The 56,568-nt window shown below is 61.5% G+C and carries 54 protein-coding genes and 1 riboswitch (2 of these 55 running past the window's edge); of the genes, 23 read left to right on the top strand and 31 right to left on the bottom strand.

Features of this window, described 5'->3' with window-relative positions:
- The 4 genes from mdtD to yccS all read left to right on the top strand — a co-directional run.
- Positions 1-1,118: the 3' portion of a multidrug transporter subunit MdtD gene (gene mdtD / locus FBX99_RS19350; protein ID WP_144926355.1), read on the top strand. 310 nt of this gene lie to the left of the window's left edge; 1,118 of the gene's 1,428 nt are visible here — the last part of the coding sequence; its start codon lies beyond the left edge, outside the window; its stop codon occupies positions 1,116-1,118.
- Between the two features lie 214 nt (positions 1,119-1,332).
- On the top strand, positions 1,333-2,670 hold the full coding sequence (dbpA, locus tag FBX99_RS19345; protein WP_256662505.1) for an ATP-dependent RNA helicase DbpA: 1,338 nt from the start codon (positions 1,333-1,335) through the stop codon (positions 2,668-2,670).
- 151 nt (positions 2,671-2,821) lie between these two features.
- Entirely contained in the window at positions 2,822-4,000 is a 1,179-nt protein-coding gene (locus FBX99_RS19340; RefSeq protein ID WP_144926349.1) for an NAD(P)/FAD-dependent oxidoreductase, read from the top strand.
- A 219-nt stretch (positions 4,001-4,219) separates the two neighbouring features.
- Positions 4,220-6,403 (top strand): YccS family putative transporter, encoded by a 2,184-nt coding sequence (gene yccS, locus FBX99_RS19330; protein ID WP_144926344.1) that lies wholly within the window; start codon positions 4,220-4,222, stop codon positions 6,401-6,403.
- 48 nt (positions 6,404-6,451) lie between these two features.
- Here the strand turns inward: yccS and FBX99_RS19325 are convergent, their stop codons facing one another.
- Positions 6,452-7,189 (bottom strand): ABC transporter substrate-binding protein, encoded by a 738-nt coding sequence (locus FBX99_RS19325; RefSeq protein ID WP_047702386.1) that lies wholly within the window; start codon positions 7,187-7,189, stop codon positions 6,452-6,454.
- 254 nt (positions 7,190-7,443) lie between these two features.
- Here FBX99_RS19325 and FBX99_RS19320 point away from each other — a divergent pair, with 254 nt between their 5' ends.
- Complete coding sequence (locus FBX99_RS19320; protein WP_047702387.1) at positions 7,444-7,896, top strand: GNAT family N-acetyltransferase; 453 nt, start codon at positions 7,444-7,446, stop codon at positions 7,894-7,896.
- 96 nt (positions 7,897-7,992) lie between these two features.
- Here the strand turns inward: FBX99_RS19320 and FBX99_RS19315 are convergent, their stop codons facing one another.
- The 3 genes from FBX99_RS19315 to FBX99_RS19305 are packed head-to-tail and all read right to left on the bottom strand — an operon-like array spanning position 7,993 to position 10,963.
- Entirely contained in the window at positions 7,993-8,289 is a 297-nt protein-coding gene (locus tag FBX99_RS19315; protein ID WP_144926341.1) for a helix-turn-helix domain-containing protein, read from the bottom strand.
- 4 nt (positions 8,290-8,293) lie between these two features.
- The gene (locus FBX99_RS19310; protein ID WP_144926338.1) at positions 8,294-8,797 is read right to left on the bottom strand and encodes a YgjP-like metallopeptidase domain-containing protein; all 504 of its coding nucleotides are present in this window, start codon (positions 8,795-8,797) and stop codon (positions 8,294-8,296) included.
- Between the two features lie 42 nt (positions 8,798-8,839).
- The gene (locus FBX99_RS19305; protein ID WP_144926336.1) at positions 8,840-10,963 is read right to left on the bottom strand and encodes a bifunctional diguanylate cyclase/phosphodiesterase; all 2,124 of its coding nucleotides are present in this window, start codon (positions 10,961-10,963) and stop codon (positions 8,840-8,842) included.
- A gap of 309 nt (positions 10,964-11,272) precedes the next feature.
- On the opposite strand from FBX99_RS19305, the gene FBX99_RS19300 reads away from it, so the two are divergent.
- From FBX99_RS19300 to FBX99_RS19290, 3 genes are all read left to right on the top strand, one after another.
- Positions 11,273-11,944, top strand: coding sequence for a polysaccharide lyase family 7 protein (locus tag FBX99_RS19300; RefSeq protein WP_144926333.1), 672 nt, complete (start codon positions 11,273-11,275; stop codon positions 11,942-11,944).
- Positions 11,945-12,241: 297 nt separating this feature from the next.
- Positions 12,242-12,910 (top strand): polysaccharide lyase family 7 protein, encoded by a 669-nt coding sequence (locus FBX99_RS19295; protein ID WP_144926330.1) that lies wholly within the window; start codon positions 12,242-12,244, stop codon positions 12,908-12,910.
- Positions 12,911-13,401: 491 nt separating this feature from the next.
- Positions 13,402-13,668, top strand: a complete 267-nt coding sequence (locus tag FBX99_RS19290) for an I78 family peptidase inhibitor (protein ID WP_144926327.1) — start codon at positions 13,402-13,404, stop codon at positions 13,666-13,668.
- 134 nt (positions 13,669-13,802) lie between these two features.
- Here the strand turns inward: FBX99_RS19290 and fba are convergent, their stop codons facing one another.
- From fba to tkt, 6 genes are all read right to left on the bottom strand, one after another.
- Positions 13,803-14,867, bottom strand: a complete 1,065-nt coding sequence (fba, locus tag FBX99_RS19285; protein WP_024778835.1) for a class II fructose-bisphosphate aldolase — start codon at positions 14,865-14,867, stop codon at positions 13,803-13,805.
- Positions 14,868-15,110: 243 nt separating this feature from the next.
- Positions 15,111-15,443 carry an MliC family protein gene (locus FBX99_RS19280; protein WP_144926324.1) on the bottom strand — a complete coding sequence of 111 codons (333 nt, stop codon included), beginning with the start codon at positions 15,441-15,443 and terminating at the stop codon, positions 15,111-15,113.
- Positions 15,444-15,500: 57 nt separating this feature from the next.
- Positions 15,501-15,722: a hypothetical protein gene (locus FBX99_RS19275; RefSeq protein ID WP_144926321.1), complete on the bottom strand. Its 222-nt coding sequence runs from the start codon at positions 15,720-15,722 to the stop codon at positions 15,501-15,503.
- Between the two features lie 31 nt (positions 15,723-15,753).
- Positions 15,754-16,917 (bottom strand): phosphoglycerate kinase, encoded by a 1,164-nt coding sequence (locus tag FBX99_RS19270; protein WP_145132564.1) that lies wholly within the window; start codon positions 16,915-16,917, stop codon positions 15,754-15,756.
- A gap of 24 nt (positions 16,918-16,941) precedes the next feature.
- Complete coding sequence (epd, locus tag FBX99_RS19265; RefSeq protein ID WP_144926315.1) at positions 16,942-17,997, bottom strand: erythrose-4-phosphate dehydrogenase; 1,056 nt, start codon at positions 17,995-17,997, stop codon at positions 16,942-16,944.
- A gap of 150 nt (positions 17,998-18,147) precedes the next feature.
- Positions 18,148-20,145, bottom strand: a complete 1,998-nt coding sequence (gene tkt / locus FBX99_RS19260) for a transketolase (RefSeq protein WP_144926312.1) — start codon at positions 20,143-20,145, stop codon at positions 18,148-18,150.
- A gap of 255 nt (positions 20,146-20,400) precedes the next feature.
- Between tkt and FBX99_RS19255 the strand changes: the two genes are divergently transcribed.
- The gene (locus FBX99_RS19255; protein ID WP_144926309.1) at positions 20,401-21,396 is read left to right on the top strand and encodes a metalloregulator ArsR/SmtB family transcription factor; all 996 of its coding nucleotides are present in this window, start codon (positions 20,401-20,403) and stop codon (positions 21,394-21,396) included.
- A gap of 19 nt (positions 21,397-21,415) precedes the next feature.
- Positions 21,416-22,606, top strand: a complete 1,191-nt coding sequence (metK, locus tag FBX99_RS19250; RefSeq protein WP_144926307.1) for a methionine adenosyltransferase — start codon at positions 21,416-21,418, stop codon at positions 22,604-22,606.
- A gap of 115 nt (positions 22,607-22,721) precedes the next feature.
- On the opposite strand, the gene FBX99_RS19245 is transcribed toward metK, so the two are convergent.
- On the bottom strand, positions 22,722-23,342 hold the full coding sequence (locus tag FBX99_RS19245; protein WP_144926304.1) for a LysE family translocator: 621 nt from the start codon (positions 23,340-23,342) through the stop codon (positions 22,722-22,724).
- Between the two features lie 208 nt (positions 23,343-23,550).
- Here FBX99_RS19245 and ligB point away from each other — a divergent pair, with 208 nt between their 5' ends.
- Together ligB and FBX99_RS19235 are read left to right on the top strand one after the other, a co-directional pair.
- Entirely contained in the window at positions 23,551-25,224 is a 1,674-nt protein-coding gene (gene ligB / locus FBX99_RS19240; RefSeq protein ID WP_144926301.1) for an NAD-dependent DNA ligase LigB, read from the top strand.
- Between the two features lie 88 nt (positions 25,225-25,312).
- Complete coding sequence (locus FBX99_RS19235) at positions 25,313-25,708, top strand: DUF1090 domain-containing protein (RefSeq protein ID WP_144926298.1); 396 nt, start codon at positions 25,313-25,315, stop codon at positions 25,706-25,708.
- 91 nt (positions 25,709-25,799) lie between these two features.
- Here FBX99_RS19235 and FBX99_RS19230 read toward each other — a convergent pair whose 3' ends face one another.
- On the bottom strand, positions 25,800-26,249 hold the full coding sequence (locus FBX99_RS19230; protein WP_145132562.1) for a cytochrome c: 450 nt from the start codon (positions 26,247-26,249) through the stop codon (positions 25,800-25,802).
- A gap of 125 nt (positions 26,250-26,374) precedes the next feature.
- On the opposite strand from FBX99_RS19230, the gene FBX99_RS19225 reads away from it, so the two are divergent.
- Positions 26,375-27,562, top strand: a complete 1,188-nt coding sequence (locus FBX99_RS19225) for a murein transglycosylase A (protein ID WP_144926292.1) — start codon at positions 26,375-26,377, stop codon at positions 27,560-27,562.
- 135 nt (positions 27,563-27,697) lie between these two features.
- On the opposite strand, the gene FBX99_RS19220 is transcribed toward FBX99_RS19225, so the two are convergent.
- Together FBX99_RS19220 and FBX99_RS19215 are read right to left on the bottom strand one after the other, a co-directional pair.
- A complete protein-coding gene (locus FBX99_RS19220) occupies positions 27,698-28,081 on the bottom strand; it encodes an MAPEG family protein (RefSeq protein ID WP_047702407.1) in 384 nt (127 codons plus the stop codon).
- A gap of 52 nt (positions 28,082-28,133) precedes the next feature.
- Complete coding sequence (locus FBX99_RS19215) at positions 28,134-28,967, bottom strand: EamA family transporter (RefSeq protein WP_144926289.1); 834 nt, start codon at positions 28,965-28,967, stop codon at positions 28,134-28,136.
- Positions 28,968-29,170: 203 nt separating this feature from the next.
- On the opposite strand from FBX99_RS19215, the gene FBX99_RS19210 reads away from it, so the two are divergent.
- The gene (locus FBX99_RS19210) at positions 29,171-30,340 is read left to right on the top strand and encodes an MFS transporter (protein WP_144926286.1); all 1,170 of its coding nucleotides are present in this window, start codon (positions 29,171-29,173) and stop codon (positions 30,338-30,340) included.
- Here FBX99_RS19210 and FBX99_RS19205 read toward each other — a convergent pair.
- Both FBX99_RS19205 and FBX99_RS19200 read right to left on the bottom strand, forming a co-directional pair.
- Positions 30,291-31,172, bottom strand: coding sequence for a formate/nitrite transporter family protein (locus FBX99_RS19205; RefSeq protein ID WP_144926283.1), 882 nt, complete (start codon positions 31,170-31,172; stop codon positions 30,291-30,293). The genes FBX99_RS19210 and FBX99_RS19205 overlap by 50 nt on opposite strands.
- A 192-nt stretch (positions 31,173-31,364) precedes the next feature.
- A complete protein-coding gene (locus FBX99_RS19200; protein ID WP_024778852.1) occupies positions 31,365-31,769 on the bottom strand; it encodes an acyl-CoA thioesterase in 405 nt (134 codons plus the stop codon).
- Positions 31,770-31,959: 190 nt separating this feature from the next.
- Positions 31,960-32,065, top strand: a riboswitch (S-adenosyl-L-homocysteine riboswitch).
- A gap of 23 nt (positions 32,066-32,088) precedes the next feature.
- Here FBX99_RS19200 and ahcY point away from each other — a divergent pair.
- The 5 genes from ahcY (at position 32,089) to FBX99_RS19175 (ending at position 38,658) form a co-directional block, all read left to right on the top strand.
- Positions 32,089-33,498, top strand: coding sequence for an adenosylhomocysteinase (gene ahcY / locus FBX99_RS19195; protein ID WP_024778853.1), 1,410 nt, complete (start codon positions 32,089-32,091; stop codon positions 33,496-33,498).
- A 176-nt stretch (positions 33,499-33,674) separates the two neighbouring features.
- Positions 33,675-34,520, top strand: coding sequence for a methylenetetrahydrofolate reductase [NAD(P)H] (gene metF / locus FBX99_RS19190; RefSeq protein ID WP_144926280.1), 846 nt, complete (start codon positions 33,675-33,677; stop codon positions 34,518-34,520).
- A gap of 72 nt (positions 34,521-34,592) precedes the next feature.
- Positions 34,593-35,678: a hypothetical protein gene (locus tag FBX99_RS19185; RefSeq protein ID WP_145132560.1), complete on the top strand. Its 1,086-nt coding sequence runs from the start codon at positions 34,593-34,595 to the stop codon at positions 35,676-35,678.
- Between the two features lie 115 nt (positions 35,679-35,793).
- Positions 35,794-36,552 (top strand): ABC transporter substrate-binding protein, encoded by a 759-nt coding sequence (locus FBX99_RS19180; RefSeq protein WP_144926275.1) that lies wholly within the window; start codon positions 35,794-35,796, stop codon positions 36,550-36,552.
- Positions 36,553-36,810: 258 nt separating this feature from the next.
- On the top strand, positions 36,811-38,658 hold the full coding sequence (locus FBX99_RS19175) for a DEAD/DEAH box helicase (RefSeq protein WP_145132558.1): 1,848 nt from the start codon (positions 36,811-36,813) through the stop codon (positions 38,656-38,658).
- A gap of 251 nt (positions 38,659-38,909) precedes the next feature.
- Here the strand turns inward: FBX99_RS19175 and FBX99_RS19170 are convergent, their stop codons facing one another.
- The 3 genes from FBX99_RS19170 to FBX99_RS19160 all read right to left on the bottom strand — a co-directional run bounded on the left by FBX99_RS19170 (position 38,910) and on the right by FBX99_RS19160 (position 42,395).
- Positions 38,910-39,506, bottom strand: a complete 597-nt coding sequence (locus FBX99_RS19170; RefSeq protein ID WP_144926270.1) for a YceI family protein — start codon at positions 39,504-39,506, stop codon at positions 38,910-38,912.
- A 32-nt stretch (positions 39,507-39,538) separates the two neighbouring features.
- Positions 39,539-40,090, bottom strand: coding sequence for a cytochrome b (locus FBX99_RS19165; RefSeq protein ID WP_144926267.1), 552 nt, complete (start codon positions 40,088-40,090; stop codon positions 39,539-39,541).
- 529 nt (positions 40,091-40,619) lie between these two features.
- Positions 40,620-42,395 (bottom strand): flavin monoamine oxidase family protein, encoded by a 1,776-nt coding sequence (locus FBX99_RS19160; protein WP_144926264.1) that lies wholly within the window; start codon positions 42,393-42,395, stop codon positions 40,620-40,622.
- A 222-nt stretch (positions 42,396-42,617) separates the two neighbouring features.
- Here FBX99_RS19160 and FBX99_RS19155 point away from each other — a divergent pair, with 222 nt between their 5' ends.
- Both FBX99_RS19155 and FBX99_RS19150 read left to right on the top strand, forming a co-directional pair.
- Positions 42,618-44,024: an adenosylmethionine--8-amino-7-oxononanoate transaminase gene (locus tag FBX99_RS19155; RefSeq protein WP_145132556.1), complete on the top strand. Its 1,407-nt coding sequence runs from the start codon at positions 42,618-42,620 to the stop codon at positions 44,022-44,024.
- A 132-nt stretch (positions 44,025-44,156) separates the two neighbouring features.
- On the top strand, positions 44,157-44,876 hold the full coding sequence (locus FBX99_RS19150; RefSeq protein ID WP_144926258.1) for a 16S rRNA (uracil(1498)-N(3))-methyltransferase: 720 nt from the start codon (positions 44,157-44,159) through the stop codon (positions 44,874-44,876).
- A 122-nt stretch (positions 44,877-44,998) separates the two neighbouring features.
- Here the strand turns inward: FBX99_RS19150 and FBX99_RS19145 are convergent, their stop codons facing one another.
- Complete coding sequence (locus tag FBX99_RS19145) at positions 44,999-45,901, bottom strand: transporter substrate-binding domain-containing protein (protein WP_144926255.1); 903 nt, start codon at positions 45,899-45,901, stop codon at positions 44,999-45,001.
- Positions 45,902-45,925: 24 nt separating this feature from the next.
- A complete protein-coding gene (locus tag FBX99_RS19140) occupies positions 45,926-47,167 on the bottom strand; it encodes a D-amino acid dehydrogenase (RefSeq protein ID WP_144926252.1) in 1,242 nt (413 codons plus the stop codon).
- Positions 47,168-47,272: 105 nt separating this feature from the next.
- Between FBX99_RS19140 and FBX99_RS19135 the strand changes: the two genes are divergently transcribed.
- On the top strand, positions 47,273-48,190 hold the full coding sequence (locus FBX99_RS19135; RefSeq protein ID WP_145132554.1) for a LysR family transcriptional regulator: 918 nt from the start codon (positions 47,273-47,275) through the stop codon (positions 48,188-48,190).
- On the opposite strand, the gene FBX99_RS19130 is transcribed toward FBX99_RS19135, so the two are convergent.
- Positions 48,187-48,804, bottom strand: coding sequence for a hemolysin III family protein (locus tag FBX99_RS19130; RefSeq protein ID WP_041021146.1), 618 nt, complete (start codon positions 48,802-48,804; stop codon positions 48,187-48,189). The two genes, FBX99_RS19135 and FBX99_RS19130, sit on opposite strands and share 4 nt — an antisense overlap.
- 185 nt (positions 48,805-48,989) lie before the next feature.
- Between FBX99_RS19130 and FBX99_RS19125 the strand changes: the two genes are divergently transcribed.
- Positions 48,990-49,904: a LysR substrate-binding domain-containing protein gene (locus FBX99_RS19125; protein WP_144926246.1), complete on the top strand. Its 915-nt coding sequence runs from the start codon at positions 48,990-48,992 to the stop codon at positions 49,902-49,904.
- A gap of 120 nt (positions 49,905-50,024) precedes the next feature.
- Here FBX99_RS19125 and madM read toward each other — a convergent pair whose 3' ends face one another.
- The 9 genes from madM to mdcA form a co-directional block, all read right to left on the bottom strand.
- Positions 50,025-50,789, bottom strand: a complete 765-nt coding sequence (gene madM / locus FBX99_RS19115; protein WP_144926243.1) for a malonate transporter subunit MadM — start codon at positions 50,787-50,789, stop codon at positions 50,025-50,027.
- 5 nt (positions 50,790-50,794) lie between these two features.
- A complete protein-coding gene (madL, locus tag FBX99_RS19110; RefSeq protein WP_092258223.1) occupies positions 50,795-51,187 on the bottom strand; it encodes a malonate transporter subunit MadL in 393 nt (130 codons plus the stop codon).
- Between the two features lie 66 nt (positions 51,188-51,253).
- Entirely contained in the window at positions 51,254-52,174 is a 921-nt protein-coding gene (mdcH, locus tag FBX99_RS19105; protein ID WP_145132550.1) for a malonate decarboxylase subunit epsilon, read from the bottom strand.
- Complete coding sequence (locus FBX99_RS19100) at positions 52,171-52,794, bottom strand: malonate decarboxylase holo-ACP synthase (protein WP_178112002.1); 624 nt, start codon at positions 52,792-52,794, stop codon at positions 52,171-52,173. Before FBX99_RS19100 ends, mdcH begins: the two co-directional genes overlap by 4 nt.
- Positions 52,788-53,591, bottom strand: coding sequence for a biotin-independent malonate decarboxylase subunit gamma (mdcE, locus tag FBX99_RS19095; RefSeq protein ID WP_144926234.1), 804 nt, complete (start codon positions 53,589-53,591; stop codon positions 52,788-52,790). Before mdcE ends, FBX99_RS19100 begins: the two co-directional genes overlap by 7 nt.
- Complete coding sequence (locus FBX99_RS19090; RefSeq protein WP_145132548.1) at positions 53,588-54,439, bottom strand: biotin-independent malonate decarboxylase subunit beta; 852 nt, start codon at positions 54,437-54,439, stop codon at positions 53,588-53,590. Before FBX99_RS19090 ends, mdcE begins: the two co-directional genes overlap by 4 nt.
- Positions 54,432-54,731: a malonate decarboxylase subunit delta gene (locus tag FBX99_RS19085; RefSeq protein ID WP_003206454.1), complete on the bottom strand. Its 300-nt coding sequence runs from the start codon at positions 54,729-54,731 to the stop codon at positions 54,432-54,434. The genes FBX99_RS19090 and FBX99_RS19085 overlap by 8 nt, the downstream gene beginning before the upstream one ends.
- The gene (locus FBX99_RS19080; RefSeq protein WP_144926228.1) at positions 54,731-55,606 is read right to left on the bottom strand and encodes a triphosphoribosyl-dephospho-CoA synthase; all 876 of its coding nucleotides are present in this window, start codon (positions 55,604-55,606) and stop codon (positions 54,731-54,733) included. The genes FBX99_RS19085 and FBX99_RS19080 overlap by 1 nt, the downstream gene beginning before the upstream one ends.
- Positions 55,607-56,568, bottom strand: the 3' portion of a protein-coding gene (mdcA, locus tag FBX99_RS19075; protein ID WP_144926225.1) for a malonate decarboxylase subunit alpha. 709 nt of this gene lie beyond the right edge of the window; the window shows 962 of its 1,671 coding nt (coding positions 710-1,671); its start codon lies off the right edge, out of view — the gene reads right to left on this strand; the stop codon is at positions 55,607-55,609.

Raw genomic sequence — 56,568 nt, 5'->3', positions numbered from 1 at the left:
TGCTGGTCGGCGCCCGGGTGGTTCAGGGTCTGGGCGGCGCACTGATGCTGCCAGTGGGCAGACTGGTGGTACTGCGGGCCTACCCACGCTCGGAACTGGTGCGGATCATGGGTTTCATCACCATTCCCGGCCTGCTCGGTCCGCTGATCGGCCCGACCATGGGCGGCTGGATGGTGCAATACCTGACCTGGCACTGGATCTTCATCATCAACCTGCCGGTGGGGATGATCGGCTGCTACGCGGTGTGGAAATTCATCCCCGACCTGCGCGGCAGCGAGCGCACCCGCTTTGACGGCGTGGGCTTCCTGCTGTTCGGCGCGGCGATGGTGTTGATCACCATCGCCATGGAAGGCCTCGGCGAACTGCACTTGCCGCACCTGCGGGTGATGTTGCTGCTGTTCGGCGGCATGGCCTGCCTGGCGGCTTATTGGTTGCGGGCCGGACACATCGAGAATCCGCTGTTCGCGCCGTCGCTGTTCAAGACCCGGACTTTCGCCGTGGGCATTCTTGGCAACCTGTTCGCCCGCCTGGGCAGCGGCGCCCTGCCCTTCCTGGTGCCGCTGCTGCTGCAAGTGGCCCTGGGTTATTCGCCATCCCAGGCCGGGATGAGCATGCTGCCCCTGGCGGCGGCGGCCATGGTCGCCAAATCCGTGGCCCGGCCCTTGATCGAGCGCCTGGGCTATCGCATCGTTCTGACCGGGAACACCCTGGCTTTGGGGGTGATGCTGGCGAGCATGGGATTGGTCAGCGAGCAGACCCCGTACTGGCTGCTCTTGGCGCAGCTGGCGGTACTGGGGGCGATCAACTCGCTGCAATTCACAGCGATGAACACGGTGACCCTGATCGACCTGGACGACGCCAGCGCCAGCAGCGGCAACAGCCTGTTGTCCGTGGTAGCGCAACTGTCCCTGAGTCTCGGCGTGGCCTGCGCCGGCGCCTTGCTCGGCGGTTTTACCGCCCAAGTGGGCAACGACGGGGTGGAGACGGTGCTGGGCGCGTTCCAGCTGACCTTCGTGACGGTGGGCGTCATGGCGATGCTGGCGGCGACGATTTTTTCCCAGTTGTCCAAGCAGGATGGGCGGCGGCAGAAGCGTCACGACGAACATATCGAGCACTAAATGGGTCTTTAGGGTTGTTGTGGCGAGGGGATTTATCCCCTCGCCACAGGGTGGGTCACCTAACGGTCTGAAAAGCTCCAGGCACAGCACTGCTCGTCCAGAACTTTCGAAGAAAGTGGCACGAGGCTGCTACACTGCGCGACATTTTGTTTTGCAGGCCTGCCCCGTGACCACCATTGCCACCGCTTTCAACACGTTGCCGCTGTCCGCCGCCATGCTGGCTAACCTCGAATCACTCGGTTATGCCCAAATGACGCCGATCCAGGCGCAAAGCTTGCCGGTGATCCTCAAGGGCCTGGACCTGATCGCCCAGGCCAAGACCGGCAGTGGCAAGACCGCGGCGTTCGGTATCGGCCTGCTGAACCCGATCAATCCGCGCTACTTCGGCTGCCAGGCGCTGGTCATGTGCCCGACCCGCGAGTTGGCCGACCAGGTCGCCAAGGAAATCCGTCGCCTGGCCCGCGCAGAGGACAACATCAAGGTCCTGACCCTGTGTGGCGGCGTCTCCTTCGGCCCGCAGATCGCCTCCCTCGAACACGGCGCCCATATCATCGTCGGTACCCCGGGACGCATCCAGCAGCACCTGCGCAAGGGCTCACTGGTACTCGACGGCCTCAACACGCTGATCCTCGACGAAGCAGACCGCATGCTCGACATGGGTTTCTACGACGCCATCGAAGACATCATCCAACAGACCCCGGAGCGTCGCCAGACGCTGCTGTTCTCCGCTACCTACCCGGTGGGCATCAAGCAACTGTCGTCCAAGTTCATGCGTGACCCACAACAGGTGAAGGCTGAGGCACTGCATTCCGACGCGCAGATCGAACAGCGGTTCTACGAGATTTCGCCCGAGGCGCGCATGGACGCGGTGGTCAAGGTACTGGCGCATTTCCGCCCGGCCTCCTGCGTGGCGTTCTGCTTCACCAAGCAGCAGGTCCAGGAAACCGTCGATCACCTGACGTCCAAAGGCATTTCCGCCGTCGGCCTGCATGGCGACCTGGAACAACGCGACCGCGACCAGGTGCTGGCGATGTTCGCCAACCGCAGCACGTCGGTGCTGGTGGCTACCGATGTGGCGGCCCGCGGCCTCGATATCGATGCCCTGGACATGGTGATCAACGTCGAATTGGCCCGGGACTCGGAAATCCATATCCACCGCGTCGGCCGTACCGGCCGCGCCGGCGAAACCGGTGTTGCCATCAGCCTGGTAGCGCCGTCCGAAGCCCACCGCGCCCAAGCCATCGAACAACTGCAGAAGGCGCCGCTGAGCTGGGACCAGTTGGACAACCTCAAGCCCCAGGGCGGTGGCCCGCTGCTGCCGGCCATGAGCACCCTGTGCATCGCCGCCGGTCGTAAGGACAAGGTTCGCCCCGGCGACATTCTGGGCGCCCTGACCGGCGATGCGGGCATACCCGGCACACAGGTCGGCAAGATCGCGATTTTCGATTTCCAGGCATACGTGGCCGTGGAGCGCGGGATCGCCAAACAGGCCCTCAAGCGTCTGAACGAAGGCAAGATCAAGGGACGCTCGTTGCGGGTGCGGATTTTGTAACCGACCTTGGATTCAGTGAGATTCCCTGTGGGAGCGAGCCTGCTCGCGATGACGCCGGAGCATTCAACATTGATGTTGTCTGACAGTCCGCCATCGCGAGCAGGCTCGCTCCCACACTGGGTTTTGTGGTGACACATAAGAGGACACCGTTTTGCGCTCTACCGAAGTCGTGATCATTGGCGCTGGCGCCGCAGGGTTGATGTGCGCGCTGACCGCCGCGGGGCGCGGACGGCAAGTGATGTTGCTGGACCATGCCAACAAAGCCGGCAAGAAAATCCTCATGTCCGGCGGTGGACGCTGCAATTTCACCAATATGTATACCGAACCGGGCAACTTCCTCTCGCAGAACCCACACTTCTGCAAATCGGCCCTGGCCCGCTACACCCAGTGGGATTTCATCGCCCTGGTAGCCAAGCACGGCGTGCCCTATCACGAAAAGAAACTCGGCCAGCTGTTCTGCGATAACAAGTCCAGCGACATTCTCGGCCTGCTCCTGGACGAGTGCGAACAGGTCGGGGTCAACCTGCACCTGGATACCTCGATTGAGCACATCGAGAAAACCGACGGCGGCTATTTGCTGCAAACCACCCTCGGCACCATCGCCTGCCAGTCCCTGGTGATCGCCACCGGTGGACTGTCGATCCCGACCCTGGGTGCGACCGGTTTCGGCTATCAGGTTGCCAGGCAGTTCGGCCACCAGCTGTTACCAACCCGCGCCGGCCTGGTGCCGTTCACCATTACCGATCAGCTCAAGGCCTTGTGTACCGAACTCTCGGGCACGTCGGTCGATTGCCTGGTGAGCTGCAACGAGCAGAGCTTCCGGGAGAACATTCTGTTCACCCACCGTGGCCTCAGCGGCCCGGCGATCCTGCAGATTTCGTCGTTCTGGGAGCCGGGGGATACGGTGCAGATCAACCTGCTGCCGGACCACGACGTGCCCCAATGGCTGCAACAACAGCAGGCCGAACGCCCCAACAGTGAGCTGAAAACCCTCTTGGGCGAGTTGTTCACCAAGAAGATGGCCAACCTGCTGGCCGACAGCTGGTTCGTCTCCAAACCCATGAAGCAATACACCCACGGGGAACTGGCGGACATTGCCGAGAAACTGGCGAGCTGGAACGTCATCCCGGCCGGCACCGAAGGCTATCGCACCGCCGAGGTCACCCTGGGTGGCGTCGACACCCGGGAAGTCTCGTCCAAGACCATGGAATCGCTGAAAAGCCCCGGGCTGTACTTCATCGGCGAAGTGCTGGACGTGACCGGTCACCTGGGCGGGTTCAACTTCCAGTGGGCCTGGGCTTCGGGCTATGCAGCCGCGCAATACGTCTGACACAACACAGATCAAAATGTGGGAGCGGGCTTGCTCGCGAATACGGTGAATCAGTCAATTCGGTGCTGGCTGACACACCGTATTCGCGAGCAAGCCCGCTCCCACAGTGGTTGGTGGTGCCCCCGGAACACTTTTTGCTGCCAGATGTGATCGCCGCCATTGCGTCGGCGTCATTACTGCCTCAATTTAGTGTCATCGCCCGTCAGGCCCTTGCATTTCATGTCATCGACCTCGTTCCGTCAGTCTTTGCGTCGCCTCTGGGCGTTGGATAAATTCAGTTATAGCGTGCGGGTGTTCATCGCCCTGACCGGCAGCATGACGCTGTGCTGGTACCTGGACGAGATGACCCTGTTGATTCCCTTGTTCCTGGGCATCATCGCCAGCGCCCTGGCCGAGACCGACGACAACTGGCAGGGCCGCCTCAATGCGCTCGCCGTGACCCTGGTCTGCTTCACCGTCGCGGCATTGTCGGTGGAGCTGCTGTTCCCCTATCCGATTCTCTTCATCGTCGCGTTTGCCCTGGCGAGTTTCGGCCTGACCATGCTCGGCGCCCTGGGCGAACGCTATGGCGCGATTGCCTCGGCCACCCTGATCCTGTCGGTCTACACCGTGATCGGTGTGGACCAGCGCGGTGGCGCCGTCACCGATTTCTGGCACGAACCCTTGCTGTTGGTGGCCGGCGCCGCGTGGTACGGCATGCTCTCGGTGCTGTGGCATGTCTTGTTTTCCAACCAGCCGGTACAACAGAGCCTGGCGCGATTGTTCCGCGAGCTGGGGCGTTACCTGAAACTCAAATCGTCGCTGCTCGAACCGGTCCGCCAACTGGATATCGAAGCCCGACGCCTGGAGCTGGCCCAGCAGAATGGCCGCGTGGTAGCGGCCCTCAACGCGGCGAAGGAAATCATCCTGCACCGTGTCGGCAATGGCCGGCCGGGCTCGAAGGTCAGCCGTTACCTGAAGCTGTACTTCCTTGCCCAGGACATCCATGAGCGCGCCAGCTCCTCCCACTATCCCTACAACGCCCTCGCCGAGGCGTTCTTCCACAGCGACGTACTGTTCCGCTGCCAGCGCCTGTTGCGCCAGCAAGGCAAGGCCTGTCAGGCGCTGGCCGAGTCGATCCAGATGCGCCAGCCGTTCGTCTACGACGATCGCTTCGCCGAGGCCTTGAATGACCTGCATGCGTCTCTGGAACACTTGCGCATCCAGAGCAATCCGGCGTGGCGTGGCCTGCTGCGTTCGTTGCGGGCCTTGTCGGCGAACCTCGGCACGCTTGACCGCTTACTCAGCGACGCCAGCAACCCTGACGCCCTGGCCGACGCCACCGACAGCAGCTTGCTGGACCGCTCACCGCGCAACCTCAAGGACGTCTGGCTACGCCTGCGCACACAGCTCACGCCGACCTCGCTGCTGTTCCGCCATGCCTTGCGTCTGCCCCTGGCACTGAGCGTCGGCTACGCGATGGTGCACTGGATCCACCCGTCCCAGGGCTACTGGATCGTGCTCACCACACTGTTCGTCTGCCAACCCAACTACGGCGCCACCCGACGCAAACTCGGCCAGCGGATCATCGGCACCGCCATTGGCCTGACCGTGGCCTGGGCGCTGTTCGACCTGTTCCCCAGCCCGCTGGTGCAGTCGAGCTTCGCCATTGCCGCAGGGGTGGTGTTCTTCACCAACCGCACGACTCGCTACACCCTGGCGACGGCGGCGATCACAGTCATGGTGTTGTTCTGCTTCAATCAGGTCGGCGATGGCTACGGGCTGTTGCTGCCACGGCTGTTCGATACCTTGCTCGGCAGCCTGATCGCCGGCCTGGCGGTATTCCTCTTCCTGCCGGACTGGCAGGGCCGGCGACTGAACAAGGTCCTGGCCAACACGCTGACCTGCAACAGCATCTATCTGCGCCAGATCATGCAGCAATACGCCGCCGGCAAAAGTGACGACCTGGCCTATCGCCTGGCCCGACGCAACGCCCACAACGCCGACGCTGCGTTGTCCACGACGCTGGCGAACATGCTGATGGAGCCGGGGCACTTCCGTAAGGAAGCCGACGTCGGCTTCCGCTTCCTGGTGCTGTCCCATACCTTGCTCAGCTACCTGTCGGGCCTCGGGGCCCACCGGGGTACCGAACTGCCAACGGATGTGCGCGAGCAGTTGATAGACGGTGCGGGGACGAAACTGGCTTCCAGCATCGACGAAATCGCCCAAGGCCTGGCAACCAAAACGTCGATCATGATCCAGAGTGACGAGGAAGAAGCCCTGGCCAACGAGCTCGAACAGATGCCTGACGAAATCGATGAGGGCCAACGGCTGGTACAGACGCAACTGGCGTTGATCTGCCGTCAGCTTGGACCGCTGCGGACCCTGGCGGCGCATCTGATCAAGGATACAAGCGAGGCCTGAAAGCTGCGGCGGTCAATCGGGCCCCATCGCGAGCGCCGCAAAACCCGCTCACATACCGTGCATTTCCATGATCCGTGCATAACTCCCATCAGCCTTCATCGCCGCGATTTCCCGATCGAACCCCGCCACGATCTGCTCATGCTCCGGGTTCTTCAGGCTGACCAGGATATGCAGGCTGTTTTCGCTCAACGGCTTGGGCAGGAACTCAACGGAATTGCGCACCTTGGGCGATTCGCGGGCCAGGTAATAACGAGCGACATATTCGTCTTCCAGGGTCAGCTTCACGCGGTCTGCAGCGACCATGCGCACCGCCATCGCAAAGTTATGCACGGGGACTTTCTGCAGTTGCTGGTTCTCATCGAACGTCTTGGAATAGGCATAACCGCGAACCACTGCGATCGGGTAGTCGTAGAGTTGTTGCAGGCTGTCAAACTGGATCGAAGTTTCCTTGCGCTTGAGGAAGCGCACGCGGTTGAGCAGGTATTCAGCCGAAAACTGGCCTATATGCGTGCGCTCTTCGCTGTACCAGGCATTGACCAGCACGTCATAACGCCCCTCACCGATGCCCAGCATCGCCCGGGCCCAGGGTACCTGTTCGAATTCGGTGGCATAGCCGGCACGCGCCAGGGCGGTGCTGACGATATCGGTCGCCAGGCCGCCATTGACCAGCGTCGAGTCGGTAAAAGGCGGCCAGCCATCCGCAACCAGGCGCAATTTCTGCGCACAGGCGTTGTGACCCAGCAACAGCAACCCGATCAAAACAAGAGCTCGATGCAATTGCGGCATGCCATACATCCTTGAAGGTTGCGAAGCTCATGTTTTAGCCGAAACTCGGGGGATAAACAGAGACATCCGACCTAACATTAGCTCATTGAAACCGCTACGCAGCGCTTGGACGAAGATTACATAAAGACGACAATGCTGCGAAAGAAGAATGATGGCAATTTGGTCCTTATCACAGATTTTCGCTCGCCCGGGAAAGAGACATCCAAACACAGCGCACTTAATATCGGCATCGGGTTTATCAGGAAATTCAGAAAATGGACATCGATTGGGTCTGCAAACACCACAGTGACCTGAGCAAGGAACAGCTGTACGCCATTCTCAAATTGCGCGCCGACGTGTTCGTCGTCGAGCAGAACTGCGCCTATCCGGACGTCGATGGGCTGGACCTGGAGGGCGATACCTTCCACCTGATGGCCTGGCGGGATAACCACCTCGTGGCCTATCTGCGCCTGCTCGATCCTCATTCGCAGAACAGCGACGTGGTGATCGGCCGCGTGATCATCGCCCCAGAGGCACGGGGCCAGGGGTTGGGTCACACGTTGATGGAGCATGGGCTCAAGCACGCCGAGAAGCATTGGCCCGGAACGTCGATTTCATTGTCGGCGCAGGCGCATCTGCAGGGATATTACGGGCGGTATGGGTTCGAAGTGGTGGGGGTCGAATACCTGGAAGATGGTATCCCGCACATAGGGATGCATCGGCCCTGAGGCCCCCTTCGCGAGCAAGCCCGCTCCCACATTGGAATGCCTACCCCTGTGGGAGCGAGCCTGCTCGCGATGAGGCCAGTAAAGCCACTATCCATATCAGGGGTATTCAAGCACCGCCTTGATCCGCTGCAGATTGACCTCGATCCATCCTCGATCTATCGCCCCCCAATCGCGGATCCGATAGCTCCCGGCATGGTTGCGAGCACCTTCCTGTTGTTCGAACTCGCACACGATATCCAGGTCCGCCAGCGCCGCGACGGTGTCCTGGGCAGTGCGTCGCGGCATGCCGGTCACGTCAATGAGCGCCGGGACATTGCTGGCCAGGCCACTGTCGATCAGGTAAGCCACATACAAGCGGCGATAGAAGCTGCTCTTGGTCTTGCTGACATCCATCCGGTCACTCCTTCGGTTGTTGCAGATCGCGCCAGGTCAGGTACACCCGCAGGTCGAACTCCAATTGGTGATAGCCCGGCAGCATGTGCTCGCAGAGTTGGTAGAACGCCTTGTTGTGGTCCGATTCCTTGAAGTGGGCCAGTTCATGCACCACGATCATGTTCAGGAACTCGGGTGCTGCGTCCTTGAACAACGACGCGATGCGGATTTCCTTCTTCGCCTTGAGCTTGCCACCCTGTACCCGCGAAACCGCAGTGTGCAGACCGAGGGCGCGATGGGTCAGGTCGAGGCGGTTGTCGAACAACACCTTATCCATGGCTGGCGCGTTTCGCAGATACTGTTGCTTGAGCTCCAGCGCATAAGTGTACAGAGCCTTGTCGCTCTGGATCGGATGTCGGCCCGGATAGCGCTGGTGCAGGTAATCACCCAGGCGGTCCTGGGTAATCAACTGCTGCACCTGGGCTTGCAGTGCGGCGGGGTAGGCCTGGAGGTACTTGAGCGCGATCATCGGACGGCAATACTGTGGGAAAAGACCGCCAGTGTAACGAACTCAGACGGTTAGCGCGCTCCAGTCAAAGGGTTTGGCAAATGCATCGGTGTCTGCGGCCATCAAGGGTCGCGCCACCAGGAAGCCCTGCACATATTCACAACCGTGGTCCTTGAGCCATCGATATTGCTCCAGGGTTTCCACGCCTTCAGCGATCACCCGCAAGCCCAATTGCGTGCATAGATCAATCACCGAGGCTGCCAGGGCAGCATCCCGCGGAGAATCCGGCAATCGGGCGATCAGGTGCCGGTCGAGCTTGAGGGTATCGAGTTCAAGGTCGCGCAAATGAGCCAGGGAGCACGGTCCCGAGCCGAAGTCATCCAGCGCCACCCGCACCCCGAGGTGGCGCAGCAGCCGCAACTGCTTCTGGGTTTCGTCGGGATTGCGCATCAGCGCGTCTTCGGTCACCTCGACTTCGAGTTGCCGGGGTTTCAAAGCATGCCGCTCCAGGACCTGACGCAACTCGGTCACCAGGTTCGGCATGCCGAACTGGGTACTGCTCAGGCTCACGCCCAGCACCAGGTCATCGGCGAAATTCCGCTCCCAGACTTTGCGCTGGGCCGCGCTGCGATGGTAAATCCAGCTACCCAACCGGCTGATCAATCGCGCCTCCTCCAACAAAGGCAGGAACAGGCCCGGCGGCACATCGCCGACGCTCGGGTGCTGCCAGCGCAATAACGCTTCGAAGCCGCGAATCCGCCCATCGTGAAGGTTCACCTGGGGCTGGTAGACCATATTGAAGTCACGGTTCTCGATGGCCGAGCGCACGCTTTCCTCGAGCATCAGCCGTGAACGGGCTCGACCGTTCATTTCGTGGTCATAGAAACGGTATTGCTGGCGGCCGGCACGCTTGGCTTCGTACATGGCGATATCGGATGCACGCAGCAAACCGTCAAGATTGGCGCCGCAATCCGGGTACGTCGCAATGCCGATACTGGCGCCCAACGCCACATCCATGCCTTCGATCTGCTGGCAGATCGCGACCCGCTCAATGAGCTTTTCCGCAATCTTGGCCGCTTGCTCCGGGTGCTCCAGGTCCAGCAGGGCCGTGAACTCATCACCGCCCAGTCGCGCCAGGATGTCGAAGGGGCGCAGGCAGGCTTTCAACTGCTCCGAGACCCAGCGCAACACCCGGTCACCGGCATCGTGCCCCAACGAGTCGTTGACGCGTTTGAACCCATCGAGGTCCAGGTACAGCAGTACCCAGTTGCTTTCCAGCCGCTCGCTACGCATCAACAGGTTTTCGGCGGTCTGATAAAACCCCCTGCGGTTGAGCAAACCCGTCAGCGGATCCGTGACGGCCTGGAACTGGAGTTGCTGGTGCAAATGCCGGACCACCGACATGTCTTGGAGCGTCACCACCATAGCCTTCTGTTCCGAAGGCAGCGGGGCGCAGGACAAGGCCACCGACACCTGTTGACCGGGCATGGTACGCAGGACGGCATCATGCAGGCGCCAGGTCTGGCCACGGCAATAGGCGACATGAATATCGGAATTGACCCATTGGGGAATATGCGGTTTCTGCAGGTAATCCAGGAACGGCGTCCCCTGCAGCTGCTCCGCCTTTGCATTGAGCAGGCGGCAAGTAGATGGGTTGGCGAAGCGGATGCAACCGACCTCGTCTACCACGAGGATCCCCTCGGCAGCGTTATCCAGCACCGAGGCATTGAACGCCCTGGCCGCCTCCAGATCCTGGCTCAGGCGCTGCAGGGCACGGCGATTGCGCTGGTGCTCCAGCAACGCCTGGACCTTGGGCTTGAGGATCTGCGGATCGAAGGGTTTGAACAGATAGTCCACCGCGCCACTGGCATAGCCCTTGATCACCGCGTCCTGGGATTGCTCGTTGGCGGTCAGGAAAATGATCGGCGTGAGCCGCGTGCGCTGGCTGCCACGCATCAGGCGCGCCACTTCGAAACCGTCCATATCCGGCATCTGCACATCCAGCAGAACCAAGTCGATGTCATGTTCGAGCAGCAGACTAAGGGCCTCGACACCCGAGGCAGCGGTCATGACCTGCCAATCCTGACGCTGCAACAACGCCCGCATGCTGAGCAGGTTTTCAGGGTAATCATCAACAATCAAAAGGACGGAGCTGTCTTCACCAAGCGTCGGTTGCGCGCATTCCATGCTGCTTCTCTTATCGGGGCGCCACGTCCGTTTCACATAGCAAAACAGACAAATACTGTGCTCTCACTCTAGACCGTGATTTTGAAAAGCAGTAGGTGTCATCACGCCATCATCCCGACAATGCCCAAAATAGCCGACTAACGGTCACCCATCTCGGGCACAGAAACTGCAATAGACCACAGTGACGATCACTTGACGTCAATCATTCGCCGCAAGAACAACAAGCTCAAACCGGTGCTATCAGGACGCCCCAACTCGCGGGCTAGAGCCTCGCGTTGTTGCGCCTAAATTTCACTGCAGGAACTGAACATGATCGACCTTAACACTTGGAACTTGAGCATCCCCGAAGGCAGCCCGGCGATGACTATCGAAACCCCTCGCCTGGCGCAAGGGTTCAAGGATCAGTACTTCAACGCCGAAACCGGCACGGTGTTTTTCTGGGCACCGGTGACCGGCACCAGGACCGAAAACGCAATCTACCCACGTAGCGAACTGCGCGAAACCTATAGCGACGGCACACTGCGAAACTGGCTGTACTCAGCGGCGGACAACACCCTGCGAGCGACGGTGACCGTCAACCAGGTCCCCAGCAGCGGCAAAATCGTGATTGGCCAGATCCATACCAAGAACAGCACCAGCCCCATGGTGAAACTGGAATACCAGTACAAGGCCTATAGTGCCACCGGCAACATCGTCGCCAAGGTACGGATGCGTCCCGATGACGAAACCGGCCAGGTCATCACCGTTGCCACCGGCGTGAAGCTCGACCGTAGTTTCTCCTACATGATCCATCTCAGCCCCAAGGGTGCCCTGGGCATTACCGCGGCGGGATACAACTGGAGAACGACCATCGACCCGAGTTGGAAGGACAAGCCCCTTTACTTCAAGGCGGGTGTGTACGTGCAGGACAACACCGGCTATCCCACCGAAGGTGGAAAAGTGTCGTTCAGCCTGCTGGAAATCAAACACACCGCTCTTTGACTATTGCTCCATCCTTGAAGGCATCCGTTTCCGGATGCCTTTTTTTGTCTGTAAGCAATGAAGAGCCAAATGGTCAAATGCCAATTGTTCCGGGAAAAAGCAACCTGACCGACCAACGGTCATTTGTCTCGGGCACAAAAGCGGCAAATGCAACTCTGACGGACTGTTGACGCCACCCCTCCGCCGCACGAGCGTACCAAATACTCGTTCGCGCCCCCTCCTGGCTTCAGCAAAATCGCGTCTTAGAGCCTCCGGCTGTGGCGTAAATCATTTCTTCTTCTCGGAAAGGATCCGAACATGGTCGATCTTGCAACCTGGAACCTGAGCATCCCCGAAGGCAATCCGCCGAAGACTATCGAAACCCCTCGGCTGGTGGATGGGTTCCGGGATAAATATTTCAATTCCGAAGGCAGCACGGTGTATTTCTGGTCACCCGTCACCGGTACCAAGACAGAAAACGCAATCTACCCGCGCAGCGAATTGCGCGAGACCTACAGGGACGGCACCTTGCGCAACTGGTTGTACCCCGAGGCCGACAATAAATTGAGCGCGACCCTGGTCGTCAACCAGGTGCCCAGCAGCGGCAAGATCGTGATCGGTCAGATTCATGCCAAGGACAGCAGCAAACCCATGGTGAAACTGGAATACCAGTACAAGGATGCCAGCGACACCGGCGACATCGTCGCCAAAGTCCGCATGCGCCCCGATGACAGCAAGGGTCGGGTCGTCACAGTGGCCAGCGGTGTAAAACTTTCTCAGGCGTTCTCTTACCGGATCCACCTGGATCGTACCGGGGACCTGGGTATCACCGCGGCGGGTCGTAGCTGGTACACCACCATCAGCTCTACATGGCGGGTCAAGCCGCTGTACTTCAAGGCTGGTGTGTACGTGCAGGACAACACGGGCTATACCAGCGAAGGCGGAAAAGTGACGTTCAGCAAGCTGGATATCGATCACAACACCTGATATCGCCTCAGGCGCCGCAGCAGCGAAATGCTGCGCGCCTGCCCTTCTGAAAATCTCGTAGGAAAACACCTACTGTGGGCGTCCTACAGGTCGGTTGCTGGGTCAAAAATCCGCTCTGAATCCGCTCTATAGTTAGGGTCGTCGCTGGCTTTGGTCAGGGACGGGGTTTCACAGCCCTAAATTGAGAATGAGACCTTGCACCGTCGAATGAAAACTCAGGCAAACTTGTCGGCGTTCATTTTATGGCGGTTGGGTGTGGGAGACCTTCGGACCTGCCGGGTTTGGTCTCTTCCTCAGTCTGCGAACCCGCACGCAACTGCCACCTCAGGCCGCCTCGACGGCTTTAATTAAAAAATATTAAAAAGGAAAGTAAATTTCAAAACCTTATAAAAAACTGTCATAGCTGACAGTAGATCCGGTTGGCCAAACTCCTCAGGCTAAGTCCATCCCGTAACAAAACGGGCCTTATTCATTAAAAGGAGTTTAATGTCATGATCAGTAAATCATTGGTCTTAACATCGATTTTATTGCTGGGCGCAACCGCGAATGCACAGGCCGCCTGCGATGCAGCAGCCGTAAAGCATTTGGTCAATACAATGGAAACCCCCAGCCTCACGAGCGAGGCCACTCAAGCGTCAGGAGCGGTGAGTGTGCTACTGGTTAGACCCGGCGGTGTTGATATCAAGTTCAAAAATCCTGATCGCCTTAAAATCTTCATTGACGATACAGGCAAAATAACAGACGTAAGATGCGAATAACTCATCGACACACCGACTGCTACAGATCGTGCATTTCAAATAGGTGATAAATGGACATTTGCTCTAACGTCTTCGCCTCCAAACAATCACACAAAAAACCCGCATCACTGCGGGTTTTTTATATCGCCTAAGCCTCAGTTGACCTTAGCGTTCAACTCACCCTTCAGATACCGCTGGAACATCGCTTCCATAGAGATCGGTTTGATCTTCGAAGCATTACCCGCCGTACCAAAGGCCTCATAACGCGCAATACACACATCACGCATCGCAGTCACGGTCGCGCCAAAGAACTTGCGCGGATCGAACTCGCTCGGGTTGGTCGCCATCAGACGGCGCATGGCACCGGTGGACGCCAGGCGCAGGTCGGTGTCGATATTGACCTTGCGCACGCCGTGCTTGATGCCCTCGACGATTTCCTCGACCGGCACACCGTAGGTTTCCTTGATGTCGCCACCGTACTGATTGATGATCGCCAGCCATTCCTGCGGCACCGAGGACGAGCCGTGCATCACCAGATGGGTGTTGGGAATGCGCTTGTGGATTTCCTTGATGCGGTCGATCGCCAGCACGTCACCGGTGGGCGGCTTGGTGAACTTGTAGGCGCCGTGGCTGGTGCCGATGGCAATGGCCAGGGCGTCGACCTGGGTTTTCTTGACGAAGTCGGCGGCTTCTTCCGGGTCGGTCAGCATCTGGCTGTGATCCAACACGCCTTCGGCGCCGATACCGTCTTCTTCACCGGCCATGCCGGTTTCCAACGAGCCCAGGCAACCCAGCTCACCTTCCACCGAAACGCCGCAGGCGTGGGCCATGGCAACGGTCTGTTGGGTGACGCGTACGTTGTATTCGTAGTCGGTCGGGGTCTTGCCGTCTTCGCCCAGGGAGCCGTCCATCATCACCGAGCTGAAGCCCAGTTGGATGGAGCGCTGGCAGACGTCAGGGCTGGTGCCGTGGTCCTGGTGCATGCACACCGGGATGTGCGGAAACTCTTCGATTGCCGCCAGGATCAGGTGACGCAGGAACGGCGCACCGGCGTATTTGCGGGCACCGGCCGAAGCCTGGACGATGACCGGAGAGTCGGTCTTGTCAGCGGCTTCCATGATGGCGCGCATCTGCTCAAGGTTGTTGACGTTAAAGGCTGGGACGCCGTAGCCGAATTCGGCTGCGTGGTCCAGCATCTGACGCATGCTGATAAGTGCCATTGTGTGTCTCTCCCGGTCGAGGGTCGTTAATCGTGCCAGCCTGCCGTAGCGGCGGCGGCTATTCAAGTCATTGCAGGTCGGGGGTTGGCCCTCGCCTGCGTGTTCGGTGAAACGAAATCTCAAAACTATAGAGGCCCCTGTGGGAGCGGGCTTGCTCGCGAATGCGGTTTCACATTCAGCAGATATGCAAGCTGACCCGCCGCATTCGCGGGCAAGCCCGCTCCCACATTGGATCTATATGGATCAATTGGCCTTGCAACCCCGCCCAATCAAGTCATTGGTGGCGACCCAATACACCAGGCCTTCCTCACCCTTGATGTGAAAGGCCAGCATGTCATCGCTGTACAGCGAACCTTCAGCACCCGGCTCAAGCTTGAGGCGATAAACCTTATCGGCCCCGCCCAGGCGTACATCGACGGCCTTATGGGTGGCGTCGGTATAGCGCCAGAGCACCTTGGCCTCGCTGTCACAGGTCCAGGTCGTCCAACCCGCCACAGGTTCGGACGCATTCGAAAAACCCAACTGCGCGCAACCGGCCAGCGATGCCAATGCCACAACGGCGATCAAGCCTTTCATCCGTGTTCCTCGACCGGCGGCGCATGCCGCCAGCCATGAGTTAAAGGGTCAGACCCGTCAAGGACAACCATGTTCCTTGGTCGGGGTTTGCGTTTCGTATTTGTCCAGACCGTCCGGCCCGGAGCGCTTGTTCAGCACCGGGTTGGTTTCTGCCTGCCAGTCCGCCTGGTAGCAGCCTGGCTCCGGATCGCTGGCGGCCGGTTCCGGCGTCGCTGGCGGGTGACTCCCACAAGCGGCCAGGGCCGCGGTCAACAACAAAAGCGCCCACGTCTTGACCATAAAAACACTCCCTTGCCTGGTCAATTCAGCCTCAGGCCGTGGCCCGGCTTTCCAGGACTTCTACCGCCGGCAGCACTTTGCCCTCGACGAACTCGAGGAACGCACCACCGCCGGTGGAGATGTAGGAGATCTGTTCGGCCACGCCATATTTGTCGATGGCCGCCAGGGTGTCGCCACCACCGGCGATGGAGAACGCAGCGCTGTCGGCGATGGCCTGGGCCAGGACCTTGGTGCCGTTGCCGAACTGGTCGAACTCGAACACACCGACCGGGCCGTTCCACAGGATAGTCCTGGAAGATTTCAACAGTTCGGCAAAGTTGGCCGCCGTCTGCGGGCCGATGTCCAGGATCATGTCGTCGGCGGCCACGTCGGCGATGGCCTTGACGGTAGCAGTGGCGCTTTCGGCGAATTCCTTGGCGACCACCACGTCCACCGGCAACGGCACGCTGACCTTGGCGGCGATTTCGCGGGCGGTGTCCAGCAGATCCGGTTCGTACAGGGACTTGCCGACCGGGTGACCGGCTGCGGCGAGGAAGGTGTTGGCAATACCGCCGCCGACGATCAACTGGTCGCAGATCTGGCTCAGGCTGTTGAGCACGTCGAGTTTCGTCGACACCTTGGAGCCAGCAACGATGGCCGCCATTGGCTTGGCCGGTGCGCCCAGGGCCTTGCCCAATGCATCCAGCTCAGCCGCCAGCAGCGGGCCGGCCGCAGCAACCTTGGCGAACTTCGCCACGCCGTGGGTCGAGCCCTCGGCACGGTGGGCGGTGCCGAAAGCGTCCATCACGAACACGTCGCACAAGGCGGCGTATTGCTGGGCCAACTCGTCGGCGTTCTTTTTCTCGCCCTTGTTGAAGCGCACGTTTTCGAACAGCACGACATCGCCGGCCTTCACATCAACGCCGCCCAGGTAGTCAGCCACCAGCGGCACTTCGCGACCCAAGGCACGGCTCAGGTAATCGGCCACGGGCTTGAGGCTGTTTTCGGCAGAGAACTCGCCTTCGGTCGGGCGGCCCAGGTGGGAGCAGACCATCACGGCCGCACCTTTTTCCAGGGCCAGCTTGATGGTCGGCAGCGAGGCCAGGATACGCGCGTCGCTGGTGACAACACCGTCCTTGACAGGGACGTTGAGGTCTTCGCGGATCAGTACGCGCTTACCTTGCAGATCGAGGTCGGACATCTTCAACACGGTCATGGGTCGCAATTCCTGGGTAACTGTTTAGAGAGCAGGTTTTTTAGAAGCGGTTTGCAGGTAATGCCCGGCAACATCCAGCATTCGATTGGCAAAACCCCATTCGTTATCGAACCAGGCCAGGATATTCACCAGCCTCGGGCCGGATACACGGGTCTGACTGGCATCGACGATGGCCGAATGGGGGTCATGGTTGAAATCACAGCTGGCATGAGGCAACTCGGTGTAGGCGAGCAGGCCTTTGAGCGGGCCGCTGGTAGCGGCTTCGCGCAGGATCCGGTTGACCTCGGTGGCGTCGGTATCACTCACGGTCTGCATCGTCATATCGAGGCAGGACACGTTGACCGTCGGCACTCGCACGGCTTTGGCCTGAATTCTCCCCGCAAGTTCCGGCAGCAGCCGTTCAATGCCTCGCGCCAGACCAGTGGACACCGGAATCACCGACTGGAATGCCGAGCGGGTGCGGCGCAAGTCTTCGTGATGGTAGGCGTCGATCACCGGCTGATCGTTCATCGCCGAATGGATGGTGGTAATCGACACGTATTCCAGGCCAATGGCCTGATCCAGCAGGCGCAACAGCGGCACGCCGCAATTGGTGGTGCAGGAAGCGTTGGATACCAGCAACTCGCGGCCAGTCAGGCAATCCTGGTTGACGCCGTAGACGATGGTAGCGTCCACATCCGCTTCACTGGCCATCGGTTGGGAAAACAACACCCGCGGTGCACCGGCAGCGAGGAAACGCTCACCGTCCTCGCGAGTGTGATAGGCACCGGAACACTCGAGCACCAGATCGACGCCGAGGGACGCCCAATCGATGCCTTCGGGAGTGGCGCTGCGCAAGACTTTCACGCAGTTGCCATTAATGTGCAGACAATCGCCCTGGACCCGTACTTCGCCGGGAAACCGGCCATGGGTGGAGTCGAAGCGTGTCAGGTATTCGATGCTGGCCATGTCGGCCAGATCGTTGATGGCCACGATTTCGAAGCCGGCCTCTGCCCCTCGCTCGAACAACGCACGCAAGACGCAACGACCAATCCGGCCGTAGCCGTTGAGTGCAACTTTGTAGGGACGCGGTTGGGGCATGGAGGTTCTCTGACCAGGGTGAGTCCATTAGGGCAGCGTCGGCTGAATCAGCGCTATCGCGAGCAGGCTCGCTCCCACAGGGTCGGTGGAGATCCTTGTGGGAGCGAGCCTGCTCGCGATGACGGCAGTCCGGACGACGCAACTTTCGGATCAGTCTTCCAGCAATTCTTCAGCCTGACCCAGGATGTTCTCCAGGGTGAAACCGAACTCCTCGAACAACGCCGGCGCGGGCGCCGATTCGCCGTAGGTGGTCATGCCGATCACGCGACCTTCCAGGCCCACGTACTTGTACCAGTAGTCGGCATGAGCAGCCTCGATGGCGATCCGCGCGCTGACCTGCAGCGGCAATACCGATTGCTTGTAGCCGGCGTCCTGGGCATCGAACACGCTGGTGCACGGCATGGACACCACGCGCACGTTGCGGCCCTGCTCGGTCAGTTTGTCGTAGGCCTGGACCGCCAGGCCGACTTCGGAACCGGTGGCGATCAGGATCAGCTCAGGCTCGCCGATGCAATCCTTGAGCACATAGCCGCCACGGGCGATCTCGTCGATCTGGCCGGCTTCGCGGGCCTGATGCTGCAGGTTCTGGCGAGAGAAGATCAGCGCCGACGGGCCGTCATTGCGCTCGATCGCGTACTTCCAGGCCACCGCCGATTCCACGGCGTCGCATGGACGCCAGGTGTCCAGGTTCGGAGTGCAGCGCAGGCTCGCCAGTTGCTCGATCGGCTGGTGAGTCGGGCCATCTTCGCCCAGGCCGATGGAGTCGTGGGTGAAGACGTAGAGCACGCGCTTCTTCATCAAGGCCGACATGCGTACGGCATTGCGGGCATATTCCATGAACATCAGGAAGGTGGCGCCATAAGGCACCAGGCCGCCGTGCAGCGCTACGCCGTTCATGATCGCGCTCATGCCGAACTCACGAACGCCGTAGTACATGTAGTTGCCGCTGGCATCTTCGGCGGTGACGCCCTTGCAGCCTTTCCACAGGGTCAGGTTAGAGCCGGCCAGGTCGGCCGAACCGCCCAGCAGTTCCGGCAGCAATGGGCCGAAGGCATTCAGGGTGTTCTGGCTGGCCTTGCGGCTGGCGATGGTTTCGCCCTTGGCCGCGACTTCGGCAATGTAGGCCGAGGCTTTTTCGGCGAAGTCGGCCGGCAGCTCACCGCTGAGGCGACGCACCAGTTCGTTGGCCAGCGCAGGGAATTCGGCGGAATAGGCAGCGAAACGCTGATCCCAGTCGGCTTCAAGGGCACGGCCCTTTTCCTTGGCGTCCCATTCGGCGTAGATGTCCGCCGGAATCTCGAACGGACCGTGTTCCCACTTCAACGCAGCGCGGGTCAGGGCGATTTCCTCGGCACCCAGGGGGGCACCGTGGCAGTCTTCCTTGCCCTGCTTGTTCGGCGAGCCGAAACCGATGGTGGTCTTGCAGCAGATCAGGGTCGGCTGGGCGCTCTTGCGGGCCGTCTCGATGGCAGTCTTGATCTCTTCTGGGTCGTGGCCATCAACGTTACGGATCACCAGCCAGTTGTAGGCTTCGAAACGTTTCGGCGTGTCATCGGTGAACCAGCCCTCGACTTCACCGTCGATGGAAATGCCGTTGTCGTCGTAGAACGCGATCAGCTTGTCCAGGCCCAGGGTGCCAGCCAGGGAAGCGACTTCATGGGAAATGCCTTCCATCATGCAGCCATCACCCAGGAACACGTAGGTGTGGTGATCGACAACGTTATGACCCGGCCGGTTGAACTGCGCTGCCAGGACTTTTTCCGCCAGGGCGAAGCCCACGGCATTGGCCAGGCCCTGCCCCAGCGGGCCGGTGGTGGTTTCCACGCCTGGGGTGTAGCCGTATTCGGGGTGGCCCGGGGTGCGGCTGTGCAATTGACGGAAGTTCTTCAGGTCATCGATCGACAGATCGTAGCCGGTCAGGTGCAGCAGCGAGTAGATCAACATCGAGCCGTGGCCGTTGGACAGCACGAAGCGGTCACGGTCAGCGAACGAAGGATTGCTCGGGCTGTGCTTGAGGTAGTCGCGCCACAGCACTTCGGCGATATCCGCCATGCCCATCGGGGCACCTGGGTGGCCGCTGTTGGCTTTCTGCACGGCATCCATGCTGAGGGCACGAATGGCATTGGCACGCTCACGACGGCTGGGCATCGCTGATCTCCTGGGTTTGAATAACGAAACTGAAAAAAGGCGTGCATTTTCCCTCACCCACCCGCCCGGGGCAATGACAGATAGTCATCCAGAGCGGTTTTTCCGGTGGATAAAGTCGCTTTCGCCAGGTGAAACCTTTCCGCTGATGGTTTGTAGAGTAAAGCCCGTTTCAGGAAGTGCCATTTATCGAGCAATATCAAAACTTTTTGATATTGACCTTGCGGTGATCCAGCCCCATCACTAGACTGCCGCCCTATGAACTTACGCGTGCCGTCCATTCGCCATGAAGACAGCGATGAGCTGGCGGCCCTCTGCAAGGCCGGCGGCGATCCGTTGCGGCTCAACGTATTGCGCGCACTGGCCAACGATTCGTTCGGCGTATTGGAGCTGGCGCAGATCTTCGGCATCGGCCAGTCCGGCATGAGCCATCACCTCAAGGTCCTGGCCCAGGCCGACCTGGTGGCAACCCGCCGCGAAGGCAACGCCATTTTCTATCGCCGTGCCCTGCCCCATACCGAGCTATTGGGTGGTAAGTTGCACGCGGCATTGCTGGATGAAGTGGACGAGCTGCACCTGCCGGCGGAAGTGCAGGCGCGCATCGCCCAGGTGCATGGCCAGCGGGCCGCCGCCAGCCAGGACTTTTTCGCACGGGTAGCGGAAAAATTCCGAGCCCAGCAGGACCTGATCGCGGGACTGCCGCAATATCGTGAGAGCGTCGTGGCGCTGCTCGACAAGCTGAGCTTCGAGCCTGCCGCCACCGCCATTGAAGTCGGCCCCGGCGACGGTGCTTTCCTGCCGGAACTGGCGCGGCGCTTCAGCCAGGTGACGGCGCTGGACAACAGCCCGGCCATGCTCGAACTGGCGCGCCAGGTGTGCGAACGCGAACAGCTGACTCATGTCAGCCTGCAATTGGCCGATGCCTTGGAGGGCGTGAACCTGCAGGCCGATTGCGTTGTATTGAACATGGTATTGCATCATTTTGCCGCACCGGCCGATGCGCTCAGGCACATGGCCGGCCTGCTGCAACCAGGCGGTAGCCTGTTGGTGACAGAGTTATGCAGCCACAACCAGAGTTGGGCCAGGGAGGCCTGCGGTGATCTCTGGCTGGGGTTTGAACAGGACGACCTGGCCCGTTGGGCCACCGCTGCGGGCCTCGTGCCCGGGGAAAGCCTCTATGTAGGCTTACGTAATGGTTTCCAGATCCAGGTTCGCCACTTTCAGCGACCGGCTGGCGACACTCACCATCGGTAACTTGTAGGAAAACATCGAGATGAGCGAATACTCCCTTTTCACCTCCGAGTCCGTGTCTGAAGGGCATCCGGACAAAATCGCCGACCAGATTTCTGATGCGGTGCTGGACGCCATCATTGCTGAAGACAAGTTCGCCCGCGTGGCGTGCGAGACTCTGGTGAAAACGGGCGTGGCGATCATCGCCGGCGAAGTCACCACCTCGGCCTGGGTCGACCTGGAACAGATCGTCCGCGACGTCATCCTGGGCATCGGCTACAACAGCTCCGACGTCGGCTTCGACGGCGCGACCTGCGGCGTGATGAACATCATCGGCAAACAATCGGTGGACATCGCCCAAGGCGTTGACCGCAGCAAGCCGGAAGATCAGGGCGCTGGCGACCAGGGCCTGATGTTCGGCTACGCCAGCAACGAAACCGACGTGCTGATGCCGGCCCCGATCACCTTCTCGCACCAACTGGTGCAGCGCCAGGCCGAAGCCCGCAAATCCGGCCTGCTGCCGTGGTTGCGTCCGGATGCCAAGTCCCAGGTCACCTGCCGTTACGAAAACGGCAAGGTGGTGGGTATCGACGCCATCGTGTTGTCGACCCAACACAACCCTGAAGTTTCCTACAAAGACCTGCGCGAAGGCGTGATGGAACTGATCGTCAAGCACGTACTGCCTGCCGAGCTGCTGACCAAGGACACCCAGTTCCACATCAACCCGACCGGCAACTTCATCATCGGTGGCCCGGTAGGCGACTGCGGTTTGACCGGTCGCAAAATCATCGTCGACAGCTACGGCGGCATGGCCCGTCACGGCGGTGGCGCCTTCTCCGGCAAGGATCCATCGAAGGTTGACCGTTCGGCGGCCTACGCCGGTCGCTATGTGGCCAAGAACATCGTCGCCGCAGGCCTGGCCGAGCGCTGCGAGATCCAGGTTTCCTACGCCATCGGCGTTGCACAGCCTACATCGATCTCCCTGAACACCTTCGGCACCGGCAAGATCGGCGACGACAAGATCATCAAACTGGTTCGTGAAGTGTTCGACCTGCGTCCGTACGCCATCACCACCATGCTTGACCTGCTGCACCCGATGTACCAGGAAACCGCAGCCTACGGCCACTTCGGTCGCACGCCGCAAACCAAGACTGTCGGTGGCGACACATTCACCACCTTCACTTGGGAAAAAACCGATCGCGCCGACGCCCTGCGCGCCGCTGCCGGCCTGTAATACCTGCTGATATGAAAAAGCCCCTGGCGACCTGGTCGCCAGGGGCTTTTTCATGTTCGGAATCACAACCCCTGTGGCGAGAGGATTCATCTCCTCGCCACAGGGGCCCTTCAAGCTACGTCCGCCGCGCCACCAGCAGGAATGAAGCCGCGCTCGCCAACAGCCCCGCACACATCCGGTTGAACAGACGCTTGCCGCTGGGTTGGGCAAACAGCTTTCGCGCATAGATGCCCATGTAGCAATACAACCCGATGGCAATGCACTCCAGCGCCAGGAACAACCCGCCCAGCACGGCGAATTGCTGGGTGACGGTGCCCGAGCGGTCAACGAACTGCGGCAGAAACGCGGTAAACAACAGGATCGCCTTGGGATTGCCGATCGCGACCAGGAACTCCTGGCGCGCCAGTTGCCCCATGCCCTTCGAACCCATCGCAGCTTCGCTATCGGCCTCGGGTCGGGCCCGCCACAGTTGAACGGCAAGGTAGAACAGATACCCGGCCCCCACGAGTTTGATCCCCAGGAACAACAATTCCGAGGTATGCAGCACGGCGGTCAGTCCCACCGCTGCCAAGGCAATCATGATGGCGAACGCCAGCAGCCGACCCATACCGCCGCTGCACGCCCGGACGAAGCCATAACGCGAGGCGTTGCTGATGGACAACAGGTTATTGGGGCCTGGCGCCATGTTCAGGGCGAAACAGGCCGGAATGAAAACAGCGAGTGTCGTCAGGTCCATCGGGGTGCACTCCTGGCAGCGCGGATCGGAAGATCCATTCTGCGCCGGCCAGCAATGGGTTCAAGAGACAGTTACGCGGTCAAATCGCGTCCCACTGTACCGCCACAGCAATGCCATCAGGCTCGGCAAAATCCGGTAACCATCCAGCCCGCGCCTCCTCCGAGTCAGTGGCTAGCCTTCAGGCACATTACCCAGCAAGGATGCTTCGATGCTGCCGCTATTATGTGTACTCGTCGTTTTAATACTCACCCCTATCCCCGTCATCGCCGGTCCTTGCCCCGACTGGTCCGACCAACGCGCCCGGTCGGAGGTCGCGGCCCTGCAAAGGCAAATCGACGCCTGGGACGACAACTATCACCGTCTGAACCGTTCGTTGGTCGCCGACGAGCTTTACGATCAGTCCCGTAGGCAACTGGACCAATGGCGCAACTGTTTCGATCTTGCGGTAACCGCTGACCCGCTGCGTTCGGCGGCCGGCAAAGTGCGGCATCCGATCCCTCATACGGGCCTGGATAAACTGAAGGATGCCGACGCCGTGCGGGCCTGGCTGCAAAATCGGGAAGACATCTGGGCCCAACCGAAAGTCGACGGCGTAGCAGTCACCCTGATCTATCGCGAAGGTCGCCTGCACCAGGCGATCAGCCGCGGCGATGGCGTTCAAGGCCATGACTGGACGTCGACAGCGCGCAAGATCGGCGCCATTCCCCAGCGCCTGCGCCGGCCTTCGGACCTACTCGTCCAGGGGGAGCTGTACTGGCGACTGGATAAGCATGTGCAGGCCAGGGATGGCAGCTTCAATGCCCGGGCAATCGTGGCAGGCTTGATGACCCGTAAGTATCTGACGACGGAAGAAGCCTCGGGTATCGGCCTGTTCACCTGGGACTGGCCCGAAGGTCCCGCCACCCTGCCCGAGCGGGAGGCCGCATTGCATGCCCTGGGCTTCACCGACACCCGTGGCTACAGCCAGCCCATCCAGGCCGCGACCGACGCCGAACGCTGGCGCGACCACTGGTATCGCACACCGTTGCCATTCGCCAGCGACGGGATCGTCTTGCGCCAGAGCCGCCGACCGCCTGCCGAGCGCTGGAAGGCCAAGGCGCCGTTCTGGGGCGTGGCCTGGAAATACCCTTACGCCCAGGCACTGGCCGAGGTACGCAAGGTTCACTTCAACGTCGGGCGCACCGGACGCATCACGCCACTGCTGGAACTCGAACCTGTCATGCTCGACGACCGACAGATCCGCCGGGTGAGCGTCAGCTCCCTCAAGCGCTGGGAGGAGTTGGATATCCGTCCGGGAGACCGGGTAGCCATCAGCCTGGCCGGGCTGACCATCCCGCGACTCGATGACGTTGTGCTGCGTAGTGTCGAGCGGCCGGACATCACTGTGCCCGTGGCGGCGGATTATCATCCGCTGAGTTGCTGGCAACCGACACCCGGCTGCGAAAGCCAGTTCCTGGCGCGCCTGAGCTGGCTCAGCGGCAAGCAGGGCCTCGCCCTGCCCCATGTCGGCCCCGGAACCTGGGAAAAACTCCTGGCGGCGGGCCGACTCGACGGATTGCTGGATTGGATGACCCTCGATGCCGCCGAGCTTGCTAACATGGCCGGCTTCGGCGAACGCAGCAGCACCCGCCTGCTCGTCAGCTTACACAGCGCCCGACAACGCCCGTTCGATCAATGGCTCAAGGCCCTTGGATTACCGCCCACCGGAGCGGCCAGGCTGGATGGGCCGTGGGCGGTACTGGCCGAACGGACTACCGAACAATGGCAAGCTGAAGCCGGCATCGGGCCGGGACGCGCCGCGCAGCTGAGCGCTTTCTTTCGCGACCCGCACGTGCTGGCGTTGAGTGAAGTATTACGGGCTGCCGGAGTCGAAGGTTTCTGACATTGTCCCGCGCAGTTGAACCCAGGGGCGGACGTGCGTTCCAACAGCGCATCTGGACCGACCGCTCGCGAGTTTTTACGGAGTTGCTATGAATTTCCTGCCCCCCTTTGCCCTGATGGTGTTGTGCGCCACCCTGGCCGCGCCCCTGATGGCGGACGAGCAAACCCCGGAACTTACCGGTTGTGCAGCCAAGCGCCAGGGCATCATCAACCAGATCGAATTGGCCAAATCTCGAGGTAATGCAGATCAACAGGCAGGCCTGGAAACGGCCCTGAATGAAGTCACCACCCATTGCACCGATGCGTCCTTGCGCAAGGAGCGTGAAACCAAGGTGCTCGACGCCAAGCACGAAGTCAGCCGTCGTCAGGCTGACTTGGAAAAAGCCATGAAAAAAGGCGATCCCGAGCGGATCAACAAGCGCAAGGACAAGCTCGCAGCCTCCCGCAAGGAGTTGCAGGAAGCGGTGGATGAGTTGGATAAATAAGCGGCGAGTTTCGAGCTACAAGCTTCAAGTAACGGCGGACCGCGAGCCCTTTATTTGCAGCTTGTACCTGGCAACTTGAAGCTGCCCCACCTCAATGATCCCGAAATTCCTTATGACAGGCACTGCACGCATCCTCGACCTTCTGCACCGCCGGCCCCAGGTAACTGGCGCTGTAGGGCTGGACCTTGCTGGCCGTCACCAATTGCGCGGTGGCCGCTTCAAGACTGTGGGCAAGTTCCTGGAACCGCGCCTGTTTCTGCCAGACTTCATCCCGGGCACTGGTGTGGTCCTGCTCGCGTACTGGCGGGAAGTGTTTCCACGGCTCGCGGGACAGCTGGTCAAGCTGCACGGCACCCTCGGCGAAGCGGGCACCGTCGAACGGGACCCGCCCACGCAACATGCCGCCCAACTCTTCGTTGGTCTTGAGCATCTGCTTGAAAATCGCCTTACGCTGGCCCAGCGGGGAGTTGGGATCGACACCGCCGCAGGCGGACATCATCAGGCAGGCCAGCATAAGCATGGAAAATCGTTTTACAAACATCTTGGCCTCGGGACAGGAAACGGCGGTTAGTATCCTCGGGTCATCGGCAAAGACCAATGGCCCTATTCACAATACGGGTTGTTCGAATGCCTGACAGCGTTCGAACGACTGCAAGGAAAAATTTCATGAACAGCCGCTTCAAGACCTGGCACAAAGGCCTGGCATTGACCCTACCGCTGATCGCACTGCTGTCCGGCTGCAACCGCGGTGATAAGGTGGAAGAGCCCCAGACTCACGCTCTCGCCACTTATGCCAGCGCCCCCTGGGAAGCGCTGCCGGCGGTCTCCGATGACGACCTGCTGGCCGGTTTCGGCTCCTGGCGCAGCGCCTGCACCCGGCTCAAGACCGATGCGACCTGGGGAGCCACCTGTGCAGCGGCGGCCAATGTGCCGCAGACCGCTCCCGCTGTGCGCAACTTCCTGAAACAGAACCTGGACGTCTACGGCCTGCGCTCGGGAGACAACAGCCCCAATGGCCTGATCACCGGCTATTACGAGCCGGTCTACCCTGGCAGCCTCACCCAGACCGCCAGCGCCAACATCCCGGTGTACGGCGTACCGGACGACATGATCATCGTCGCGCTGGACAGCCTTTACCCCGAGCTCAAGGGCAAGCGCCTGCGCGGTCGCCTCGAAGGCCGGGTACTCAAGCCCTACGACGACGCAGCCACCATCGAGACCAACGGCGTGAAGGCGCCCGTGATTGCCTGGCTGACGGACCCGATGAACCTGCAATTTCTGCAAATCCAGGGTTCGGGACGTATTCGGCTTGATGACGGTCGCCAGTTGCGCATCGGCTATGCCGACCAGAACGGCCACCCTTACCGGCCAATCGGACGCTGGCTGGTCGAACAGGGCGAGCTGAAGAAGGAAGACGTGACCATGGGCACCATCAGTGCCTGGGCCAAGGCTCATCCGACGCGGATCCCCGAGCTGCTGGGCAGCAACCCCAGCTATGTGTTTTTCAACCGCAACCCCGACAGCAACGAAGGCCCCCGGGGCTCGTTGAATGTGCCGCTGACCGCTGGCTATAGCGTGGCGGTGGATCGCAAGGTCATCCCGCTGGGCAGCCTGTTATGGCTCTCCACAACCCGCCCTGATGGCAGCGCATTGAACCGACCGGTAGCGGCCCAGGACACCGGCGGCGCCATTACCGGCGAAGTACGAGCGGACCTGTTCTGGGGAACCGGCGAAGCCGCGGGTCAATTGGCCGGCGACATGAAGCAACAGGGGCAGATCTGGATGCTGTGGCCCAAGGGCACGGCGTTGCCGCAAGTGCCGCAGGTGGCGAATACCGTCACCGCCAATCCCTGAGAGATGTGTTGTCTGTACCGGCCTCGTTGCGAGCAAGCCCGCTCCCACACTGGCTCTGTGTCGTTCACAAATCAAATGTGGGAGCGGGCTTGCTCGCGAAGAGGCCAGAAGGGCTTCAGGATTCAATAGCCAGGCTCAGACAGAAACACAGAAGAAACTGACAATCAGCCCCACTCCCACGAACCACACCAGCGAACGCAGAATCGCCCAGTCCGCCAGGTAGCAAATGATGTACAGCAGGCGGCTGGTGATGAACAGCACCGCCAGCACATTGATGGTTACCAGCTCGGCATTGCCGGCCAGGTGCGCAACGATCACCGCGGCAGCAAATGCCGGGGCAATTTCAAAGCTATTGAGCTGCGCGGCATATGCGCGCCGGGGAAAACCCTCGAGGGTTTCCAGGAAGTCCCGAGGATCGTGGTTGTCTTGCAACCGGTATCTCCCGCCGATCTTGGCGATGGCGATACACAGGTAAGGCAGGATGATCGCGATCAAAATACACCACAGGGCAACCGTCATGACGCAGTTCCTTCTTTGAGTTTCAGGGGGGAATTGAAAATCGGGGAGTCGCTCAGAATTTCATCACCAGCATGCCAATCAGCACCAGCCCGCAGGCTAAGAGCCGCGGCCGACCAAAAGGTTCTTTCAGGTAGCGCATGCCGAACAGCACCACCAGGATCACACTGATCTCCCGCAGCGCCGCCGCTTCGGCAATCGACCCCAGTTGCATGGCCCAGAGCACCAGAGCGTAGCTGAACAAGACGCAGAGCCCGACCGCCAACCCGAGCCGCCACTGTTCAAGCCAGAACCGCACGAAGGCCGGTCGTTTGCTCACCACGGCCAACAGCGGGAATGGCCAGGCGCAGAACAGAGTGATCCAGACCAGGTAGTCCAGCGGATGGGACCAACGCCGCAGGGCCTGGCCATCGATGTAGGTGTAGCAACCGATGCACAAGCCAATCAGCACCACCACCGGCAGCATCGACCAGGGCAGTCGCTCGCCACCCCCGCCTTGCCATAGCAGGCACAGCATACCGAACGGAATCAGCAAAATGCCGAGGGCCTGCTGAGTCGTCAGTACTTCGCCAGCAAAGACCAGCGTCAGGGCCAATACCACCAGCGGCGACAAGCCGCGCATCAACGGATAGACCAATCCCAGATCTCCGACCCGATACGCCTGGATCAGCAGATAGCGATACAGCAGCTCGAAGGCTGCCGACGCCAGGATCCACGGCCAGATGTCCATCGGCGGCAGCGCCACGAAGCCCAGGGCAGATATGGCGAACAGCAGCGCGACGCTGTCCATGCATACCACCACCAGAAGGCGCTCGCCGCTGAATTTGATCAACGTATTCCAGGCGGCATGCAGCAGCGCAGCCACCAGCACCAAGGCCGTTGCAAGCACAGCACCTCCTTATCCCACCGAGCAGCTACGCAATGAATGGGTTCGCGATCCGTCCGCAGCTGTTTATACTGCAAACGACCACGCCGCATTCAGTTGCGCATAAGCCAATTCCAATAATTCTGCCGCCGCCCCTTCCCCGAGTCAGGGCAACGGCATGCGTATGCCTGATCAGAGCGTCAAGACTACAGACAGAGACCTCACGCATGCCACTCGCCTTGCTTGCCTTGGCCGTTGCCGCTTTCGGTATCGGCACCACTGAATTCGTCATCATGGGTTTGCTGCCCGATGTCGCCCGCGACCTGGCGGTAAGCATTCCCCAGGCCGGCCTGTTGATTACCGGCTATGCCCTGGGCGTGGTGTTCGGCGCGCCGATCCTGGCGGTCGGCACCGCCAACATGCCGCGCAAGGCGACGTTGCTGGGCATGACGCTGATGTTCATCCTGGGCAACATGCTCTGCGCCCTGGCACCGAACTACGCCACGCTGATGGCCGCCCGCGTCATCACAGCGCTATGCCATGGTGCATTTTTCGGCATCGGCTCCGTGGTGGCGGCCGGGCTGGTCGCGCCGAACAAACGCGCCCAAGCCATCGCCATGATGTTCACCGGCCTGACCCTGGCCAACGTCCTCGGCGTCCCCCTGGGCACCGCGCTGGGGCAATACGCCGGCTGGCGTTCGACCTTCTGGGCCGTGTCGGTGATCGGCGTCATCGCCGCCATCGCCCAATGGCTGTGGCTGCCCAGGGAAATCACCATGGAGAAGGCCAACCTGGCCAGCGAGTTCAAGGTGCTGGGCAAAACCAGCGTGCTGCTGGCCCTGGGCATGAGCGTATTGGCGTCTACCAGCCTGTTCAGCGTGTTCACTTACATCGCACCGATTCTCCAGGACATCACCGGGGTCAGCCCCCACGGCATCACCCTCATGTTGCTGTTGTTCGGGGTCGGCCTGACGGCTGGCAGCTTCCTCGGCGGGCGCCTGGCGGATCGGCGTCTGCTGCCGTCACTGGTGGGCATGGCCCTGGCCGTGGTGCTGGTGCTGGCCGCGTTCAGCCAGACCAGCCACTCAGTGATTCCGGCAGCCATCACGTTGGTGCTGTGGGGGATCTTCGCCTTCGCCCTGTGCCCGATCCTGCAGTTGCTGATCATCGACCAAGCCCATGAAGCGCCGAACCTGGGCTCTACGCTGAACCAGAGTGCCTTCAACCTGGGCAACGCGGCGGGTGCCTGGATCGGCGGGCTGGTGGTCGGCAGCGGGGTCGACCTGGCCGAGCTGCCCTGGACCGGGGCCCTGGTCGCCGGATTGACCGTGCTGACGGCCCTGTACTTCATTCGTCACCAACGTCGCCTGGGCGCTCCGGTGGGGGTGACCGATTAGGCGTGCCGCTCTCGCTGCGCACTTGCGCGTGGCTGAGCAGCGCAAAGATGAAGCTGCCACCGATGATGTTTCCCGCCAGGGTCGGCGCGGCGAATACCAGCCAGAAGTCTTCCCACGACAACTGCCCGGCGAATACCAGATACGACACTTCGGCGGAACCGACGACAATGTGGGTGAAGTCGCCAAGCGCCATCAGGTAAGTGATGAGGATAATGATCCACATCTTGGCGCTTTCCATGGAGGGGATCATCCAGACCATGGTGGCAATCATCCAGCCGGAAATGATGCCCTTGGCGAACATCTGGCGGGTGTCGTTTTCCATGACCTTGCGACCGATCTCGAGGAAAGCCAAGTCAGTTCGCTGGTCGAAAATCGGCAGATGCAGCATCACATAGGCCACCAGCAAGGTGCCGCACAGGTTGCCCACCAATACGATACCCCATAGCCGCAACAGCCGACCGAAATTGCCCAGGGTGGGTTTGCTCATGATCGGCAGCACGGCGGTCAGGGTGTTTTCGGTGAACAATTGCTGGCGGGCCAGGATCACCGCGAGAAAACCGGCGCAGTAGCCAAAACTGGCAATCACCTTGAAGGCCTCGCCCTCCGGCAATCGGGAATTGAGTAGCCCCATCGCCATCAGCGACAGGCCCATGGTCAACCCGGCCGCCAGGGCCGACCACCAGAGCGCGGCGACACTGCGCTCCAGCTCCTGATTGCCCTGGGTGCGGATGATTTCATGCAGCACCGCGGCCCGCGGCGGCTGGTTACGGTCGACTTCGTGCTTTTCCTGGGCGGAAAGGTCAGGGGTCTTGCCGTCTTCGTGGGTGTCCATAGAGCTCCTGAACCGGTGGCGTGATGAATCTACGACACGTGGTGTGCGGAGCTGTTCAGTGCTGACTCAAGCTTGATTGAAACCAGGGATTTTTCAGTGTTTGCAGGACCGCTATCGCGAGCAGGCTCGCTCCACAGGGGAATGATGACTTCTGTGGGAGCGAGCCTGCCCGCGATGGGCGCATCGCCCATCTCACTCGCTGGCGATATCGTCCTTGAACTGATCCTTGACGTACTTGATCTCGGTCCGCCCATGGGGCGCCGGCAGACCATCCTCGCCAAGATTGACGAAGACCATTTTTTCCACGGTCAGGATGCTCTTGCGGGTGATCTTGTTGCGCACTTCACAGGTCAAGGTGATGGAAGTGCGGCCAAATTCAGTGGCGGTAATCCCCAGTTCGATGATGTCGCCCTGGCGCGAAGCGCTGACGAAGTTGATTTCCGAGATGTATTTGGTCACCACGCGCTGGTTGCCCAACTGGACGATGGCGTAGATTGCCGCTTCCTCGTCGATCCAGCGCAGCAGGCTGCCACCGAACAGGGTGCCATTGGGGTTGAGGTCTTCGGGCTTGACCCATTTGCGGGTGTGGAAATTCATGATCACTCCTGAGCGTCTTGCCGATGGATGGCTGCATCATGGCAGACCGGGCAGGCAGGCTCTACGTCGCCGGTTCAATAACGGTCATCGGCATTTTTGATTTGCCGACAGAAACCCTTTGGAAGATCCGAATAGCCCGCTATAATCGCCCTCGCTTTAACCGGCCCACGCTGTGGACCGTTCCCGCCACCTGTCCGAGGGGCGCTGCAGCAGGCAAGACCTGTCAGGCTCGGATGGGGCGTTGTTCGCTCGGTACTCCCGCACGGACACTAAACGCACAACGGCGCCCATTCGCATACATTACGAATGGAGGCTCTTCATGAGCGCTGTTATCACGCCTGCAGATTTTACCGATTACAAAGTCGCCGATATGTCCCTGGCCGCCTGGGGCCGCCGCGAGATCATCATCGCCGAATCCGAAATGCCGGCCCTGATGGGTCTGCGTCGCAAATACGCCGGTGAACAACCGCTCAAGGGCGCGAAGATCCTCGGCTGCATCCACATGACCATCCAGACCGCCGTACTGATCGAGACCCTGGTCGCCCTGGGTGCCGAAGTGCGCTGGTCGTCCTGCAACATCTTCTCGACCCAGGACCAAGCCGCCGCCGCCATTGCCGCTGCCGGTATCCCGGTGTTCGCCTGGAAAGGCGAGACCGAGCAGGAATACGAGTGGTGCCTGGAGCAGACCATCCTCAAGGATGGCCAGCCGTGGGACACCAACATGATCCTCGACGACGGCGGCGACCTGACCGAATTGCTGCACAAGAAATACCCGGCCGTGCTGGACAAGGTCCACGGTGTGACCGAAGAAACCACCACCGGCGTGCATCGCCTGCTGGACATGCTGGCCAAGGGCGAGCTGAAGATCCCGGCCATCAACGTCAACGACTCGGTGACCAAGAGCAAGAACGACAACAAGTACGGCTGCCGTCACAGCCTCAACGACGCCATCAAGCGCGGCACCGACCATCTGTTGTCGGGCAAGCAGGCACTGGTGATCGGCTACGGTGACGTGGGCAAGGGCTCGGCCCAGTCCCTGCGCCAGGAAGGCATGATCGTCAAGGTGTCCGAAGTCGACCCGATCTGCGCCATGCAAGCCTGCATGGACGGTTTCGAATTGGTTTCGCCGTTCATCGACGGGATCAACGACGGCACCGAAGCCAGCATCGACAAGGCCTTGCTGGGCAAGATCGACCTGATCGTGACCACCACCGGCAACGTCAATGTCTGCGACGCGAACATGCTCAAGGCCCTGAAGAAGCGCGCCGTGGTGTGCAACATCGGTCACTTCGACAATGAAATCGACACCGCTTTCATGCGCAAGAACTGGGCTTGGGAAGAAGTGAAGCCACAGGTTCACAAGGTTCACCGCACCGGCACTGGCAGCTTCGACCCACAGAACGACGACTACCTGATCCTGCTGGCCGAAGGCCGCCTGGTTAACCTGGGCAACGCCACCGGTCATCCAAGCCGGATCATGGACGGTTCGTTCGCCAACCAGGTCCTGGCCCAGATCTTCCTGTTCGGCCAGAAATACGCCGACCTGTCGCCGGCCCAGAAAGCCGAGCGCCTGACCGTGGAAGTACTGCCGAAAAAGCTCGACGAAGAAGTGGCCCTGGAAATGGTCCGCGGTTTCGGCGGCGTGGTCACCAAACTGACCAAGCAACAGGCTGACTACATCGGCGTGACCGTCGAAGGCCCGTTCAAGCCGCACGCTTACCGGTACTGACGGCAGCTGCAAGCTTTGAGCTTCAAGCTACAAGTAAAAGCAGTTCGTTTACTTGTGGTTTGAGGCTTACTTCTTCATCGCTATTACGCAGCCGCGAGCTGCAAGCTTAAGCACAAGAATTCGGCACACCGCCCTCTTGCAGCTTGCAGCTTGAAGCTCGCAGCTGGAGGCCCCCCATGTCCCAAGACCGTCGCTACAGCTTCGAGTTCTTCCCGACGAAGACCGATGCTGGACATGAAAAACTGATCGCCACTGCCCGCCAGTTGGCGAACCACAATCCCGACTTCTTTTCCTGCACCTATGGCGCCGGCGGCTCGACCCGCGACCGTACGCTGAACACCGTGTTGCAGCTGGAAAGCGAAGTCAAAATCCCGGCCGCCCCGCACCTGTCCTGCGTAGGCGACAGCAAGGACGACTTGCGCACCCTGCTGGCCCGGTACAAAGCCGCAGGCATCCAGCGTATCGTTGCCCTGCGCGGTGACCTGCCCTCGGGCATGGGCATGGCCAGTGGCGAGCTGCGCCACGCCAGCGACCTGGTGAACTTCATTCGTGAAGAAACCGGCGAGCACTTTCACATCGAAGTCGCCGCTTATCCGGAAATGCACCCCCAGGCGCGTAACTTCGAAGACGATCTGCGTAATTTCGTCAACAAGGCCAACTCCGGGGCCAACAGTGCGATCACCCAGTACTTCTTCAACGCCGACAGTTACTTCTACTTCGTCGAACGCGTGCGCAAGATGGGCGTGGACATCCCTGTCGTGCCGGGAATCATGCCGATCACCAACTACAGCAAGCTGGCGCGCTTCTCCGACGCCTGTGGTGCGGAAATACCCCGGTGGATCCGCAAACAGCTGGAAGCCTACGGCGACGACACATCCAGCATCCAACGCTTCGGCGAGGACGTGGTCACACAAATGTGTGAGCGTTTATTGCAAGGCGGCGCACCCGGGCTGCATTTCTATACTCTGAACCAGGCCGAACCCAGCCTAGCGGTCTGGAACAACCTCAACCTGCCACGTTAGACGCAATGTCGTGACAAGAAGGCCTTGGCGAAAGCCAGGGCCTTTTACCAATGATGCTCAAGGATTGCAGTGATGCCAAACGACCCCTGGTCGCCAACTCCACAGCTCATCTATCTGGTCTACGGGGCCGCGACCTATCATCAGGAAGCCGTGTTCAGTATCGCCAGCGCCCTCGCCGGCCTGCGCGAAACCCCGGGTGAAGCGCTGGACATCCAGGTATTCACTGACAATCCCAAGCCCTACGAGGGGCTGCCGGTGCGTTTGCGCCCCCTGGACAACGAGACCCGACAGGCCTGGACGCAACCCCACGGCTATCACTTCCGTGCCAAGCATGTGGTCATGCAGAAAGTGCTCAAGGAAACCGAGCTGGCCCTTCTGATCGACACCGATACCTTCTTCCATTGCTCGCCGCTAGAGCTGTTCCGGCGCATCCAGCCCGGCACGCTGCTATGCAATGCCATCACCCTGAACTACGGCGACAACAAGGATGCCGAGCTCTACGTGGCCTTGGCGCAGGTCCTGCAGCAGCGCCAACTGGCGGACGACAACATGCTACTGCTCAACTCCGGGGTGATCGGTCTTCATTCAAGCGATGCAGACGTGCTGGATCGTTCGATTGCACTGATGGATGAGCTTTATCCCCTGGCCAGAGGGGCCTATACCCTGGAGGAATTCTGCCTCTCGGTGGCAGCCTATCATCGGGTGCAGGTACGCGAGTGTCCGGATCTGATCCACCATTACTGGAGCCGCAAGCAACTGTTCCGCGCCAAGACCAAGGCCTGGCTGGATAAGCACCACGCCGATCCCGTCTGCCAACAGGCCCTGGATGAAACCCGGCAGGTTACCGCCACCCTGCCCCGCCCCCCGACGTTGCAGCGCCTGGCCTATAAACTTGTCACCGTGGCGCTGCCCGGCCATAAGCGACAATTCATGCGGGAGATTCTCTACGGCTGCCACCGTCATGCGAATCAGTTCGATCAGGCTTGCGCCCCGGTCTGGTGGGAAAAGGCCCTCGAGAACGTCGAGCACCGCCTGAAAAAGCCATTGGAAGACCACGAGCTCAAACGCTGGCTCGACCATCCGCTGATTCGCCTGGTGCTGGGGCGTCGCCGCAAAGCCATCTACTCGCACCTGATGCAAACCAAGGGCAACGAGTGACGTGCGTCGCCTGATTCGTGCACTCAGATGAACCGCACAGATCATTAGGCCACGCGCCGAGTAGCGAGCCAGAGCGCTCTAGCTATTTGGTCCGTACTCGTCGTAACCTCAGGCCATGCCCGTCATCGCCCAATTACTGACCGCCCTTCTTCTCCTGTGCCTGAGCCTCGCCGCCCGGGCCGAGAAGTTGCGTATCGTCACCGAACCCTGGTCGCCCTACGTCTTCGAGGAGAATGGCAAGATTCTGGGGCTGGACTACGAAACCACGGCCATCGTGTTCAAGCGCCTGGGCATTGATGTCGAATGGCAACTACTGCCATGGAAACGTTGCCTGGCGATGCTGGAGCAAGGGCTGGCGGATGGGGCACTGGATATTTTCCATAGCGACGAACGCGACTCCCTGCTGCTCTACCCCAACGAGCCATTGTCGGAGGTGGAGTTCGTGATGTTCCATGCCAACGCCAGGCCCCATCCATTTCGCACGCTCGCGGACCTGAGCGGCCTGACCGTCGGCACATCGCCCGGCTATCTCTATAACCAGGCGTTCCGCGAATCGACCCTGTTCAAGCGTGAAACGGCCCCTACCCATGAAGCCAACTTCGGCAAGCTGCAGCTGGGCCGGATCGATCTGCTCATCACCGATCGCCGGGTGGGCCGGCATTTGCTCAAGCAGATGCAATTGGGCGACCAGATCAGCGAAAACCCCACCGTTGTAAGCCGTCAAAGCCAATACCTGGCCCTGCGGCGCAAGGCCGGGATGGACCTGCTGGTGCAGCGTTTCAGCGCCGAGCTCAAGCGCTTCAAGCGCGAACCGGCCTATGCCGAGCTGAGCGCACGCTACGGTGCCGCGCCCGCCGATGGGAGGCTGAAATAAACCGTTGAGCAGCAGGAAAGCGGCGCACGGCGTTTGCTCTGTTATACTCGCGCCTTCCCGCCAGGCTCACGCCCGGACGCCCGGTCTTGCAAAAGGCATCCCGACACCGCTACAGCGCAGCTTCCAGCCAGCGCGAGCCCTGTCCGGAGCTGTCTTCCAGACCCGGCAGGACCGGACGGGATGACGTCTTTTTGAACGTCATTCGCGCCAGGCAAGATTATCCCATTGGGCCAGGCCCTCACTAAAACAGGATTACTCATGTCCTTTGCTTCCCTCGGTCTCTCCGAGGCTTTAGTCGGCGCCATCGAAGCCGCCGGCTACACCGAGCCTACCCCGGTGCAACAGCGGGCCATTCCCGCCGTGTTGCAAGGTCGCGATCTGATGGTCGCCGCACAGACAGGTACTGGTAAAACCGGCGGTTTCGCCCTCCCGATCCTGGAGCGGCTGTTCCCTAACGGTCACCCGGACAAATCCCAGCGTCACGGCCCGCGACAACCGCGCGTACTGGTCCTGACCCCTACCCGGGAACTGGCTGCCCAGGTCCACGAGAGCTTCAAGGTCTACGCCCGCGACCTGAAATTCGTCAGCGCCTGCATTTTCGGCGGTGTCGGCATGAATCCCCAGGTCCAGGCCATGGCGCGCGGCGTCGACGTGCTGGTGGCCTGCCCCGGCCGCCTGCTGGATCTGGCCGGCCAGGGCAGCGTCGATCTGTCCCACGTTGAAATCCTCGTGCTGGACGAAGCCGACCGCATGCTCGACATGGGTTTTGTCCATGACGTGAAGAAAGTCCTCGCCCGCCTGCCCGCCAAGCGTCAGAACCTGCTGTTTTCGGCAACGTTCTCCAAAGACATCACCGACCTGGCCGGCAAGCTGCTGCACAACCCGGAGCGCATCGAAGTCACGCCGCCGAACACCACGGTCGAACGCATCGAACAGCGCGTATTCCGCCTGCCGGCCAGCCATAAGCGCAGCCTGCTGGCGCACTTGATCACCACCGGCGCCTGGGAACAGGTCCTGGTGTTCACCCGCACCAAGCACGGCGCTAACCGCCTGGCCGAGTACCTGGACAAGCATGGCCTGCCCGCCGTGGCGATCCACGGCAACAAGAGCCAGAACGCCCGCACCAAGGCCTTGGCCGATTTCAAGGCCGGCGAAGTACGGATCCTGGTTGCCACCGACATCGCCGCCCGCGGCCTGGACATCGACCAACTGCCCCACGTGGTCAACTTCGAGCTGCCAAACGTCGATGAAGACTACGTGCACCGTATCGGCCGTACCGGCCGGGCCGGTCGTTCGGGCGAAGCGATCTCGTTGGTCGCACCGGACGAAGAAAAGCTGCTCAAGAGCATCGAGCGCATGACCCGGCAGAAGATTCCCGATGGCGATCTGATGGGCTTCGATGCCAGCACCATCGAGGCCGAAAAGCCTGAGGTGCGTGAGCGCCCGGACGTGCGCAACCCGCGCAATCCACGCGGCCCACGGGGTGATGGTCCGAATGGCGGCGGTGGCGGCCGCAAGGACAAGGGCAAAGGCAAGGAAAAACCGGCTGGCGGCAGTCGCGGCGAACGCCCGGCACGTGAGCAAAAGCCCCGCGAAGGCACGCCAGCCCGTGAGCAACAGCGCCCGGTCCCTCGTGCCGCCGCTGATCGCGCTCCAGACGAGTTTCTGGACGACGATATCGATAACTTCGGTAACCGCGTCGACTACGTGCCACAGCAGAAACCGGCTCAGGGTCGCGGTCGCCGTCCGGGTGCTCCGGCACAGGGCGCCGGCGCAGGCGCTCCACGCGGCGGCCAGTCACAGGGTCGCCAGAACGGTCCGCGCAACAGTAACGGTTCGTCCACCGGCACCCCGCCCGCCAAGCGCAACGGCCCGCGCAATGGCGGCCCTCGCGATGGTCAGGCCCGCCGCGAAGACGCCCGCCGTCGCCCGGCCCGCGATGACCAGGCGCGCCAGGAACCGGCGGTGCAAAACCCTCGCGGCAACCAGCCGAAAATCATGCACAAGGAGTCGAAGCTCGACCGCTTCCCGACGCCTGAACAGCTGGACCAACTGCCAAGCCGCCCACGGGGTGAAAAACCTGCGTTGCTGACTCGTAATCGCTGAGTTTTTCCAGGCCTTGAAAAATGCCCCCGATCTCACGGTCAGGGGCATTTTTTGTATCGTCGCAGATCCAAATGTGGGAGCGGGATTGTTCGCGAATGCGGTGTGTCAGGCAACGTGATTGGCGCAGGTGCACCGCATTCGCGAGCAAGCCCGCTCCCACACGGGTTCTGCGTTATCTTTCGAATTTCGTATGGCAATAAAAAAACGCCCCCGATCGCAGGATCGGGGGCGTTTTTTGTCAGGCGCGAATGTTACTTCGCCTTGACGCCTTCAAACGAAACGTACAGCTCAACCAAGTCGGACGATGGGCCCAGGTCTTTTTGCTTGCCGAAGTCGGAACGCTTGATGCTGGTGGTGCCTTCAAAACCGGCACGGTAGCCGCCCCATGGATCCTTGCCTTCGCCCAGGAAGGTAGCCTTGACCACCACCGGCTTGGTCACGCCCAGCAGGGTCAGGTCGCCGGTAACATCGGCAGTTTCCTTGCCATCGGCGTTCTTGCCGGTGGACTTGACGCTGGTGGAAACGAATTTCGCATCGGCGAATTTGCCCGCGTTCAGGAAATCGGCGCTGGCGATGTGCTTGTCACGCTCGGCGTGGTTGGTGAACACGCTGGCGGTACGAACGTTGAACTCGATCTTGCTGTCTTCAGGCTTGGCAGCATCGAAGCTGAACTTGCCGTCGATGTCCTTGAAAGTACCAGTGATGAAGCTGTAGCCCAGGTGGCTGATCTTGAAGTCGACGAAGGCATGCTGGCCTTCCTTGTCGACTACATAGTCGGCAGCCATGGCCTGGCCGGCCGACAGCAGTGCAGAACCGATTGCCAGGGCGGCGAGCGTCTTTTTCAACATGCTTTCTATTCCTTTGGAGTCGAGGTTGAACATCAGGCTTGGCGCCCCAGCATTCGCTTGAGGGTCGCGTCACGGTCAATAAAGTGGTGTTTCAGTGCTGCCAAGGCATGAAGGCCGGAAAAGATGACCAGCGCCCATGCCAGGTACAGGTGGATCTGGCCGGCGACGTCTGCCTGGTCGGGCAGTCCGGACACCAGCGCGGGTACTTCAAACAAACCGAACACCGGAATCCCGACACCGTCGGCGGTGGAAATCAGGTAACCGGCAACCATCACGGCAAACAACCCGAGATACAGGGCACTATGACCGATCTTCGCACCGATACGGGTCATGCGCCCATAGGTGTCCAGGGTCGGTGGCGGTGGGCTGACAAAACGCCAGACCACCCGCAGCAACATCACCGCCAGCAGCACCAGGCCAATGCTCTTGTGCAGGTCCGGCGCGTCTTTGCGCCAGGTGCTGTAGTAATCCAGCCCGACCATCCACAGACCCAGCGCGAACAACCCGTACACCACCAGCGCCACGCCCCAGTGCATGACGATGCTGACCCAGCCGTAGCGAGAAGAAGAGTTGCGTAGCTGCATTGCTCATATCCTGTAAAAACTGCGACCAAGACTAGCGAGTTATCTATCGATTTAAAGCGGAAATTTTCGCTTTGAAATATCGAGAAATACGATGATCAGTCTGGAGGGGGTGGGTTAAGGAAAGATTAAAGTGGATGGACTGTGTGAGAGCGGGGTAAAACAGCTAATGACCGTGTCGCCTGGGCAATACATCCCGATCCGCTCAGTGAATCAATTGACCGAGCATTCAGGCTTATAGGGGGCTATCTCGCATCTGTAGGCTAATTGAGGATCCCGCTTTGGAATCATTTTTGCCTTTTTGATGAACTCATCAGATACGCAACCAGCGAGAGCCGTCAGGATTATTGCTGCTTTCATGTTCAGTGCTCCGGTGTTCTACGCAGCCTAAAGCTTGCGATCCGGGCCACCCCATCATTCCCTTCCGATTACCCTGTGGGAAGTATCTGATATACCCAATGCCTGAACATCGACCTTGCTAGCAGGCAAAAAAAAGCGCGACCCTTGGGCCGCGCTTTTTTACGCCTGGACGTTACTGAGCCGGGGTCTCAGTGGTCGCCGCCGGTTTCGCCGCTGGCTTCTTTGCCGGTTCAGCCTTTTTCACTGGCGCCTTGGCCGGGGCTTTTTTCGCCGCGGTCTTGGCTGCCGGTTTCTTCGGCGCGGCTTTGGTCGTGGCCTTTTTAGTCGGCTCGGCTTTTACCGGCGCCGCAGGCTTTGGCGCTTCCACCGGCGCTGGGGCCGGGGTTGGCGCAGGCGCCGGGGCCGGGGCCGGTGCTGGCGGAACTACCGGCTCTGGGGCCTTGACCGGCTCTGGCTTCTTCTCGTCATCCGAACCGCCAAACAGGTTGGTGAAGAAGTTGCCTTTCTTCGCCGCCACTGCACCTGCAGCCGCTGCCGTCGCGGCCGGAGCAACCTTGGCCGGCTCGAACGACTTGCCCGCCGCCAGGTCTTGCACTTGGCTGGCCGCGCGCTGACCACTGCGTAACGCGCCTTCCAGGGTGCCTGGGTACAGGGCGTCGGTGTGTTCACCGGCAAAGGCAATACGCTGCAACGGTTTTTCCCACAGACGCCAATACTTGCTGATCTGGCCCGGACCAAAGGCCAGGTACGAACCGCCCGTGGACGGATCGGTGCTGTAGCGGCGGATTTCGTAACCGGTGAAAGCCCCGCGGGCCTGTGGGTAGAACGTGTGCAGGCGGATCAGCACCTGGTCGACCATCTGCTTGTCGCCAAAAGCCTGCATCACCCGAGCACTGTCGCCCGAGAGGTTGATGATCACATTGGCACCGCCCTTCACCGCCGGCTCGATCCACATCATGCCCAGTCCGGCGTTGCTGAAGATTTCACCCGACATGCGCGCCTTGCTGTCCCAGACCGGGGTCTTGAACTTGAGCATGATCTGGTCGCGCCAGCCGTAGTTGGTGCCTTTGATCGCGCCAAGGTGCTGGGCATCCAGGGCCGGGGTCAGTTGGATCTTGTTCAAGGCGCGCAGCGGTACCGCCAGCACCACGTAATCGGCCTGGTAGCCGACGCTGCCGACCTTGACAGTCACGCCGTCTTTGTCTTGGGAAATGGCTGACACCGGAGAATCGGTCTTGATGGTTTTCAGTTGCTTGAGGAAAGCCTGGGCCAACACCTGGCTGCCGCCGAGCAAACGCGAAGCCCGCAGGTCGCGGTCGGACACGCCGCGATTGACCCGGTTCTGCTGTGCGAAATACAACAGCGACAGGCGCGAAGGTTCGTCGTAACGGGTACGGATCTCCTGGTTCACCAATTGCCGTGCGGTGGCCGGCAGTTGCAAGCGATCAAGCCAGGCGGACACGGTCATCTGGTCCAACGCATGCAACGTGCTGGTGGCCGCTGGATTCAGCGGGTCTTCGATGGAGCGTGCCAGCTCGTCCAGGGTGGTTTCGTAGCGCTTGATGGCTTCGGCGGTGGCCGGTTGCTTCGCGGCCAGGTCAGCGGCGGTGAAGTAGGTGCCGTCGATCAGATAGCTGGGGGTGCGCACGAACTCGGGGGCCGGGGTGGTGCCCAGCTTGAACGTCGAGACATATTTGTTCAGCACCGGCTGGGTCTTTTCGTTGCCGATCCATTCACTGGTGGCCATGCCCGAACGACCGCCCACGCTGGGCTTGGCTTCCAGCAGGGTCACCGCCCAGCCTTTGTTCTGCAACTCATAGGCCGCCGTGAGCCCCGCCAGGCCGCCACCGATGACGATAGCCGTCGGTTGCTTGTCCTTCGCCAGCGCCGTAACGCTGAAAAGCCCTATCACCACCAGCGCACACGCGCGCAGCCAACCAGCAGACATTCAACGAACTCCGGAATAAAACAGGAAAATTTCAGGTTTCGAGCCAGCCGGCTCCGAGAACGGCGAAGAATACGCCAGCCATCAAAACGCCGCCAGCGACGTCTATCGCCTCGCTCAAAGCAGCAGGAACGACACAATGGGTTGTTCGCAGGGCCGTCATTGCATAGGCTTGCGCGATTGTCTGGCCCGCGCCCGCCGCGAGCCGCCTCGAGGAGACTGTAAATGGGCCTGAATAACCAGTGGATGCAACGCGACCTCGCGGTGCTGTGGCATCCCTGCACCCAGATGAAAGACCACGAACAACTGCCGCTGATCCCCATCAAGCGCGGTGAGGGCGTGTGGCTGGAAGACTTCGAAGGCAAGCGCTACCTCGACGCCGTCAGCTCCTGGTGGGTCAACGTGTTCGGCCACGCGAACCCACGCATCAACCAGCGGATCAAGGACCAGGTCGATCAGTTGGAGCATGTGATCCTCGCCGGCTTCAGCCACCAACCGGTGATCGAGCTGTCCGAGCGCCTGGTGAGGATGACACCGGAAGGCCTGACCCGGTGTTTCTATGCCGATAACGGCTCGTCCTGCATCGAAGTGGCGATGAAGATGAGCTTCCATTACTGGGTCAATCGCGGCCGTCCCGACAAGAAGCGCTTCGTCACCCTGAGCAACAGCTACCACGGCGAAACCATTGCGGCGATGTCGGTGGGCGACGTGCCGCTGTTCACCGAGACCTACAAGGCGTTGCTGCTGGACACCCTCAAGGTGCCGAGCCCCGACTGCTACCATCGCCCCGAGGGCGTGAGCTGGGAGGAACATTCACGCACGATGTTCGCGGCCATGGAACAGACCCTCGCCGAGCACCACGCCACTGTGGCGGCGGTGATCGTCGAGCCGCTGATCCAGGGCGCCGGCGGCATGCGCATGTATCACCCGGTGTACCTGAAACTGCTGCGCGAAGCCTGCGACCGCTATGGCGTACACCTGATCCATGATGAAATCGCCGTCGGCTTCGGCCGCACCGGGACGATGTTCGCTTGCGAGCAGGCCGGTATCACGCCGGATTTCCTCTGCCTGTCCAAGGCCTTGACCGGTGGCTACCTGCCGCTGGCGGCATGCCTGACCACCGACGAGGTCTACAGCGCGTTCTACGACGATTACCCCACCCTGCGCGCCTTCCTGCACTCCCACAGCTACACCGGTAACCCGTTGGCCTGCGCAGCCGCGCTGGCGACACTGGACATCTTCGAAGAAGACCACGTCATCGACAACAACAAGGCCCTGGCCCAACGCATGGCGAGCGCCACCGCGCACCTGGTCGATCACCCGAACGTGGCCGAAGTGCGCCAGACCGGCATGGTGCTGGCCATCGAGATGGTCAAGGACAAGGCGAGCAAGACCGCCTACCCATGGCAGGAACGGCGTGGCCTGACGGTGTTCCAGCATGCCTTGGAGCGCGGTGCATTGCTGCGACCGTTAGGTAGCGTGGTGTATTTCCTGCCGCCGTATGTCATCACCCCCGAGCAGATCGACTTCCTCGCCGACGTGGCCAGTGAAGGCATCGACATCGCCACGCGGGACAAGGTCAGCGTGGCGGTGCCGAAGGACTTTCACCCTGGGTTCCGTGATCCGGGCTGAACCCTGAACTGCTCGTTCCCACGCTCTGCGTGGGAACGCATCCCGTGACGCTCTGCGTCACTTTCACAGCGGACGCAGAGCGTCCGTGGCGGCATTCCCACGCGGAGCGTGGGAACGATCGAGAGAACACACATGAGACTGTCCCGCTTCTTCATCGACGCCCCCCTGAGCCTCGGCGACCACGAACTGCCTGAAGCCCAGGCCCACTACATCGGCCGTGTGCTGCGCATGGCCGAAGGCGATGCGGTGCAAGTGTTCGATGGCTCCGGCCAGGAGTTTCGCGGCACGTTGGCCGAAGTCGGCAAGAAGCGCGTGCGGGTGCAACTGGACGAGCAGTTCGCCGGGCAGCCTGAATCGCCGTTGCGCATCCACCTCGGCCAGGGCCTGTCCCGGGGCGAGCGCATGGACTGGGCGATCCAGAAGGCCACCGAGCTGGGGGTCAGCGAGATCACGCCGATTTTCAGCGAACGCTGCGAAGTGCGCCTCAAGGACGAACGCGCCGACAAACGCCTGCTGCACTGGCGCCAGGTGGCGATCAGCGCCTGTGAGCAATGCGGACGTTCGACCGTACCGGTGATCCATCCGCCGTTGCTGCTGGCCGACTGGCTGAAACAGGCCGATGCCGAACTGAAGCTGGTGCTGCACCCGGTGGCCGAGCCGCTGGTCAGCCATGCCAGACCGTCGACGCTGGCGTTCCTGATCGGCCCCGAGGGCGGTTTGTCCGAGGCTGAAGTCGAACAGGCTCAGAGTGTTGGTTACCACGCCGCCCGCCTCGGTCCCCGTGTGCTGCGAACCGAAACCGCGCCGGTGGTGGCGCTGGCAGTGGCGCAGCAGTTGTGGGGGGATTTCTAGATCCGCTGAAGCTCCATTTGTGGGAGCGGGCTTGCTCGCGAATGCGATCGGCCAGCAATATTAAAGTTGACTGACACACCGCTTTCGCGAGCAAGCCCGCTCCCACAGGAAAGATCCTTTCCCTACTGCACCGGATCACTCACCGGCCTGGCAATAATCGCCTTCAGCTCACTGGTCATCGGGAACTCCAGGTTCAGGCCCTTGGGGGGAATCGGTTTCTGGAACCAGCGCTCATAAATGGCGTTGATCTCGCCTGACTTGTACAAATCCCCCAGGGTCGCATTGACCAGCGCCAGGAACTGCGGATCGTCCTTGCGCACCATGCAGCTGTAGATTTCCCGCGATTGTTCCTCGCCCACCACGACCCATTTGTGTGGGTCGCGGGCCTTGGCTCGTTCGCCATAGAGCAGCGCATCGTCCATGTAGAATGCCGCCGCCCGGCCGGTCTCGAGCATCTGGAACGCTTCGCCATGGTCCTTCGCACTGATGACGAACAGGTCGGCCTTGTTGTCCTGGTTGTAACTCTTGAGGAAACGTTCGTTGGTGGTCCCGGCGGTGGTCACCACGTTCTTGCCCCGCAGGTCAGCGAAGCTGTGGATGCCGCTGTCCCTGGCCGTCAGCAACTGCCCCTTCACGTAGATGAAGCCGTAGGAAAATGCCACTTGCTTCTGCCGCTCGGCCGTCACCCCGGTGGAGCCACACTCCAGATCGACGGTGCCGTTCTGCACCAACGGGATGCGGGTCTGGGAGGTGACCAGGTTGTACTTCACCTCCAGTTGCGGCAGCGCCAGCTGGGCCTTGATCCGCTCGACGATTTTGTTTGCCAGGTCCACCGAGTAGCCCATCGGTTTGCCGCTGCTGTCACCTATGTAGGAAAACGGCACCGAGGCGTCGCGATATCCCAAGGTGATGCCATGGGTGCTGGCGATTTTCTCCAGCGTACCGCTCAAAGGTGCTTGTATAGCGTGGGCATGGGCGCTCAACAACAGGCTCAAGGTGCAGCCGATCAACGTGATTTTTTGCATTGTTATTCTCCGTTGCGGGTTGGGTCAGGCGACGCGGGGCGTGAGGCCCTGCAAATCTATGGACGGTGTGCGCTGGCGGATCAGTTCGCTGAGCAGGCGAGCGCTGCCGCAAGCCAGGGTGAAACCCAGTGCCCCATGGCCGAGGTTGAGCCACAGGTTGCGATAGCCGGTGGCGCCGATCAGCGGCACGCCGCTGGGCGTGGCCGGACGCATGCCGGCCCATTCGATGGCGTGTTCGTAGTCCCCGGCCATGGGGAAGGTTTCCCGGGCCTGGCGCTTGATCAGGGCCAGGCGCCGCGGGTCTGGCGTCGGGTCGAAGCCGACGATATCCACCATCGCCGCGACTCGCAAATGTTCGCCGATTCGCGCATAGACGATCTTGCGGTCATAGTCGGTAATGCTCAGGTCCGGGGCCCGATGCGCTGCGCCAATCGGCACGGTCAGGCTGTAACCCTTGAGCGGATACAGCGGCATTCGTACCCCCGGTAATGCCAGGGCCGCACTGCGGTGACCGGCAGCGATCACCAGGTTGTCCACCGACAAGCGCTGCCCGCCCAACTCAATGGCCTGCACTTGCCCGTCGGCGTGGCAAATGCCGGTCACCGTCTGCCCCAACAAGAACTCGCAGCGCCCCGAGGCCCGCAAGCGTGCGGCCAGTTGCTGGCAGAAAGCGTGGCAATCGGCGACCTCCTCGTCCGGCGTGTAGATCCCGCCCACCAACGGCAGGCCCGCCAGTGCCGGCTCCAGGCTGGCGCACTCGGCGGGCCCGAGCACCTGCTGGTGCACGTTATCCACCAGTCGTTGCCGGGCATGGTGGAAATGGGCGGCATCACGAAACGTCACCAGCTTGCCGTTACGCCGCCAGCCGAAGCCATCGAGGCGATCGTCTTCGCGCCAGTTCTGCAAGGTGGCCTGGCTCAGCAGCGCCAGGCGCAACAGATGGGCGCCGTTACGCCGGTTGACCGACGTCCGGCACGCCGCGATGAACCCAGCCATCCAGCGCCACTGGGCAGGGTCCAGGCGGGGCCGCAACCTGAGTGGCGAATCCCCGCGCAACATCCAGCCGAGCGCCTGCCAGGGCACCCCGGCGTCAGCCAGGGGGGCGACGTAGCGATAGGACAGCTGGCCGCCGTTGGCAAAACTGGTTTCGCTGCCCAGCGCGTTCCGGGCCTCTACCAGCGTCACGTCGATACCGTCGCGAACCAGTGCATAAGCCGTCGCCAACCCGACCACGCCACCGCCGATGATGCCCACCCGTTGCCCCATGTCCGTCTCACATCCGTTTCCGATCAGCTGAGGTTAGGGGCAGGTGACAGGTTCGGAACAATGAATAAAGATGGGGCACCTATAAACAAAGGTTATGGGACTGCCATGCGCCTTCGTCATATCGAGATATTCCAGGCCATACGCCAGGCCGGCTCCATCAGCGGCGCCGCGCAATTGCTGCACGTCTCCCAGCCGGCGGTGACCAAGGTGCTGCAGCACGCCGAGCAGCAGCTGGGCTTTGCCCTGTTCCTGCGGGTGCGCGGCAAGTTGCAGGCCACCCCCGAAGCCCTGGAGCTGGAACGTGAAGTCGACAAGGTCAGCGAAAGCCTGCAAGGCGTCCGGCGACTGGCCCAGAGCCTGCGCCGCCAGCCCGGGCAAAACCTGCGTATCGGCGCGACCCCGGCCCTGGCCCTGTCACTACTGCCAGCGGCCATTCGTCAATGGACAAGGCGCTACCCAGACATTGCCTGTGAGCTGTCCAGCGCCCACAGCCGTGAACTGGTGCAGAACCTGCTGATGCGCGAGATCGACGTTGCCCTGACCTTGCAGGCGCCTGATCATCCGGGGCTCAAGGCCCAGACCCTGGCCAGCGGTGTGCTGGTGGCGCTGGCGCCGAAGGGGCACTGGAGCGATGCGGCGGTGGGTAAACCGATGTCACTGCAGGAGCTGGCCGGCGCGCCCCTGATCGGCTTGTCCAGCGCCGATCCGCTCTCGGCCCGGCTGGACGGCTATCTGGAAGCGGTAAACCCTGCACCGCGCATCAGCATCGCGGTGCAGACGTACTCCCTGGCCCGGGCCATGGTGGAATCCGGTGCCGGCATGGCGGTGATCGACCCGTTCACGGCCCTCGGTGCCTCGAAGACCTGCACGGCGATCCGACCGTTGTCGCCACCGCTGCCCATCTCGCTCTACGCCGTGACCCGGGCCCATGAAGCACCGGTACACACCCTGGGCACCCTGCTGGAGATTTTCGCCAACCAGGCCCAGAGGCAACTGGATGGGTTATTCACGGCTGCCCGCTAAAGCACGTAGAACAGAATCGCCACGAAGTGCAGCAGGCTGCCGGCGATCACAAACAGATGCCAGATGCCATGGGCATGGCGCAATCGCTTATCGAGGGCGAAGAAAATGATGCCCACGGTGTACAACACCCCGCCCGAGGCCAGCCAGGCAAAACCGGTACTGCCCAGGGCCGCCAACAGCGGTTTGACCGCCACCAGCACGATCCAGCCCATTACGGCGTAGATCACGATCGACAGGATCCGCGCTTCGGAACGCGGCTTGATTTCCTGCAAGATACCAATCAAGGCCAGCCCCCAGACGATCCCGAACAACGTCCAGCCCCACGGCCCACGGAGGGTCACCAGGCAGAACGGCGTGTAGCTGCCGGCGATCAGCAGGTAGATCGAAAAATGATCGACCTTCTGCATGATTGCTTTTTTGCGCCCGCGCACGCTGTGATAGACCGTCGAGGCGCTGTACAGCACCAGCAGGGTAAACCCATAGATCGCCACGCTGACGATCTTCCACGGATCGCCGGTCAACCCGGCGAGCACCACCAGCCACACCCCGCCGATAAACGCCGCGATTGCCCCAACCAGATGGGTCCAGGCGTTCAGTCGTTCGCCGTGATACATCGATTCCTCCCCCTTCCATGATGAAACAGCCGCCAAGGCTCAGGCCTGCGGCGCAAAAGTGCAATGGTTTGCTGCTACCTCTGAACCCACCGGTGGCGAGGAGATTTATCCCCTCGCCACCGATTAACCCCTCCCAAAAGGGTCGATTGGGGCACAATCAAGCGACATGAATAAGAGCCCGCCCCATGCTGATCGACGAAGAATTGACCCTGAAGAAACTCGAGGTATTCCTGGCCTTCATGCGCACCGGCAACCTGGCGCGGGCGGCGGCGCAATTGCAGACCAGCAACGTCAGCGTGCACCGGGCCATTCATTCGTTGGAAAGCGCCCTGCGCTGCCCGCTGTTCAAGCACGAAGGCCGCAACCTCACACCGCTGGAAAGCGCCTATGTGCTGGAAGAACGCGCGCAGAAACTGATCCAGGACGTGGTCGAAAGCGTACGCCTGACCCGCGAAGCCGCCGGGTTCTCCGCCGAACGCTTCAAGCTGGGATCGCTGTACTCGCTGACGGTCAAGACCGTGCCGCAGTTGATCATGGGCCTGAAGATCCGTCGCAGCGAACTCAACATCGACCTGATCATGGGCTCGAACATCGACCTGTTGTACAAGCTCAAGAACATGGAAGTCGATGCCATCCTGGTGTCCCTGGACGACAGCGTCAACGACCCGGACTGCGAGCAGCTCGCGCTGTTTTCCGATGACATCTTCCTCGCCACACCAGCCGACTCACCCTTTGCCCAGCGCAGCGAAGTCGACCTGGCCGAGGTGCGCGACGAGACATTCATCACCCTGACCCAGGGGTTTGCCACGCATCAGGACGGGGTTCGGGTGTTCAAGCAGGCGGGGTTCGAGCCGAAGGTGGCGATGCAGGTCAACGACATCTTCACCCTGCTGAGCATGGTCAGCTCCGGGGTGGGCTATGCCTTGCTGCCGGGCCGGATTGCGGCGGTGTATGAAAACCGGGTGAAACTGATCCCGTTGCAGGAAAAGTACCGGTTGCAGCAGCACATCGGCGTGGTATTCCTCAAGGCCAAGGAACGGGATCCGAACCTGCTGGCGTTGCTTGCCGAATGCCGGATGTATGCCAATCGCCAGGCCTGAAATCGCGCCGCCCCCCATCGCGAGCAAGCTCGCCCCCACAAGGGATATGTGAACACCGATCCAATGTGGGGGCGAGCTTGCTCGCGATGAGGGCAACCCGCTCAGCGAAAGTCCAAAGCCCTACCCCATCAATCCCCGCATGATCAGGAACAGTAATGAAGGCCCCAGCAGGCACCCAAGCGCCGTATAGAACGCCGCCGTCAGGCAACCGTATGGCACCAGCTTAGGATCCGTCGCCGCCAGGCCACCGGCCACGCCGCTGGAGGTGCCCATCAGGCCACCGAAGATCACTGCGCTACGGGGATTATTCAGACCGATCATCGGCGCTACGAACGGCGTCGCCACCATCACCAGGATCGCCTTGATCAAACCGGCGGCAATGGACAACGCCATCACTTCGGAACTGGCACCGATAGCCGCTCCGGTCACCGGCCCGACGATATAGGTCACCGCTCCCGCGCCGATAGTGGTCAAGCTCACCGAGTCGGTATAACCGAAGGCCATCGCCACGCCGACACCGGCAATGAATGACGTACCTACACCGACGAACAACGCCAGCACGCCAACGAAACCGGCGCGTTTGAGTTCTTCGACGCTCACGCCGAACGCCGTGGCGACGATGGCGAAGTCCCGCAACATGGCACCACCCAGCAGCCCAATCCCAGACAGCAGCGGAATGTCCACCACACCCTTCTGTCCGCCAGTCATTGCCCCGCCGATGTAGGAGAGCACCAGCCCAAGCAGAATGGCGATGGCCGAGCCATGCAACCGGCCTTTGGTGAACGTACTACTGATCCAATAGGACACCCACATGGTGATGCCGACAATGGCGAAACCGCTGATCAGGCCGTAGCCGGTGATGACTTTCATCATGGATTCGTACATGGCAATCACCCGACCGTCTTAACGGAAACATCGGCATGGGAATCCTTGTTGCCAATGCGCACCAGCACCGGCACCAACGCAAAGGCGATCACCACTGCCAGGGTTCCGGCCAGGATCGCCATCGGCCCGCCCTTGAGCGCGCCGTAGACGTTTTGCTGCGCCGCCATCGCGACCACGATGGGAATGTAGACTGCGCTCCAAAACTCCACACCGGCCTCGGACTTGCCCTTGAACAGGCCGCGCTTGCTCAGATAGCTGCCCAGACCGATCAACAGCAGCATCGCAATGCCGACACCACCGACATTGGCCGGCACGCCAATCAATTTGCCCAGCAGCTCACCGATGAAAATACCCGCCAGGGTACAAAAGGCCAGAAACGCCACACCGTAAATAATCATTGTCGTAGTCCTCAAAGTGCATCGTCGAAGTTTTTGTTTTTGTGCTTCGTCAGCTTGAGTCGGTGTCTAGGGTTGGCGGCTTCCCTCCTCACGCAACAGCGCCTGCAAGGTATCGAGCCGGGCACCGTCGAAGGCAATGACGGTACCCTGCTCGAACACCCGGCGCGCCAGCCCGGTGAGTACCGCGCCGGGTGGCAGTTCGATCTGTAGCCGCACGCCACGCTCGTAGGCGCTTTGCACGGTGCCGCGCCAGTCGACGAGGCGGCACATGTTGAATGCCAGGTCGTCACGCAGCGCCTCAGCGCCGATCACCGGTCGGGCACGGCTGCCGCTGAGATAGCCCAGAGAGGGTACTTTCAACGGCACCTCGGCAAACGCCTGGGCCAATGTCCGTGCCGGAACCTCCAGCAGCGGGCAATGGGAGGGCACGCTCACCGCCAGCCGACAGGCTTTACCAGCGCCTTGTCGACGGGCCCGTTCAGCGACGAGGCCCATGGCTTCGTCGCTGCCGGCGATGACCACTTGGTTATCGGCGTTGATATTGGCCAGGTAGACCGGCGTTGCATCGCTGTGCACCTGGGCCAGCAACCCTTCCACTACGGCGAGGTCCAGGCCGATGATCGCGGTCATGCCGTAACCTTGTGGATAGGCCTGCTGCATCAGTTCGCCGCGCAGGCTGACCAGCCGCAGCGCATCCTCGAAGCCCAGCGCCCCGGCAACGACCGCCGCCGGATACGCACCGATGGACAACCCTGCCACATAATCCGGCGCGGGGGCTTGTTCAAGTAATCGGCGGGCCGCCGCCACGCCGGCGATCAGCAGGCACAGCTGCACGGCGCGGGTCGATTGCAACGCCCCGGCGCTGTCCAGTCGCAAGACGTCTTCACCGAGCACATCCCCCGCCTCTTCCAGAATCAGCGGCGCCAGCCCATGGAGCATGCCCACGCGCTGCGCACCCTGGCCGGGAAAGACGAAGAGACTGCTCACGCGACCTGCTCCATTGAAGGCTGCCAAGGATCGCTCACCAGCCGGGCCTGAACATTATCCTTGAGCAAGACCCGAGGCGACGCTCCCGCCCACTCGCGCAAGGCGACGCCGCCGCAGGGGGTTTGCAATTGCATATCCACGGCGCATGCCGAGCCGTCCAACTGCGCCAGCAACTCCCTGGCCTGAAGGCGATCCAGCGGTTGCGGCGTGCGCAGGATCAGGTCCAGGTCGCTGCGCTCATGCAGCACCTCGATACCGCTGGCCAGTTCGAACCCGGTGCTGCCACTGATGCCCCAGGTCCAACCGCTGGCGTCGAGCAACGGACGCAGCCGGGACAGCGCGTGCAAGGCCGGCAGGTCGCGACGGGATTCGACGTGACATAGGTCTTCGGGGCGCACCCGGCGTTTGATCGCCACCACCGGTATCGACGTGGCGTAACGTTGTTCCCGCGATTGCCCGCGCACGCCCACCGCAACGTATCCCGCAGCGCACATCGCCCTTCGCACCACCACCGGTTGCCCGAGACTCAAGGCTTCAACGGCCCAGGCCGGCGCATCCGCAGGCAACCGCTCCGGGGTCAGCCCCCAGAGCAGGTCGTGGGCCATGAGGTTGTTCACCACTGCGCGCTCAACAATTGGCGAACCGTGCTGGAGGCGGCCCGATGGGCCGCACCGAGGCGGCTGCGTAAGTCGCGAGGCGCAGTGGCAACATCACTGATCGCCTGTTGCAGACAATCGGTCACCCGCGCCAGATCAGCCGCCGTCGGTTGTTCGATCTGCTCCACCGACAACGTTTCCCACAGCAGGCCCAGGCTGGCAAAACTGTCGATGTCATAGGCCATCGGCGGCACGCTGGCGGCCAAGGTTTCAAGCTCTTCGACACTGCGCAAGGTCACCCGCGCCGCCGAGGCCTTGCCCATGGCGTGGACCATCACGCCCGGATCGCGCAGGGCGATCAGCCGGTTGGCCTGGTAGCCGTGGGCCAGGAACGCCCCCGACATCGCCTTGCCCACCAGCAAGCCAATCACCGGGTGCCCGGCCAGTCGCGCACGGGCATAGCTGTCCGCCGCGCCGGCCAAGGCCTGATGAATGCCCAGGGCTTCTTCGCGTCGGCCATAGGCCTGGCTCGGTACGTCGACAATGGCGATCAGTGGGCGCTTGGCAGGCGCATCGCGGTCGGCGGCAATGGCGTCATCCACCGCCTTGGCCAAGCCCCAGCCTTCCAGCAAGCCGACTTCGCCGTTGCGCGCCCGTGGGAAACGGTTGTCGGGATCGGCCACCACCGCCAGCAGGCGTACGGTTTGCTCGCCCAGGCGGACATCGGCGACTTTCAACGAAGCAGGCAAACCTTGTACCGCGCTGGCATCGCCACTCAAGGCTTCGAACCAGCGCAAACCTCTCAATGAATACGCACTCATGGGCGTTCTCCCTGATACAACTGACGAACCGCTGCCGGTTCGATTTGCACACCAGTGTCCAAGCGCGCCAAGCGCCGCAGGAACAGTTCGGCCTGGCCACTGCGGTGTTGCACGGGTACGCTCAAGTGCAGCAATTGGCTGACCTGCTGGCGGATCTGCGTCACATCGTCGGCCGCATAACGATCCACCAGCCCCGTGGCGAAACGCTGCTCGCCGCCCGTCAGGCTCCAGATGAACGGCCGGTCACGGGAGTCGTATTCGTCGAGGCCGGCTTCCTGTTCGATCACTTGCGGACCGTTCAGGCCCAGCCGCGCTTCCCGGGTCACCAGCAGATAGCTGCACAGCCCGGCGGCGATGGACATGCCGCCAAAGCAACCGACGCTGCCGGCCACCACGCCCACCACCGGCTGGTACTGACGCAAATCGACAATCGCTGAATGAATCTCGGCAATCGCCGCAAGCCCCAGGTTGGCCTCCTGCAACCGCACGCCACCGGTTTCCAGCAGCAGCACGGCGCGGGTCGGAATGCCTTTGCGGTTGTCTTCGGCGGCCAGTTCCAACGCACCGGCAATCTTCGCCCCGCCGACTTCGCCGAGGCTGCCGCCCTGGAACGCACCTTCAATGGCGGCGATCACCACGGGCAGGCCATCGAGCGAGCCTTTGGCGATCACCACGCCGTCGTCGCTTTGCGGCACCACGCCCTGACGCAACAGCCACGGCGACATGACCCGCTGGAACGGGTCGAGCAGTTCACGGAACGTGCCGTCATCGAGCAAGGCCTTGGCCCGCTGCCGGGCGCCGAGTTCGACGAAGCTGTGCTTATTGAGCAACGCTGCGCTGTCAGTCATGGCCGATCTCCTCGAAACCTTGCTCCAGTCGCAAGCGCACCACGCCAGGGGTGGCACCGAAATCATGGATGTCGATGGACAGGGCCGGTGGCGTCTGGCCGTCGAACATACGGGCAAACAGATGTTGCCAGCGTTGCTCGCTGCCATTGACCGAGGTCTGCACCTGGATGGTCAACTTGCCTGCCAGCCCTGGTTCGATCAGCACTTCCAGGTCGCCCGAGCCGACACAGCCCACCAGCGCCCGGCCTCGTGGCGGCTGCCCGGCGGGGAATTCAAAAGATAAGGTTTCCATCAGCACACTCCAGGGAAGAGACCGTCGCCGCGCTCGATACGATCGAGGAACAGACAGGCGGCGAGCAGGTCGGCAGCGCCGCCGGGCGAGGCATTCAAGGCAATCAGTTGTTGGTCCAGCGCGTGCAATTGACGACGACCACCCAGGCTGGCACTGCCACCGGCATCGAGCACCGCTCTGGCGCCCTGTTGCATGGCCTGCAAACCCGGCTTGCCAGCGCGGTAGAGCACGCAGGTGTCGGCCAGGGTGGTCATGATCGCCAGCAAGGCATCGAGCCGGGCGTTCTGTTCGCCCGCCCCCGCCGCGCGGCTGCGCTTGAGTTGCGGCAGGCCCAGACCGGTCACCGCCGGAAACGCCAGTTGCGCTTCTTCCCGGGCACCGCGCACGCCGTAGCGCTGGGTGACCTGGGCGCCGTGGCTCAAGGGTTGAGGCGCATAACGGTCGTTGAGCAAGGCCAGGCAGGCGGCACGCAAAGTAACGGCGCTGGCGACACTGGATTCAGGTTCCAGCGCCGCTGCCGCCACGAGCAAGCCCAAGGCCCAGATCGCGCCACGGTGGGTGTTCACGCCGCCCGTGGTGGCAAGCATCGCCGCTTCCCCCTCTCGGCCTATCCGCCCAAGGGCTTCACGCAATGGCAGGCCGATTTCGCCGCACTCAAGGGCGGCCTCGGCCATTTCCTTGAACGCCGGCCACAGCGACAGCGCCGACGCATGCATCAGGCCCAGGTGCAGGTCGGTGTGGGCGCCATTGCCGCGACGGTCCACCAAGGCCGGTTTAGGTGACAGGTCGGCTTCGTCGATCAGCGCATCCACCGCCATGTCCGCCAGACGTTCGGCCAAGGACAGTTTTTTCGGTTGCAGGTTGAAGGCGTGCATTTACCAGCTCCTGAACTTGGCGGGGGGGTTGTAGAGGCCACCGGACCATTCCACCAGATCGGCCACGCTCTTGGCCGCGAGCAACTCGCGGGTGGCGTCGGTGCGACGGATGCCGAGGTCTTCGGGCAAGGCGATCAACCCTTCGCGGCGCATGCGCGCGGTGTCTTTCGGATCATGGCGCAAACCGATGGCGGTGACCCCGGCCACGGCGGCGATCATCGCCTGGCGTTCTTCCAGGGAACGAGCCTTGTACAGGTAGGCGATGCCCTCTTCGGTCAGCAGGTGGGTGACGTCGTCGCCGTAGATCATGATTGGCGCCAGGGGCATGCCGGCTTTCTTCGCCACGTCCACCGCATCGAGGGTCTCGACGAAGGTCGGTTTGCCGCCCTCCTGGAACGTCTCGACCATTTGCACTACCAGCTTCTTGCCGCGTTCGAGCAACGGCGCCTCGCCATCGCCATGGCGCATGTCGAGCCAGGCCGGCGTGCCATGCCGGCGACCGCGCGGGTCGTGGCCCATGTTCGGCGCACCGCCGAATCCGGCCAAGCGGCCGCGGGTCACGGTGGAAGAATGGCCGTCACCGTCCACTTGCAGGGTGGCGCCGATGAACAGGTCCACCGCGTACTGCCCGGCCAGTTGGCAGACCATGCGGTTGGAGCGCAGCGAGCCATCGTGGCCAGTAAAAAACACGTCTGGCCGGGCGGCGATGTAATGCTCCATGCCCAGTTCGGTGCCGAAGCAATGCACGCTGTCGACCCAGCCGCTTTCAATGGCCGGAATCAGCGTCGGATGAGGATTGAGGGTCCAGTTACGGCAGATCTTGCCCTTCAGGCCGAGGGATTCGCCGTAGGTTGGCAGGATCAGCTCGATGGCGGCGGTGTTGAAGCCGATGCCGTGGTTGAGGGACTGGACGTTGTGTTTCTCGTAGATCCCACGGATCGCCATCATCGCCATCAACACGT

The sequence above is a fragment of the Pseudomonas sp. SJZ074 genome (genome assembly GCF_007828215.1).
In the GTDB taxonomy this organism is placed as follows: domain Bacteria; phylum Pseudomonadota; class Gammaproteobacteria; order Pseudomonadales; family Pseudomonadaceae; genus Aquipseudomonas.
This window is presented reverse-complemented; position numbering and strand designations above follow the sequence as displayed.

Bases quoted from the DNA above. Each gene is read 5' to 3' on its own strand.
- dbpA (WP_256662505.1), top strand. From the start codon at position 1,333: ATGCTGGCTAACCTCGAATCACTCGGTTATGCCCAAATGACGCCGATC.
- yccS (WP_144926344.1), top strand. From the start codon at position 4,220: ATGTCATCGACCTCGTTCCGTCAGTCTTTGCGTCGCCTCTGGGCGTTG.
- FBX99_RS19325 (WP_047702386.1), bottom strand. From the start codon at position 7,189: ATGCCGCAATTGCATCGAGCTCTTGTTTTGATCGGGTTGCTGTTGCTG.
- FBX99_RS19320 (WP_047702387.1), top strand. From the start codon at position 7,444: ATGGACATCGATTGGGTCTGCAAACACCACAGTGACCTGAGCAAGGAA.
- FBX99_RS19315 (WP_144926341.1), bottom strand. From the start codon at position 8,289: ATGGATGTCAGCAAGACCAAGAGCAGCTTCTATCGCCGCTTGTATGTG.
- FBX99_RS19310 (WP_144926338.1), bottom strand. From the start codon at position 8,797: ATGATCGCGCTCAAGTACCTCCAGGCCTACCCCGCCGCACTGCAAGCC.
- FBX99_RS19305 (WP_144926336.1), bottom strand. From the start codon at position 10,963: ATGGAATGCGCGCAACCGACGCTTGGTGAAGACAGCTCCGTCCTTTTG.
- FBX99_RS19300 (WP_144926333.1), top strand. From the start codon at position 11,273: ATGATCGACCTTAACACTTGGAACTTGAGCATCCCCGAAGGCAGCCCG.
- FBX99_RS19295 (WP_144926330.1), top strand. From the start codon at position 12,242: ATGGTCGATCTTGCAACCTGGAACCTGAGCATCCCCGAAGGCAATCCG.
- FBX99_RS19290 (WP_144926327.1), top strand. From the start codon at position 13,402: ATGATCAGTAAATCATTGGTCTTAACATCGATTTTATTGCTGGGCGCA.
- fba (WP_024778835.1), bottom strand. From the start codon at position 14,867: ATGGCACTTATCAGCATGCGTCAGATGCTGGACCACGCAGCCGAATTC.
- FBX99_RS19280 (WP_144926324.1), bottom strand. From the start codon at position 15,443: ATGAAAGGCTTGATCGCCGTTGTGGCATTGGCATCGCTGGCCGGTTGC.
- FBX99_RS19275 (WP_144926321.1), bottom strand. From the start codon at position 15,722: ATGGTCAAGACGTGGGCGCTTTTGTTGTTGACCGCGGCCCTGGCCGCT.
- FBX99_RS19270 (WP_145132564.1), bottom strand. From the start codon at position 16,917: ATGACCGTGTTGAAGATGTCCGACCTCGATCTGCAAGGTAAGCGCGTA.
- epd (WP_144926315.1), bottom strand. From the start codon at position 17,997: ATGCCCCAACCGCGTCCCTACAAAGTTGCACTCAACGGCTACGGCCGG.
- tkt (WP_144926312.1), bottom strand. From the start codon at position 20,145: ATGCCCAGCCGTCGTGAGCGTGCCAATGCCATTCGTGCCCTCAGCATG.
- FBX99_RS19255 (WP_144926309.1), top strand. From the start codon at position 20,401: ATGAACTTACGCGTGCCGTCCATTCGCCATGAAGACAGCGATGAGCTG.
- metK (WP_144926307.1), top strand. From the start codon at position 21,416: ATGAGCGAATACTCCCTTTTCACCTCCGAGTCCGTGTCTGAAGGGCAT.
- FBX99_RS19245 (WP_144926304.1), bottom strand. From the start codon at position 23,342: ATGGACCTGACGACACTCGCTGTTTTCATTCCGGCCTGTTTCGCCCTG.
- ligB (WP_144926301.1), top strand. From the start codon at position 23,551: ATGCTGCCGCTATTATGTGTACTCGTCGTTTTAATACTCACCCCTATC.
- FBX99_RS19235 (WP_144926298.1), top strand. From the start codon at position 25,313: ATGAATTTCCTGCCCCCCTTTGCCCTGATGGTGTTGTGCGCCACCCTG.
- FBX99_RS19230 (WP_145132562.1), bottom strand. From the start codon at position 26,249: ATGTTTGTAAAACGATTTTCCATGCTTATGCTGGCCTGCCTGATGATG.
- FBX99_RS19225 (WP_144926292.1), top strand. From the start codon at position 26,375: ATGAACAGCCGCTTCAAGACCTGGCACAAAGGCCTGGCATTGACCCTA.
- FBX99_RS19220 (WP_047702407.1), bottom strand. From the start codon at position 28,081: ATGACGGTTGCCCTGTGGTGTATTTTGATCGCGATCATCCTGCCTTAC.
- FBX99_RS19210 (WP_144926286.1), top strand. From the start codon at position 29,171: ATGCCACTCGCCTTGCTTGCCTTGGCCGTTGCCGCTTTCGGTATCGGC.
- FBX99_RS19205 (WP_144926283.1), bottom strand. From the start codon at position 31,172: ATGGACACCCACGAAGACGGCAAGACCCCTGACCTTTCCGCCCAGGAA.
- FBX99_RS19200 (WP_024778852.1), bottom strand. From the start codon at position 31,769: ATGAATTTCCACACCCGCAAATGGGTCAAGCCCGAAGACCTCAACCCC.
- ahcY (WP_024778853.1), top strand. From the start codon at position 32,089: ATGAGCGCTGTTATCACGCCTGCAGATTTTACCGATTACAAAGTCGCC.
- metF (WP_144926280.1), top strand. From the start codon at position 33,675: ATGTCCCAAGACCGTCGCTACAGCTTCGAGTTCTTCCCGACGAAGACC.
- FBX99_RS19185 (WP_145132560.1), top strand. From the start codon at position 34,593: ATGCCAAACGACCCCTGGTCGCCAACTCCACAGCTCATCTATCTGGTC.
- FBX99_RS19180 (WP_144926275.1), top strand. From the start codon at position 35,794: ATGCCCGTCATCGCCCAATTACTGACCGCCCTTCTTCTCCTGTGCCTG.
- FBX99_RS19175 (WP_145132558.1), top strand. From the start codon at position 36,811: ATGTCCTTTGCTTCCCTCGGTCTCTCCGAGGCTTTAGTCGGCGCCATC.
- FBX99_RS19170 (WP_144926270.1), bottom strand. From the start codon at position 39,506: ATGTTGAAAAAGACGCTCGCCGCCCTGGCAATCGGTTCTGCACTGCTG.
- FBX99_RS19165 (WP_144926267.1), bottom strand. From the start codon at position 40,090: ATGCAGCTACGCAACTCTTCTTCTCGCTACGGCTGGGTCAGCATCGTC.
- FBX99_RS19160 (WP_144926264.1), bottom strand. From the start codon at position 42,395: ATGTCTGCTGGTTGGCTGCGCGCGTGTGCGCTGGTGGTGATAGGGCTT.
- FBX99_RS19155 (WP_145132556.1), top strand. From the start codon at position 42,618: ATGGGCCTGAATAACCAGTGGATGCAACGCGACCTCGCGGTGCTGTGG.
- FBX99_RS19150 (WP_144926258.1), top strand. From the start codon at position 44,157: ATGAGACTGTCCCGCTTCTTCATCGACGCCCCCCTGAGCCTCGGCGAC.
- FBX99_RS19145 (WP_144926255.1), bottom strand. From the start codon at position 45,901: ATGCAAAAAATCACGTTGATCGGCTGCACCTTGAGCCTGTTGTTGAGC.
- FBX99_RS19140 (WP_144926252.1), bottom strand. From the start codon at position 47,167: ATGGGGCAACGGGTGGGCATCATCGGCGGTGGCGTGGTCGGGTTGGCG.
- FBX99_RS19135 (WP_145132554.1), top strand. From the start codon at position 47,273: ATGCGCCTTCGTCATATCGAGATATTCCAGGCCATACGCCAGGCCGGC.
- FBX99_RS19130 (WP_041021146.1), bottom strand. From the start codon at position 48,804: ATGTATCACGGCGAACGACTGAACGCCTGGACCCATCTGGTTGGGGCA.
- FBX99_RS19125 (WP_144926246.1), top strand. From the start codon at position 48,990: ATGCTGATCGACGAAGAATTGACCCTGAAGAAACTCGAGGTATTCCTG.
- madM (WP_144926243.1), bottom strand. From the start codon at position 50,789: ATGTACGAATCCATGATGAAAGTCATCACCGGCTACGGCCTGATCAGC.
- madL (WP_092258223.1), bottom strand. From the start codon at position 51,187: ATGATTATTTACGGTGTGGCGTTTCTGGCCTTTTGTACCCTGGCGGGT.
- mdcE (WP_144926234.1), bottom strand. From the start codon at position 53,591: ATGAGTGCGTATTCATTGAGAGGTTTGCGCTGGTTCGAAGCCTTGAGT.
- FBX99_RS19090 (WP_145132548.1), bottom strand. From the start codon at position 54,439: ATGACTGACAGCGCAGCGTTGCTCAATAAGCACAGCTTCGTCGAACTC.
- FBX99_RS19085 (WP_003206454.1), bottom strand. From the start codon at position 54,731: ATGGAAACCTTATCTTTTGAATTCCCCGCCGGGCAGCCGCCACGAGGC.
- FBX99_RS19080 (WP_144926228.1), bottom strand. From the start codon at position 55,606: ATGCACGCCTTCAACCTGCAACCGAAAAAACTGTCCTTGGCCGAACGT.